We start from the raw sequence: 56,742 nt of genomic DNA on the forward strand, positions 1-56,742 counted from the left end.
GGCCGGGAGGTATTCCGCATTCGGAATATTGGCGTCGACCCAGCCGCGGCACTGCGCCCAGGCATGGCCGTGCGTCGAGATCCGGCGGACATCGGCGGGCCGGACGCCGGGGCGGGCCGCGAGGACGAACGTGATCGCGACGAGTTCCTCCCTCACGATCCGCAGCGGCTCGCCGACCGCGACGGCATCGAGGGTGGAGCTCACGCCGCCCTCGACCGAGTTCTCGATCGGCACCATGGCGGCGTCCACTGCGCCGGACCGGACCTCGGCGAGCGCGGCGCCCACCGTCGCCACCGGCAGGCGGCGGGCGTCCGCCGCTCCCGGGACCTGAAGCAGGGCGGCCTCCGTGAAGGTACCCTCGGGCCCGAGGAAGGCATACGAGGCGAAGGCCAGGGACGCCGGGGCCGGCCCTGCTCGATCGCTCACAGGACCGTCGGCTCGCTGCCCGACTCGGAGACCATGGGCTTGCCGGCCTCGAGCCAGGCTCCCATTCCGCCGGTGACATTGACCGCTGAGTAGCCGTTGGCCACAAGCCAGGTGGCCGCCCGGTGGGAGCGCCCGCCGGTTCTGCAGATCACGTGGAGATCCTCGTCGGGGTCGAGGTCGTCCAGCCGCGCGGGAAGCTCATCCAACGGGATGTGGAGGGCGCCTTCGACATGGCCCGCCTCCCACTCATAGTCCTCGCGCACGTCGAGGATCCGGGCGTCCGGGGCAAGGGACTCCACTGAAACATTCTCAAATTCGCTCACGCGCACTTCCCTTCACTGCCGGGCGCCTGTGTGCCGGGGCCCGGGCCGCCGCGTTCCGGCGGTCCTCCAAGCCTATAGTGGGAGCGGGCCCGGGCGCCGCCCGGATGAATTCCCCGGACGGTCCTTCCAACGGAAGCGGTGTATGAGCGAGTTATCCAGCCTGTCGGCCCTCACCCTGCGCGACGCCCTGGCCAGCGGCGACGTGGGGGCGAGGGAGCTGACCGAGCACTATCTGCAGCGGATCGAGGAGCGTAATCCCGCCCTCGGCGCCTTTCTCACCGTCACCGCGGAACAGGCCCTCCGGGAGGCCGATGCCGCCGATGCGCGCCGGGCCACCGGTGGCCCGCTGCCGGTGCTCCATGGGCTCCCGCTGGCACACAAGGACCTCACCGAGGTGGCCGGTGTCCCCACCACCTATGGAACGGCGGCCCTCCCGGCGGCCGTGGCGGAGGAGGACTCCCCGCTGGTGGCGGTCCTGCGGGCCGCCGGGGCGATCAGCCTGGGGAAGACGCAGGTCCCGGAGTTCGGACTGAGCGCCTACAGCGAGAATCTCATCGGGCCGCCCGCCCGCAATCCCCTTCACCCCGAGCTGAGTCCGGGCGGGTCCTCCGGCGGCAGCGCCGCCGCCGTGGCGGCCGGGCTGATCCCCTTCGCTCCAGGTACGGACGGCGGCGGGTCGGTGCGGATCCCCGCCGCCGCCACCGGGCTGGTGGGACTCAAGCCGAACCGGGGCCGGGTGCCCTCCGGGTCCGGGCAGGCCGACCTGGGACAGTTCGTAGTGGCCGGGCCGCTGGCACGCAATGCCGCCGACGCCGCGCTCCTCCTTGACGCCCTCGTGGCCGAGCCCGGCTACCGCTCCACTGCGGCCGCCGCCCCTGCGGGGTCGTTCCTCGCCGCGGCCCAGCGCGCCGAAGGCCGCTTCCGGATCGGCGTCAGCACGGTCTCGCCGTTCGAAAGCGCCTTTCCCATCACCCTCGACGCCCCGGCCCGCGACGCCCTCGAGGCAGGCATCCGCGCTTTGGGCTCGGCCGGGCACGACGTCGTCGAGGCGCCCCTGACCTACGATCCCCGCTACCACGCGGCCTTCCAGACAGTCTGGACGGCGGCCCTGGCCATTGCCCCGATCGCCGAGGAGGACGAGGCGAAGCTGACGCCGCTGGCGGGGACGCTGCGCCGGCGCGCTCGAACCCGTCCGGCGACGGAACTCACCGAAGCGATCGGGATCCTGCGGCAGTTCGAATACGACACCATCCGCCAGTACGCGGACTACGACATGATCCTCACCCCGGCGCTGGGCATGACCCCGCGCCCGATCGGCTGGTACACCGACGCCGACGCCGACACGGACTACGAGCGGCAGTGCCGGTATTCGCCCTTCACCTCGATGGTCAACGTGTGCGGGCTTCCTGCCCTGGTGGTTCCCACGCTGACCACCGCGGAAGGGCTGTCGATGGCCATCCAGCTCATCGGCAGGCCCAGCGCGGAGGCCGACCTCCTGGCGGTCTGCGCCCAGCTCGAGGCCCTCTAGCGCCGGACATTCCGGCGCTGCTACTCCTGCCCGTCGGGGCCCTTGCCGCCGTCGAATCCGGGAGCGATTTCGACCTCCGGGTCGGGGCCGCCGTAGCCGCCGGCGTCGAGGTTCTCGGTGCCTCCGGCCTTTTCGGCGCCCTCCTCGTCGGGGTCGCCTTCAGGGGTGGTGTTCGTACTGTCAGTCATCGTTCAGCCTTTCGGAGGCGGAAGGCCCGCTCCGGGCCCTGTTTATCAGCATACTTATGATCCGCCCGACCTCAAGGCCCCGTCGTCACCGAGGCGGCCATCCCCAGGGCCACGAGCAGGGTGAAGCCGACGACCATCAGCAGCCCCACCAGCAGCATGACGTACCCCATGATGAGCCCGGCCAGGGCCAGCGGCCTGCCGTCCGGCTCACGGCGCAGGGCGAGATGGCCAAACACCACCGCAAGGATCTGCGGCAGGAGCAGCAGGCCGCCGGTAAACACGGCCGCCGCGCCGAGGATCAGTGCGGCGATGCTCATTCCCCGGGGTTCCGCGGGGTAGGGAGCCGGATAGGAGCCATACGGAAGGGTCCCCGGCTGCCGGTAGGACGTCGATCCGAACTCCTGCCCGCCGCGCGGGAAGCCGCGGCCGGAATCCGCCCCGCCGAACGGGTACGGGCTCACTCCCTGCCGGTCCGTCCCCGCGGCATGCGCTCCCGACGGCCCCTCTCCGGCCGGTCCGGCCGCGCCGGAAGCCCCGGGCGCCCGCATGCCGGGATCGGAATACCAGCGCGGATCGTGGGGATCGCCGAATGGGGGGCGTTGCTGGGGGCCGTCGTCGGCCATGGTTCCACCTCGGGTCGTGCGGGAGGGTTCGGGTGTCCGGACCCCCGGATCTCCTAATGGTCCCCGCCCTGGTGCGCCGATGCAACGGAATCCGTGCCGGACGGGCAAAACGGCGACGCCTCGACCCCGCCGCGGCGCCGGCCGGAGTGCGGATAAAACCGGCGGCTGTATTTGGCGCAGTTCTTTGACATGCTGTTGCCATGGCTAACCGAGCGGGCACTGTTGCCCTACCCAGCGACCTTGTTGATGTCACCGCCCTGCTTGACGCGTATTTCGACGTCGTTCCGGACCCGTCCGATCCGGCGCAGCGCGTCGCCTTCGGCACCTCGGGCCACCGCGGCTCGTCGTTGAAGGCCTCGTTCAACGAGGCGCACATCGCGGCGATCACGCAGGCGATCGTCGAATACCGGGACCGTGAAGGGGTGACCGGCCCCCTCTTCATGGGCAAGGACACGCACGCGCTGTCGGAGCCGGCGCAGAACACTGCCCTCGAGGTGCTCGCCGCCAATGGCGTCACGGTGAGGATCGACGCCCGCGGCGCCTTTACGCCCACCCCCGCCGTGTCCCACGCCATCCTCGTTTACAACGCCACGCGCACCGACAAGGCCGACGGCATTGTCATCACCCCCTCCCACAATCCGCCGGCCGACGGCGGCTTCAAGTACAACCCACCGCACGGCGGGCCGGCTGATTCCGATGCCACCAACTGGATTGCGGCCCGCGCCAATGAGCTGATGGAAGGCGGGCTGCGCGAGGTCCGCCGGGTTCCCGCCGCGCAGGCCCAGAAAGCCGAGGGCATCGGCACCTACGACTTCCTCCAGCACTATGTCGAGGACCTGCCGGCGGTGCTGAACCTCGACGCGATCCGGGCCTCGGGCCTGTCGATCGGTGCCGACCCCATGGGCGGTGCCTCGGTCGACTACTGGGGTGCCATCGCCGAGAACCACAACCTGAACCTCACGGTGGTCAACCCGTCGGTCGACCCGCAGTTCGGATTCATGACGCTCGACTGGGACGAGAAGATCCGGATGGACTGCTCCTCCCCCTACGCCATGGCATCCCTCATCGCCCGGGCCGCCGAGTTCGACATCGCCACCGGCAACGACGCCGACGCCGACCGCCACGGGATCGTCACCCCCGACGGCGGCCTGATGAACCCCAACCACTACCTCGCGGTGGCGGTCGACTACCTGTACCGCAACCGCCCGTCCTGGCGGGCGGACGCCGTGATCGGCAAGACGCTCGTGTCCTCCTCCATCATCGACCGGGTGGCCACCGACCTCGGCCGGGTGCTCGTCGAGGTGCCGGTCGGTTTCAAGTGGTTCGTTCCGGGCCTGCTGACGGGCGAGGTCGCCTTCGGCGGGGAGGAATCGGCCGGCGCCTCCTTCCTGCGGCAGGACGGCGGGCCCTGGAGCACCGACAAGGACGGCATCCTGCTGGCCCTGCTCGCCTCAGAGATCACCGCCGTGTCCGGGAAGAGCCCCTCCCAGCACTATGCCGGGCTCACCGAACGGTTCGGGGCGCCGGTCTACGCGCGCATCGACGCCGCTGCGAGCCGCGAGCAGAAGGCGGCGCTGGGCAAGCTCTCGCCGTCGGACGTCACGGCCACGACCCTCGCAGGTGAGGACATCACCGCACGGCTCACCGAGGCCCCGGGCAACGGCGCACCGGTCGGAGGGCTGAAGGTCACCACCGAAAACGCCTGGTTCGCGGCCCGCCCATCGGGAACCGAGGACGTCTACAAGATCTACGCCGAGTCCTTCCGCGGCGAGGACCACCTGTTGCAGGTGCAGGCGGAGGCCAAGGCGCTCGTCGACGGCGTCATCGGCGCCTGACCGGCCCCCCGGACGAAACCCGCCGAAACTGCAGCTCACCACGCTTTCCGGACCTCAGAGCGTGGTGAGCTGCACACTCGCCAGTGATCTTCTGAAGACCCCATCCGGCACCCCGGTCGAAACCCGCCGAAACTGCAGCTCACCACGCTTTCCGGACCTCAGAGCGTGGTGAGCTGCACACTCGCGGGCAGTTTCCCGGCAGGCGCCTGCCGCGTTAGATCAGCCGGCGCAGCAGCAGGCGCTTCAGCGGGCCGAAGGGCGGGTAGGCCACCCGGAGCGTATCGGGGCGGGTGTCCTTGGTGAATACCGGCCGATGCTGGCTGAAGGTGTCGAAGCCCTGCTGGCCGTGGTAGCTGCCGGAGCCGCTTGCGCCCACTCCGCCGAAGGGCAGCCCCGGCACGGCGAGCTGCACCAGGCAGGCGTTGTGCGTGATCCCGCCGGCCCGGACCGCGTTCTCGAAGGCGGTGCGCCGCTCGGGACTGTTGCTGAACAGGTACGCCGCCAGCGGGGTCGGCCGGGCCGTGATGAACCGGACGGCGGAGGTGAGGTCGGGCACCGTCAGCACCGGCAGGAGGGGACCGAAGATCTCCTCCTGCATGAGCGCCGATTCCGGAGACACCCCGGTCAGCAGGGTCGGCTCAAGGTACCGGGTGGCGCGGTCGTGCCGTCCACCGGCGGCCACCGTACCGTCCCGCAGGAGCGCGGTGAGCCGGTCGAAGTGTCCGGCGTTGACGATGCGGCCGTAGTCCGCCGAGGTCGAGGGATCCTCGCCGTAGAACTCCTTGAGCGCCCCGCGCAGGGCCTGGACCAGCGCCGGCTCGAGCGCTGGCGTGGTCAGGACATAGTCGGGGGCCACGCAGGTCTGGCCCGCATTGAGGAACTTCCCCTGGACCAGCCGGCGGGCCGCGGCGTCGAGGTCGCCGTCCATCACCACGGCCGGCGACTTCCCGCCCAGTTCAAGGGTCACCGGAGTGAGGTTCCGGGCGGCGGCCTCGGCTACGATCCGGCCCACCCGCTCTCCCCCGGTGAAGAAGATGGTGTCGAACCGCTGCCCGAGCAGTTCCGTTGTGACCTCGGGGCCCCCTTCAACCACGGCGACGGCGTCCGGGTCGAGGTACTGGGGCACCAGGCGCGCCAGCACCTTCGAGGTGGCCGGCGCCAGCTCGCTCGGCTTGAGCACCGCGCAGTTCCCGGCGGCGAGCGCGCCGACGAGCGGGGCGAGGACGAGTTGCGCCGGGTAATTCCACGGGGCGATGATCAGGGCCACGCCCAACGGCTGGGCGGTCACGCTGGCGGAGGCCGGACGCAGCCCGATCGGCACCGGAACCCGCACCGGGGCGGCCCAGGCCGGCAGGTGCCTCACGGCGTGCTTCGCCTCGGCGCGGACCACGGCCAGCTCGGAGATGAAGCTTTCGGTCGGGCTCTTGCCCAGGTCGGCGGCGAGCGCAGTGGTGAAGTCCTCGGCCCGTTCGGCGAGCATCCGCATCAGGGCGCGCAGCTGCTGCCGGCGCCACACCAGGGGGCGAGTGGTGCCCGCCTCGAAGGTGCCGCGCAGCCGCCCGACGACGGTCCCGGCGGTTACTCGAACGGTCCCGGCGGTCATCGGGACGCCTCCACCGCGGCGGGGGTTCCGGCGGGGGTTCCGGCGGTGATCCCGGCGGGTGGCGGGGCTGAAGGTGGGGCTGACGGCCGGCGCCCGGTGAACGTGTCCATTGAGCGGTACACCCCGAAGATCCGCCCGGCCACGACGTCCCATGCGGGCTGGGGCAGCAGCCCGCGCAGCGCGCTGCCCAGCGCCACCGTCCACGGCAGCTGGAGGCGGGCGCGGCCCTCGAGCATGGCCTGCCACGCCCGGTCCACCACGGCGCCGGGCTCGAGCAGCGGAGTGAGCAGCGGAGCGCTCACCCCCGCGAACATCGGCGTCCGGATGTAGCTGGGGATCAAAGTGGTGACCCGGATTCCTGGGTGCCCGGCTGCGAGGAGTTCAAGGCGCAGTGAGTCGCTCCAGCCGATCACCGCCCACTTCGAGGCGGTGTAGACGCTCATCCGCGGCACCGAGAGCGTTCCCGAGGCTGAGGCCACATTGAGGATCCGTGCCGGGGTGCCGCGCCCGATCATTGCCGGCAGGAATTCGCGGGTGATGTGCATCGGCGCGAGGGCGTTGACCTGGAGGGTGCGGGCAATGTCCTCCTCCTGGCGATGCTCCCAGAAGTAGCTGCCCGTCACGATGCCGGCGTTGTTGATCAGGATCTCGGGTGCGCCGGGGTCGGCGAGGACCGCCGCCGCGGCGGTCCGAACCTGCTCCAGGGAGGAGATGTCCACCGGGTAGGCGGAGACCGCGGCGCCGGCTCCGGCGAGCGCAGCGGCCGTGGCCTCGAGGGCCACCGCGTCCACATCCCACAGCACGACGGCGGCGGCGCCCTCTCGCACGGCCCGCTCGGCATAGAGCCGGCCCATCCCCATGGCGGCACCCGTCACCAGCACCGTGCGGCCGCGGGCCGTGAAGGCCGCATCGTCCGCCGCCGGCCGGCGGGGCGCCCCCGGCGCCCGGGTGCCAAAGTGCCCTACCCCGTGTCGCAGGGCCCGGGCCCGGCTGCTCAACCCCATTGGTTTATGTCCTCCTGCAATCGTCAGGACTGCAACGTAACACGGCGCCAACCGCCGGGAGATAGGATTTCCCCAGACCACACCCTCCCTGGAAGGCACCGCCATGAGCGCGCTTGGAACCGGCTGGACCCTGCACGGGGACGGCAAGAACGTCACCCCTGGCGCCTACGTGGCCCCCGATGAGCGCCTGAGCTGGCCGCGCACCATCGGCATCGGGGCACAGCACGTGGTCGCCATGTTCGGCGCGACCTTCCTGGTGCCCCTGATTACCGGCTTCCCGCCGTCGACCACGCTGCTGTTCTCGGGCATCGGCACGATCCTGTTCCTGGTCATCACCGCAGGGCGGGTGCCCAGCTACCTCGGCTCGAGCTTCGCCTTCATTGCCCCCATCGCCGCGGCCCAGGCCCAGCACGGGCCCGCCGGGGCGCTCGGGGGCATCGTGATGGCCGGTGCCCTGCTGGCGGTCATCGGCTTCATCGTCCACCGCGCCGGCTCGCGCTGGATCCAGGCCGCGATGCCCCCGGTCGTCACCGGATCCATCGTCGCCCTGATCGGGCTCAACCTCGCCCCGACGGCGAAGAACAGCGTCGAGCAGGGGCCGGTGACGGCGGTCGTGACGATCCTCGCCATCCTGCTGGTCACCGTGCTGTTCCGGGGCATCCTGGGGCGCCTCTCAATCCTGATCGGCGTGCTCGCCGGCTACCTCGTGGCGATGCTGCGCGGAGAGGTCGACTTCGCCGCGATCGGCGACGCCGCCTGGATCGGGCTGCCCGAGTTCTCGGCACCCACTTTCCACCTCTCCGTCGTCGGCCTGTTCCTTCCGGTGGTGCTGGTCCTGGTCGCCGAGAACATCGGCCACGTGAAGTCGGTGGCCGCCATGACCGGGCGGGACCTCGACCCGGTGACCGGCCGGGCCCTGATGGCCGACGGCGTCGCCACCATGATCGCCGGTGCCGGCGGCGGCTCCGGCACCACCACCTACGCGGAGAACATCGGGGTGATGGCCGCCTCGCGCGTCTACTCGACGGCGGCGTACTGGGTCGCCGGCATCGTCGCCGTGCTGCTGAGCCTCTTCCCCAAGTTCGGGGCGCTCATCGCCACCGTCCCCCCGGGCGTCCTCGGCGGCGCCGGGGTGGTGCTGTACGGCATGATCGGGATCCTCGGCGTGCGGATCTGGGTCTCCAACCAGGTCAACTTCTCCAACCCCATCAACCTCTCCACCGCCGGCGTAGCCCTGGTGATCGGCATCGCCGACTTCACCTGGACGGTCGGGGACCTGACCTTCGCGGGCATCGCGCTCGGGACCGCCGCCGCCCTGCTGATCTTCCACGGCATGACCGCCATCGCCCGGGTGCGCGGCAGTGAGCACGTCGCGGGACCCGGTGAGCCCGAGGCCGCCGACACCGGGACGAAGCCCTCGAAACTGGGCTGAGCCGCACGCCCCCCGGCCTCCGGCACCCGTCCCGCGGCACTGCGTACAGTAAGGGAATGATCCCGGAGACCCCCGATCCCACCGACCTTCTCGGCATCGACTCCCTCCTCTCCGCCGAGGAGGTGGCGCTGCGGGGCAGGGTCCGCGCCTTCGTCGACGCGGAGATCCGGCCGAACATCGCCCGGTGGTACGACACCGGGGAGTTTCCGCTCGACATCGTTGCGCCGATGGCCGAACTCGGGCTGCTCGGCATGCACCTCGAAGGCTACGGGTGTGCGGGACGCAGCGCCGTCGAGTACGGGCTGGCGGCCCTCGAGGTCGAGGCCGGAGACTCGGGCGTGCGCACCTTCCTCAGCGTCCAGGGTTCCCTGGCCATGGGCGCCATCGCCCGGCACGGCTCCGAGGAGCAGAAGAACCAGTGGCTTCCCCGCATGGCCGCAGGCAGCGTGATCGGCTGCTTCGCGCTGACCGAACCCGGCGGCGGATCCGACCCGGCGAGCATGCTGACCAACGCCCGCCGGGACGGCGGCGACTGGGTGCTCAATGGAACCAAACGCTGGATCGGACTGGCGAGCATCGCGCAGGTCGCCGTGGTGTGGGCGCAGACCGACGACGGCATCCGCGGCTTCCTCGTGCCCACCGACACCCCGGGATTCCGAGCCACCGAGATCCCCCAAAAGCTCTCAATGCGGGCCTCCATCCAGTGCGACGTCGAACTGACGGACGTCCGGCTCCCGGCCGAGGCGCTGCTGCCCGCCGCCCGGGGGCTCCGGGGCCCGTTCGAATGCCTCAACGACGCGCGGTACGGCATCGCCTGGGGTGCCATGGGGGCGGCGCGCGACAGCTACCTGGCGGCGCTCAACTACTCCCGGGAGCGGATGCAGTTCGGCAAGCCGCTGGCCGCCTACCAGCTCACCCAGGAGAAGCTCGTGAACATGGCCCTTGAGATCACCAAGGGAACGTTGCTGGCACTGCAGCTTGGGCGGCTTCACGACGCCGGCGCCCTGAAGCCGCATCAGATCTCGGTGGGAAAGCTCAACAATGTCCGGGAGGCCCTTGCCATCGCCCGGGAGGCCCGCGCCATCCTCGGCGGCAACGGCATTACGCTCGACCACTCACCGCTGCGCCACGCCAACAACCTCGAGAGCGTCCGCACCTACGAGGGCACCGACGAGGTCCACACCCTGATCCTGGGCCAGCACCTCACCGGCATCCCGGCCTTCCGGTAGGCAGGCACCGCTTCCGTCCGGCGGGCCTGCCTGCCGGGCGGCGGATCAGCCTCCGGCAGGCAGGCCCTTTCCGGCCCACTCGAGCAGCCGGTCAAGGGGCCAGGTGGTGACGATCCGCTCGGCGGGCACGCCGTTCCGTTCGGCCCGCTCCGCCCCGTACTGAAGGTAGTCGAGCTGGCCGGGTGCGTGGGCGTCGCTGTCGATGCTGAAGAGGCATCCTGCGTCAAGTGCGAGCCGGATGAGCCGGTCCGGTGGGTCCTGGCGTTCAAGCCGGGAATTAATCTCTACGGCCACGTTGTTCTCGGCGCAGGCGGCGAAGACCCGCGCCGCGTCGAACTCCGATTCCGGGCGGGTGCCCCTCGAGCCCTGCACGAGGCGCCCGGTGCAGTGGCCCAGGACGTTCGTCTGCGGGTTCGCGACTGCCCCGAGCATCCGGCGCGTCATGGTGCCGCGGTCGGAGCGGAGCTTGGAGTGCACGCTCGCCACCACAATGTCGAGCCCCTCGAGCACCTCCGGCGCCTGGTCGAGGCCGCCGTCCTCGAGGATGTCGACCTCGATGCCGGTGAGCAGGCGGAACCCGTCGCTGCCGTCATTGATGGCCGCCACGACGTCGAGCTGGTTTCTCAGCCGCTCGGTGCTCAGCCCGTTCGCGATGGTGAGGCCCGGCGAGTGGTCCGTCAGGGCCAGGTACTCCCGGCCGAGCAGGCGGGCCGCCGCGGCCATCTCCTCGATGGGCGATCCGCCGTCGGACCATTCGCTGTGGCTGTGCAGGTCGCCGCGCAGGGCGGCGCTGATGTCCGCTCCGCCCTCGGCGAGCGGCCGGGCGCCGCGCTCGCGCAGGCCCGCCAGGTAGTTGGGAACGCCGCCGTCGACGGCCTCCCGGATCACCTCGAAGGTCCGCTCCCCGATTCCCTTGGTCCGCTTCAGCCGTCCATTGCCGATGCGTTCGGCCAGCTCCTCCCGGCTGAGCCCGGCGATGACAGCGGCCGCCTTGCGGAAGGCCTGAACCTTGAAGGAGGGAGCGGATTCCCGCTCAAGCCAGAAGGCAATCTCGTTGAGCGCGTCGGTGGCATCCATGGCAACATCCTGCACCACGCCACCGGGCGCGGTCTGCCACCGGGCGGACGGAATCCCTGCCGCCCCGGCAGGGCGCGGGCGAGATCGTTGCACTGGGGTTCCCTCCCCTTCAGGATTGAAAGAAACGCGTTGACACTGTAACGGCGATCACGCATCATCAAGTAAACAATTGTTTACTGCGGAGCAACCAAGCTGGGGACTGGGGTGCACTGCCTTCCCAGGGATGGCTATGGAACAGGTAACCCTCGACGAGATTGAACGCGCAGCGGAGCGGCTCGTCGACGCCTTCGCCGCAACCGACACCGCCGGCTATTTCGCCGCCTTCGCCGAGGATGCGAGCTTCGTCTTCTCCACCGAGGCCCGCCGGCTTGAGAACCGCGCCGCCTACGAATCGCTGTGGAACAGCTGGCTGGAGGACGGTTGGCGGGTGGTCTCGTGTACCAGCAGCAATCCGCGCATCCAGCTGCTCGGTCCCACCGCCGTCTTCACCCACGACGTCGAAACGGTCACCCGGACGGGGGACGGACCCGGGGAGACCACCCGCGAACGCGAGACCATCGTCTTCCACCGCTCCGGCGGGTCCATCACGGCCGTCCATGAGCACCTTTCCCCCCTTCCCGCCGATTCAGCCCTTCCGGAAGCGAGCTAGCGCCATGGCGACCGAGCAGCCCACCCAGTCCAGGACCTCCGCGTACACCCGGCTGTCTAACCACCTCGAGAAGAACTCCGAGGGCTACGGCCCGCTCCGGGGCACTCTCGGCACCGGCCGTATCGGGATGATCTGGCTTGCCGCCAACCTGGTGGTGACAACCCTGCTGACCGGGACGCTCTTCGTCCCCGGCGTGAGCTGGCCCCTGGCCATCGGCATGATCCTGCTCGGCACGCTCATCGGCGGAGCGGTCCTGGTGCTGATCGGCAACATGGGAACCCGGACCGGGCTGCCCACCATGTCCCTCACCAAGGGCTCGTTCGGGCTGCGCGGGTCTTTCCTGCCGGTGGCCGCGAACGTCATCATCCTGATGGGCTGGAGCTGGGTCCAGGCGATGCTTGCCGGCGTGACGGTGAACTTCCTCGTGGAGCAGGCCACCGGCTTCTCCAACCCCGTCCTGTTCTCCGTACTCTGCCAGCTCCTCGTGGTGTGCCTGGCGATCTTCGGCCACGCGGGCATCGCCCGGGTCGAACCGTGGCTGGCGCTGGTGATCCTCGCCTTCATGGGCTTCATCTTCATCTCCGCCTTCACCACCTTCACGCCGGCCGACTTTCTGACCACCCCGGTTGACCCGGAGGCCGGCTGGACGGGGGTCTCGGTACTCGACGTGGTGATCGCGACGGCGATCTCCTGGACAGTGCTCTCGGCGGAGTTCAACCGTCTGGCGAAGTCCTCGACGGCGGGAATCGTTGGCTCAGCGATCGGTTACACCCTCTCCACCGTCCTCGCCATGACGCTGGGAGCCACGGCCATCGCCTACGTCGTCCTCAACGGCGGCGAAGCGGTGCCGTTCGACCCCACCGTCATCGTCGCGGCCTTCGGGGCTCCGCTGGCGATCGTCATCTTCCTCTCGGTCATGGCCACAAACACGATGGTCGTCTACGGCATGGTGTCCTCGGTCGTGAACATGGTGCCCTCGCGCCGGGTCACCTTCCTCCGCACCGCGCTGGTGCTTGGGGTGATCTCGATCCTCGGCTCCACCTGGCTGGCGCTGCTGAACCAGTTCACCGCCTTTTTGGTGCTGATCAGCTCCCTGTTCATCCCCGTGTTCGCAGTGATGATCGTCGATTACTACCTGGTGCGCCGGCGCCACTACGGGACGGACATCCTCCGCGCCAACGGGGGCGACTACTGGTTCTCCAAGGGAGTCAATATCGCTGCCGTCGTCGTCTGGGCCGTCGGCGCGGCGGTGTCCCTGATCCTCACCTACTCCCTGCCGAGCCCCATCGGCGCCACCATCCCGACCTTCGTCATCTCCGCCCTGCTGTATCTGGGCTGGGCGGCGGCCACCGGCCGGATGGAACGGGGAACTCCCATCGATAAGCACCTCCTCGACCTGGCCCCGTCCCAGGAGCAGGATCCCCGTGCGGATCGTTGACCTCTCGCAGCCCGTGGTCACCGGGATGCAGGTGTACCCGGGCGACCCGGAGGTCACCCTGGCTCCGGTGGCCACGCTGGCCGAGGACGGCTTCCAGGTCGCCAGCGTGCACGCCGGAACCCACACCGGCACCCACATCGACGCGCCGCTCCACTCCATCGACGGCGGTGCCCCGGTTGACCGGATCGCGCTGGAACGGCTGGTGGGCACGGCGAGGATCGTGAAATGCCCAGGCCTCGAACCGCACCAGCACCTGCGGTGGGCCGACGTCGGGGACGGGCTCCGGGAGCTGCAGGCCGGCTCCATCGTGCTCTTCGAGACCGGGTGGTCGAAACACTTCGGCACCGAGGACTACCTCGCGCACCCGGTCCTCTCCCCCGAGATCGCCGTGGCGCTGCTGGCCGCCGGGGTCTCGGTGGTCGGCGTCGACATGCTCAACCCCGACGCGACCCTCGCCAACGGGGGCCTGCTCCCGTTCCACGCGGCCTTCCTGGGCGCCGGCGGGGTGATCATCGAGAACCTCACGAACCTCGCGGCCGTCACCTGGGAGGATCCGCTGGTCTCGGTCCTGCCCCTGCCGCTGGCCGGCATGGACGGGTCGCCGGTGCGTGCGGTGGCTTTGGACCTGGCCGGACACTGAGGCCCCGCCAGGAGCAATCAGGCCGGGAGGAAGCGGAAGGTCCCGGCGATGGCGTCGAAGAGGTCGAGCACCTCTTCCTCCAGGGCGAGGTTTGGGGACAGGCCGGTGACGAGGATGAACTCGTCGCCCGTTCCCGGGACCGGAACGAAGGTGTGGGAGACCAGGACGCGCACGCGCTGGGCATCGGTCGCCTGAACCTCCTCCTGCCCGCAGACGCGGGTCGCTCCGGTCCCGTCGCCCAGCCGGACAGCGGTGACCGTGCGCGGCGGGAGGTCGGCCGTGCCCGTGCCGCGGCCGCCGCCGAGCGCCGCCGACATCGCGGGGGTGGTGAAGGTGGCGGGATCAGGAGCTGTGACCGCGAACAGCATCACCTGCCCGACGAAGAAGCCGTCGTCGTACACGGTCGCCGTGCCGGCGCCCCACAGTGCCCCGGCCTTTCGTGCGGCCGACGTCACCCGCTTGGCGTGGGCGAAAAGCTCGTCGATCTGCACTCGCTCCTGCGCCGAACCCGCGCCTGTCATCGCCTCCCGCCTCGCGGTCACCAGCTGCTCGTGGGCGACGTCGAAGGTGGCCCAGTGCTCCGGTACGGCGACCGCGAAGCGGCCGGGGCGGGTGGGCAGGTCAAAGCTTGGCATTAGGTCAACTTCCGCGTCGTGGTGCTGGGATTCGTCATTTCTTGTCCTGGTCGAGTGCCTCGGCGAGGTGGTTGTCGGTATCCACGAAGGCCTGGGTGGCCTCCCGGATCTTGTCCCGGATCTTCTTGCCTTCGTCGATCAGCTGTTTCCGCCCGTCCGACCACCGGCGGTCGAAGGTCCGTGCCGCGCCCATCACATCGGGGGCATTGCCCAGCATCTGTTCGAGGTCGAGCTGACCGGTGCCGGTCTCCAGCAGGGACAGAACGTTGTCGAGGTCCCGGGCAGCCTCCTCGAGCTCCTCCAGGGGGACCGTGATGTGCGTCATTGGGATATCCCTTTCAGAGGTCGGGTGTCGGGCCCGGCGGGGCGGAGGCCGGTCATCGGCCGACCCGCCCGAAGCCGCCCGCACCCTTGGTGATGGGTTCGGTCCGGTTGGTCGGGCTTCCGGCGGCAAGGCCCGCCTGGCCACCGGTGGCTTCCTGTCCCACGAGCTGCCCTCCGTGCTCCTCGGAGTTCTGCCGCTCGGTAACCAGGACCTTGGTTCCGCCGTCGGCGCCGACCGAGACGCCGATGACGGTGCTGTTGGCCGCCTTATCCACGGTGGAAGGGCCGGGGGAAGGGGTCTCGGGAGTCGGGGTCCCAGGCGCGGCCGGCGCAGGACCCGGTGCTGGGGCCGGATCGGCCGGTGCGGGCGTGGCCGGACGCGAGGGATCCGGAGTGCCGGGGGCGGGATCCACCGGTGCGGGCGTGGCCGGACGCGACGGGCCAGGCGTGCCGGGCGTGGGCTCGTTCACCGACGGTGCCGGAGACGACGGACGCGACGGACCCGGGGTGCCGGGGGTCGGCTCGTTCATCGACGGTGCCGGAGAAGACGGGCGCGACGGACCCGGGGTGCCGGTTACGGGGCTCGACGGCGCCGTCTGGAACTCCGACTCCGTGGAGGGGGCCGGCGAGGCAGGACGCGACGGGGCGGGCGATCCCGGCACCGGCTGGACCTCGGGCGTGGCGGGCCGGGACGGCGTAGTGACCGGCGCGGGGGCAGGGGCTGGAACAGAGGTAGGCGCAGGCGCAGGCGCCGGGGCGGGGGCAGGCGCCGGGGCAGGCGCCGCCTCACCGGGCGCACTCCTGGTCGCCGGCGGAGTGGAGGAGCCCGGCTTGCCGAAGACCGAGTTGAGCCCCGGCCCAAAGCGGGTGGCCAGCGCGCCACCGGCGCCTCCGGCAAAGCCGCCGGCGAGCGCACCGGAGAAAATCACCGCTGCGTTGAACGGTGTGCCGTCCTTGGCGTTGATCGCACCGCCGATCGAGTTGATCACCGCACCCGGCACGAAACCTTCGGTCGACGCCAGCAGGGCCTTCTTGAGGATCGGCGAGTTGCGGAGGAAGTCTCCGGTCGAGCGGAGGCCGGGCCCGATGGGGCCGGGCAGCGACGTCAGGAACCGGCCGGCGCTGGAGGTCGCGCTGCCCGCCTTGGCCCCTATCGACGGGATCAGGCGGATGGCGGCCATGCCTCCGCCGAATCCGAGGGTCAGGAATCCGACCACGAGCGCGCCGACGTCGAGCTTGCCCGTGGCCAGGGTATTGAATGCCGTGAGAAGCCCGAAGGTGAGCGCCCCCAGTGCGAAGCCGACGATGGGGAAGAAGATGCTGACGATGCCGACCACGATGCCCAGGATGATCTGGAGTACGGGGTTGTTCTTGAACCATTCGAGGAACTTCTGGAACAGGCTGCGCGCGGGCACCACGGTCACGTGCTCGAGCTCGTCGCGCAGCTTTCCGGCGGCCTGCTCGCGCAGCGCCTTCGCGTCGGCGGCCAGCCTCCGGGCTCCGGTGAGTACGCCGCGCGCGTCGTCGATCTGCGCTCCGCGCTGCTGGGCTGCCCGGCGGTCGTCGGCGCTGGCGTCCGAGGCGGGCTGCGGCGGAGCTTCGGCGGCCAGGGTCGCGACGGGCAGCGCCTGGTCCATGGAGCGGTCGATCTCGCTCTGGGTCTCGGAGAGCGTCCGGGCGTAGGCCGAGTAGGCCTCCGCCGCCTCGCGGAAGGACGTCGCGGCCTTGCGCAGCTTCTCCGGATACTTCGTGCCGACCACCTCCCTCAGCTTTTCCATCGCCTCTCCGCGCCCCTCGGTCACTTCCTGGCTGGTGAGCACATCGGCTGCGGCGGCGGCGTCGTCACCGAGGCTGGTGTACGTGGGGACGAGCTTTCCCAGCAGGGCCTCGGGGTCCCCGGGGGTGGGGTCGGCGTCGAGGCCCAGTACCTCGAAGCCGTTGACATGACGGCGTGGCATCTACGTGTCCTCTCTTGGAGTACCGGCCGGGACGGCAGGCGGAAAAGCTGGAAGCGGTTCGGGAGTTGGTGCGTTGGTTTCGGGAACCTGCACGGCGATGAGCTGCCCGTCGCCGAGGTGGAGGAGGCCCCGCCCGGAGACCGTCGGGGTGCCCACGACGCCGCGGCCGAGCCGAACGCCGATCAGTTCGCCGTCGGCGATCGACTGCGGGGCCAGGAGCAGCCCCTGCCGGTTCCGACGGGCGAGGGCGACCCATCCCCCGATCGCGTTGCCGAGGGCCTCGGCGTTGCCTCCTGCGAGGACCGCCCAGCCCTCCCCTGCGGCGCCGCGCGCCAGGGCCTGGATCTCCGCGGAGAAGTCGTTGGCCAGCACCATCTCGGCGTCGTCGATGATGAGCATCCCGCGCTCCTGGGGAACCCGTGAGAGTGCCTGCCTCAGGTCGGCGGACGAGGTGTCCGGGTCGACGAGCACCGCGGCCACGCCGGGGTGTCCCTCGAGGCCGCGCAGCGGGCTGCGCCGGGGCGCGATGACCACGATGCCGTCGCCGCGCCGCAGCGCCGCCAAAGCCATGGTGAGCAGCGCCGTGCTGCGGCCGCTCTTCGGCGGCCCGGCGACCAGGAAGGTGGGCGTGTCGCTGAGGTCGGGGCCGAGCGGGACCAGGTCGTCCCCGCCCAGGCCGACCAGGATCCGGTTGGCCGGCAGGGCCGCGACGGCCCGGGCACCGGCCTCCGCATAGCTGATGCGGTCAGGCAGGGCTCGAAGCGGACGCGGGCGCAGCCCGTCCGGGACATTCCGGTCGCGCTCCCGCAGACGGGAGGCCAACTGCTCGAGGGCCAGCGCCTGGGCGGCGCCGCTGACCTCGTCGGCGCCCTGGAGCGCCGGGAGGACGCCGATCTGGACCTCCACTCCGTCCCTCGGACGCAGGGCGCGGCCCGGCGGCATGTTCTCGGGCACGGCCTTCGGGCGGATCCCGACCATCGACCAGTCGGCGGAGTCGTTGAGCCGGAGGACGAGTTTGTCCTCGGTGGTGCCGGCATAGCGGCTTGAGGCAAGCGACCGGTCGCCGGCGAGGATGAGGTGCAGCCCGACGGCGGCGCCGTCACGCAGGATGGTGGTGAGCCGTTCGAGGAGCGACCCGTTGTCGTGGTTGGCGTACTCGCGGTCGAACACTTCGAACCGGTCGACCAGGACGACGAGGTGGGGCGGCCGCTCCTCCTCGGGCAGCTGGCTGCGGAGTTCGTGGAGGTCGGAGACACCGCGGGCACCGAGCATCCGCTGGCGGGAGTGGAGTTCCGCGGTCAACCGCGAGATCAGGCGTCCGAGCCGCTCCGGGGAGCGGTGGTCGATCACCGCCCCGACGTGCGGCAGGTCGGTCAGCGCGTTGAGCGCGCCGGTCCCGCAGTCGATGCCGTAAAGGTGGACGTCCTTCGTGCTCACGGCAGTGGCGATGGCCGCGGCGAGTGTGCGAAGCGCCTGGGAGCGTCCGCTCTGCGGCGCGCCGATCAGGTGGAAGTGTCCCATGGTGTCGAGGTCGAACTGCAGCGGCAGCTGCTGCTGGAGCTGCGGGTCGTCGATTAAACCCCAGGTTGCAGGGGCGAGGGACGCTTCGGTGCGCCGCGCCTCTCCGTGCATGACCGCCGTGTCAGCTGCCAGCTCGATCCGCTGGGGAAGGGGCGGCAGCCACGGCCGGGACGGTGGGGCGATCCCCAGCTGGTCGGCGGCGCGCGTCAGTGCGTCGGCGAGGAACGCCATGTCGGTGGTGAGTTCACCGGCCGGCGACGGGTCGGTGCTGCCGTCTGCGCCGCTTGCCGTTCCCGCGGCGCCCGGGTGGGCCCCGGGGTGGCCGGCACCCGGGGCGGGCGGAGCAAGCGGAGGAACGCCGTCGCCCAGCTCGGCCCAGGGAACCCTTCCGACGGCGGCCGCCACCGCGGCAGCATCGGCAGGGCGGGCCGATGCCCGGCGTCCGCCCACCCGTGCGGCCTGGAACGGCAGGAGGACCGAGGCGCTCATCCGGGCAAAGGCCCGACCCGGCGTGGACGGCGAGAGGGTTGCACTGTCCGGGGCATCGATGATGTCGCGGCTTTCCGAGGCATCGGTGGTTCGGAGGGCGATGCGCAGCGTCGTGTTGGCGCGGATGTCGGCCGAGACCGCCCCGGAGGGGCGCTGGGTCGCCAGGATGAGGTGAAGTCCGAGCGACCGGCCCCGCTGGGCGAGGTTGACCATGCCGCTGACGAAGTCGGGAAGCTCCCGGACCATTGACGCGAATTCGTCGATCACGATGACCAGGCGCGGCAGGGCGGGAAGTGAAGGGTCGAGGCTGCGCCGGTCGAGGTAGTCCGGGAGGTCCTTGGCGCCGGCGTCGGCCAGCAGATGTTCGCGCCGGCGCAGCTCCGAGTTGAGGGACGTCAGCGCCCGCTCGACGAGGTGCGTGTCGAGGTCTGTGACCATACCGATGGTGTGCGGCAGGTCGGCGCATTCGGCGAAGGCACTGCCGCCCTTGTAGTCGACGAGGACGAAGTTCATCTCGTCAGGCCGGTTCGCCACAGCGAGCGATGCAACGAGGCTCTGGAGCAGTTCGGACTTGCCGGAGCCCGTCGTCCCGGCCACGAGGCCGTGCGGGCCGTCCCGTTCGAGGTCGACGACGAAGGCACCGTCGAGCCCCACGCCGAGCCGGGCCTGGGTGCTCCGGGCCGAAAGCAGCCACCGTCCGGCGACCTCGTCGGCGACTGAGTCTGACAGGCCAAGGAGGTCGACGAGCCGGACGGCCTTGGGCAGCACAGTGCCGTCGCTGTCGCCGACGGCGCGCAGGGGCGCCAGGCTGCGAGCCACCGTCTCGTACCAGGCGGGGCGGGGCGCGTCGGCGCGGATCTTCTGGGCGGTTCCATCCGCGCCGAGCACCTCACCGCGGCCGTCCTCGCCCACCGATAGAACGACCGAGCACTCCTCGGGCAGCCGCTCCGCCTCGCGGTCGATGCAGAGGAAGAAGACGCCGACGCCCGGGCCCTCACGGAGCAGGGTGACGATTCCGGGCAGGAAGCGCAGGCGCCGGGCCCCGTCGAGCACGACAAGGATCCGGTTTTCATCGACGGAGGGGTCCTGCGCGCCGGTCCGGGCGGCCTGGCGGACCTCGACGAGCTGAACGAGCTCGGCCACCCGCCGCGCGGTGGAGTCGGCCGTGGTTCCGAGGTGGAAGGCTCCGGGCTGTCCCTCGCGCCGCACGTGCGGCAACCAGCGGCTCCAATCCCACGTAGAGGCCGAATCGGGCTTGCCGCCGGTCAGGATGTACAGGTCGAGGTCGTTGGGGCTGGAAAGGACCGCGGCCTCGGCCACGAGCCAGCAGGCCGGGCCCGGTCCGCCGGCGATCCCGGTGACTCCGGCCGCCTGCAGGTCCACCGTCACCGGCACCTCGGCCAGGCGGGGTGAGGTCGCCCTCCGGTGCTCGTCCTCGTTGGCGTCCTCGACCAGGATGCTTGAGGGCACGCTTCCGGTTCCGGCGCGCAGGACGAGGAAGTCGATGTCGGAGCGCCGCCGCTCCCAGAGCCGGTCGGTGGGGGTCGCCGCCATGGCGAGCAGCGCTGCGGGGTCGGGGTGCACCGAGCGGAGGATGCGCTGTTCGAGGAGCACCGCAGCGGAGATGTCCTCACCGATCCGTTCCGTGGTCTCCCGGTAGTCAGTGACCCGCCGCTCGTGGTCCTGCAGCTGGCTCTTGCGGTTGCCGCTGCGGCTCAGCAGGGCCGCCACCGGGGACAGCAGGCCGAAGAGGATGAACCGCCAGTTGCCGGTGATGACCACCGTCAGCAGCGAGGCCACAATCGGGATCAGCACCAGGGGCAGCAGCGGGATCGCGTTGCGGGGCGGTTCCCCGGGCTTGCGGGGAAGCCGGAACCGGGTGGCCGGCGGGGTGTGGCGCAGGCGCGGCGGCCGGTTGAACTCGCGCCCCAGGCCGTCCTCGGCCACGCTGACCGAGGCGATGCGCAGAGTCCTGGGAGCGACGTCGAGCAGCAGCCCGTCGATGGAAAGCAGGGTGCCCTGGTCCCACGCCGCGTCGGCACCGGGTGCCAGCGAATGTCCCGACATTTCGACGCCGGTGGCGGGTGCCGAGACGCGGACCGCGCCGGAGGCCTGGACGGTGATGGAGGCGGTGACGCCGCTGCCTCCCGGAGTCCGGATGAGGCAGTGCCGTCCGGAGCCCACGTCGTAGTGGCCGGCCGCGAGCCGGTAGGTGACCCCGGCGTCGTGCCCGCCGACGATCCGGACTTCGACGAGGCCGGGAGAGGTGGCCTCGTCGGGACCCGGGCCCCCAAGGCCGAGGGCGATGCCGTCGTAAAGACCGGCCCCGGCCAGGGTCTGGAAGGGATCGAGCACCGACCCGCCCGCGAAGAGTGGACCGTCGGAAGGGCCTCCGAGCTCCTCGGCGATCGCCGCTGTGAGGCTTCCCACCGGCGTCGTCGGTTCGGCGTCCACCTCAAGCGGGATGGGGACAACTGAGGACGGCTGGAAGGCGGTGACGGCGAAGCGCATGGAGTTCCTCTGTCGGGGCGGGTCGGGATCGGGGAGGCCGGTCAGCGGCTGAGCGTCGCACCCAGCTGGTTGTCGGTCTCGTTGAAGGCCTGGCCCACGTTGCGGACGTACTGGCCGATGCCTTCGAGGCTCTGGTTGACCTGGTCGAAGCCCCGGGCGAACTCCTCGAAGAACGGCTGGAAGCGCTGCTGGGCCGCGGGGGTGCGGTAGCCCTCGGCAAGCAGACTGTCGATCTTGCTGCGGACCACGGTGAGCTTGGCCTGCAGCTCGGCGAAGTGGTTCATCATTTCGCTGGAGGTGCTTTCGGTGGCCTCGCTGTCGACGTCGAACTTGGGCATTGTCTTCTCCTTCGGTTGGGCCGGGGTTCCGGCTGGTGTCGGTCACCTAGTACACGGGGGCCGTCCGGATCCGGTTCAACGCCGGACCGGTTTGATGTGGAAAGCGGCTTCCACGCCGGTGGCCGTCAGCGTCCGGCCGAGGATGGGAACGGTGAGCAGGCCGTCCCGGGAGACGGTCCACCGCCAGTGGGCCCCGCGCAGGGAACCCGGATACACCGCAATCCAGCCGCTGCCCGGGGCCGAGCAGCGGGCCACGACGTCGTCGAGTTCCTCCTGGGACCGGCCCGGCTGGATCAGCAGCACCCCGGTCAGCTGCTGGAGGATCGAGGTGCTGGTGATGAGGCCGGCCTCCCCGGGGCCGGCAACCGGCGGCGGGAGGAGCCCGAACCGATCGAGGTCCCCAACGGTGGCGACGGACGCCGAGCGGGGAAGCCCGGAGGGGCCAAGGGACAGGAGAACGACCTGCGGCGCGGCCAGGCTGAGCTGCGTCACGACGGAGCGGGCAACGTCGAGGGCGAGCGCGGGGTCCCCCTCGATGCCCAGGGCTCCGCGGCACTGGGCGAAGTCGAGGAAGACCTGCTCGGCGGGGTCCCCGCCGATGCGGGCGACGGCGGGTGAGTGGTGTCCGTCGGCGGCCGGAAGGGGCCGGGTGCCGGGGTGCCCCGGCAGCGGATCTTCCGGAGAGTTCCCGGGGTCTCCGAGCACCTCGGCTCCCCCGGCGCGCACGCTGACCGCCACCACAGGGGGAAGGGAGGTGGAGCTGCGGAAGGCGGCCGCCGCGGCGGCACCGGCGGACGCGTCCTCCTGCCAGAGGGCGACCAGCTCAGAGCGGCGGCGCAACGAGGCGCGGCGCCGCCAGCCGGCCACCACCCAGGCGCGTGCCGCCCGGATCAGGGCACGAAGCCGGCGCAGGCGCAGCCGGATCCGGCGGCGCAGCACGATCGCGGTCGTCAGTACCGCCACCCCGAGGCCACCCAGGACGGCGAGCACGATCGGCCACCGGAGGCGGTCCATCAGGGCGTTGGATGCTCCGGTGTCCGCAGCGTCCCCGGCCGCCTGCTCCGCTTCGCCGCCGCGCTCATCGGCGGCATTCCCGGGGTCGGTTTCGCCGCCGGGCTCATCGGCGGCGTCTCCGGCGCCTGCTGCCCCGCCGGACCCGTTGGCGGCGTCGGCGGGCTCGTCCAGCAGTGCTGAGCGGACGTCGGGGCCTTGCGCGTCGTCGGGCAGGATGAGGATCCAGCCGGCCTCCAGGGCAGCGGGGTCGGTCAGCGCCGATCCGTCGGACTGGCGGCGGCCCGCGTTCAGGTCGAAGATCTCCCGCGCCCGGCCGGGGTCGCCGAGGGTGCGTTCGGCGATCTGGTTGAGGGAGTCGGGTGCGCCGTTGTTCTGGCCCGGGGCGCGGACGATGGCGACCTTGACCTCCCGCCCCCGCTCCTGGTTCTGGGTCGGAAGCACGGCTGCCGCGGCCGCCGGGGGCAGGCTGCCCAGCACCGGAGGCCCTCCGGTGACGACGGCGGTGAGCACGGCCAGCTGTGCGAGGCGGAGGGCAGCGGTGCGGGAGCGTCTCAGGGCGCGCGGAAGCCCGTTAGGTGGTGTCACGCCCTCCACACGTAAAGGAAGGGCGGGTGGTTCAACGCCCGGCGGGCCGGTTTCCGGTCAGCGCTCCTGCAGGGCGTCCAGTGCCACCGCCATGGCGGCCGCGACCCTGCCGTCGAGGCGTCCACCCGGCACCGTGATGTCGTACCGGTCCCGCAGGGAGCGTCCCCGCTCGGAGGTCATCACCGGCTGGCCGGAGGCATCGACGAAGTCGAAATGGAAGACAAACGGTGCGGGCAGGGCCTCGGTGAGCGGCACCAGTTCCCAGAGGCGGCGCGCGATGGCCACCCCGGCACTCCGCTCGCTTCCCACCGCCTGCACTCCGGGGGCGTCGAGGTGCCAGGTGGAGCGCAGCAGCGACTTGCCGAAGTCCTTGCGGAAGCTGCCGATCGGGGTGCCGGCGGCGTCGAGGACGTCGTAGGTGGCGCCGAGGTCGAAGCGCTGCCTCGCCTTGAAGGAGAAGACCGGGGTTTTCCGCGCCTCATCGGCGTAGAAGGTCACCTGCTCCTTGAAGGCGGCCCGCTTCTGCTGGGCGACGGCGAGCAGCCCTGCCGGCTGGCCGTTCGCATCGACGGCGCGGATCTCGTAGCGGTTCACCATCAGGGTGATTTTCTGCGCAATGGCGAACCGCTCGATGCCCTGCAATGCTTCCATGCTCGTTCTCCTTATGCGATGACCTGATTGGATCGATGCCCCGGCGGCAGTCTGCGCTGTCCCGCCATCCCTTGTACGGCGCGGTGACGGGGATTCAGGGACGACGTCGGGCGGGCCCCTGGCGGACCCGGTGACGGTCAGCATACCCACAGCCACAGCCGGCCGGGGATCCTTTGGCCGCACCCATGGGTCCGAAACCGGTCGGGGCCTTCCCGCACCACCTCCGGCCGCGGAGTTTTCATTCCGGCGGGACCGGGCGAGACTCGGTACCACCGCCGTTCCAGAACCCGCCTCAGGAGGCCGTTCGTGACATCCCGCTCCATCCGCTCCCTCACCCGGGCCGCCCCAGGGGTGCACTTCGTGGAGGGGCCGCTGTCCAACTGGACCATCCTCGTCGGGGAGGACAGCGCGACCCTCATCGACGCCGGATATCCGAAGGACCTGGAGTTGGTGCTCGGCACGCTGGACCAGGTGGCGGAGGGCAGGCCGTTGAAGGCCGTGCTGATCACCCACGGCCATTCCGACCATATCGGATCAATCCGGGGCCTTCAGGCGCGCTGGTCCCTCCGGGTGCTCGCCGCTGCGGCGGAAATCCCGAATATCCGGCGGGAGGTGCTGCACCAGGTGGATTTCCGCCAGGTGCTGCCCCGGCTGGGGAGGTACGGCGTGGCCGGGTGGGCGGTCGGGGCAGTCGCCGCCGGTGGCCTCAAGGACGTGGCCGTGGCCGACGTGGAGGCCATCACCGAGGGCCGGCCGCTCGTCGTCAGCGGCCACACGGTGATCGCGGTGCCCTCCGCAGGGCACACCCCCGGGCACACCGCCTACCACCTTCCCGAAGCGAACCTCCTCGTCACCGGCGATGCGCTGGTGACGGGGCATCCAACCTCGCGCACCTCCGGAGTGCAGTTACTTCCGGCGATGTTCAATACCGATCGGGACCTGGCGCGGGACTCGCTGGAGCGGCTGCTTTACACCGGGGACCTGATCCTCCCGGGGCATGGCCCGCTGCTGCGCTGAACGCCGGTGCCGCCGCCCGCGCCGCATGCTCCGCTGCGGGCGGGAGTGCTGAGTAGGATGAGGAAATGACTGGCACTCCTCGACGCGCACCCTCCCCGTCCGGGCAGGCCGGCCCCCGGCGGGCGGCCCCATGACGGACCTGCAGGCCCTCTGGGCCGGCCCGGAGTGGCGCAGCCAGGCCGAGCAGTGGATCCAGCTGGTGCTCGAAAGTTTCTCGGTCCGGCAGACCGGGCCGATCGAGCAGCCCCGCATCCGGTTCTGGTCCACCCAGCTCACCGTGCCGACGGACCTGGGCGTGCTGTGGTTCAAGGAGAACAATCCCGGGCAGCTCGCCGAGGCCTCGGTGGTCGCGGCTCTGGCCGAACTGGTGCCGGACCACGTGGTGAAGCCCCTCGCGGTGGAACCCAGCCGCGGCTGGATGATCACCCCCGACCACGGGGCCACCCTGGCGTCCTTGAGGTCCAACGACTACCAGCTGTGGGCCCGGGTCCTGACCGACTTCGCGGACCTCCAGAAGGCCCTCATTCCGCACGCCGACAGGCTCACCGCCGCCGGGCTGGTGAACATGAACCCGGAGGTGGCGGCGAACTTCGTCGAGAACCAGCTGCTGCTCCACACCGGGCTGCCCGCCGAACATCCGATGTTCCTCTCGCACCAGGGCGCCGACCACGTGCTGGCCCAGCTGCCGCGGATCCGGGCCGCGGTGGAGACGCTGCGCGCCCTCGGCGTTCCGCTCTCGCTGGACCACAATGACCTCCACCCGCGCAACGCGTTCCTTCCCGGCTCGAGCACCGAACCGCTGCGCTTCTTCGACTTCGCCGACGCCTACTGGGCCCACCCCTTCAGTGCCCTGCTCGTGCCGATCACCCTCATGTGCGAGCAGTGGGCGACGACGCCGGCGGATCCCCGCGTCCGGCTGGCGGTGGGGGCCTACCTCGAGCAGTGGACCGACTTCGCGCCGCTCCCCGCCCTGCAGGCATCCCTCGACTCCGCGCTGTACCTTGGGCGGGTCCACCGCTACGGAGCCTGGCTGCGGCTCCTCGTCTACGCCGACGACGCGTCGATGAGCACCTACGGCCCGGGTGCGCTCGAATACCTCGCTGATCTGACCACGCCGATCCTGTCGGCGTGAACCGGCGGCCCTGTGACAAACCCGGCCGGTTCCGGCTAGGGTCGGGGCACACCGTCGAACCGTAGACAGGGGTACGCAGCATGAAGAACAAGATCGTCTTCGCAGCAGGAATGGCCGCCGGATACGTCCTCGGCACGCGCGCCGGGCGGGAGAGCTACGAGGCGCTCAAGTCCCGGGCGGAAAGCCTGTGGAACAGCCCCCGCGTTCAGGAGAGCGTTTCCGGGGCCACCGGGGTGCTCAAGGACAAGCTGCCCGCGGTCCAGGAGCAGACAAGCGGCGCAGTGAAGAAGGCCCAGGACGCGCTCTCCGGCGTGCTGAACAAGGATGCCAGGCACGACGGTGGCGCGGGCCGCTCTGCCGACGTCACCGGCCCAAGCGGCGGAAAACCCGGCATCGTGGCAGATCCTCCCTTCGAGAACCAGTCCGACGCCACGAGGCCCGACCTCACTCCCTGATGCCGCCGCGGAGGGGAGCGGCCGTCCGGCAGGAGGACGGCCGCGGGGAGAGCACCAACCAGCGCCTCGACCGCAACTGGCTCGAACTGCTCCAGGAGCTGCGGGTCATGCAGACCGGCATCCAGATCCTCACCGGGTTCCTGCTGACCCTGCCCTTCCAGGACAGGTTCGATGAGCTCGACCGGTTCCAGGTCGTCGTCTACCTGGTCCTGGTCTCGCTCTCGGCCATCATCACCGCCGTGGTGCTGAGCGCCGTGAACCTCCACCGCGTCCTCTTCGGCCTTCAGGTCAAGGCGGCGCTGGTCCGCAGCGGGGACCGCATCATGCGGGTCAGCATCGGCCTGACCGGTCTGGTCCTGTCGGGCACCGCTGGCTTCATCTTCGACATCGTCCTCGGCCGGCGGGCGGGATTCCTGGTGACCGCTGCCCTCCTCCTCGTCGTGCTGCTGCTGTGGGTCATCTACCCCAGGCTGGTGCGCAGCCGGGCCGTCGGCCCCGGCCCGGCGGGTCCGTCTGAACCGGGCGGTGGGCCGGTCTGAACCGGGCGGTGGGTCAGTCGGAACCGGCGCGGCGCTGCGGGTCCGGGCCCTGCGGCCAGGACCCGCGCCGGTCCAGGACGGCCGCCAGCCGGTCGGCGCGGTCGGAGACCAGGCCATCGACACCCTGGTCGAGAAGCCGTTCCATCGCTTCCGGTTCATTGATGGTCCAGACGTGGACCTGGAGCCCGGCCTTCCGGCACCGCCGCACGTAGCCGGGGGTGACCACGGGGATCCCCCGGTAAGTCAGGGGCACCTGCACGGCGTCCACGCGTGCCGCCCGGCGCAGCGGCCCGGTCAGCCCGAGGTGGCCGCCGAGGCGGATCAGCCCGTTCACGGCCATGCCCGCCGAAGACGCCGTCCGTGCCTCAAGCAGCCGCAGCACCCGGAGCCTGCGGAAGTCTGAAAACGAGGCGACGAGCACCCGGTCGTGGGCACGGAGCCGATTGATGAGGTCAGCGAACGGTTTCACCGACCCCTCGTCCTTGATGTCGATGTTCAACCGCAGCTCCGGCCACCGGAGCAGGACCTCCTCGAGGGTGGGGATCGGTTCTTCGCCCCGGATCCTTACCCCGGCCAGTTCCGCGCGGGTCCGGGCAGCGATCGGGCCGTGGGCGTCGGTGACGCGGTCGAGGGTTTCATCGTGGAAGACCATCACCACGCCGTCCCGGGTGCTCCGCACGTCGATTTCGAGGTACCCGAATCCAAGCCGGGCCGCCTCCGCGAAGGCGGACAGCGAGTTCTCGGCGCCGGCGGGGGAAAAACCGCGGTGGGAGAACCCCAGCGGGCGCTGCCGGCCGTCGGGGCCCGTGTTCTGGAAGTAGGCGAGCGTCATGGGTGCAACCCTAGTGCGCCGCCCGTCGTCCGATCAGGCGATCCGGAGTGCCTCGAGGCGCTGTTCCAGGACCTGCGCGACGCCGTCGTCCTCGAAGGCCGGGGCTCGGAGGTTGGCCGCGGCAAGGGCGTCGGGGTGGCCCGAGGACATGGCGTAGCCCGATCCGGCCCATTGCAGCATCTGGATGTCGTTGGGCATGTCGCCGAAGGCGACGACGTCCTCCGCCGCAATGCCCAGGCCCTCCGCGTAGCGGGAGAGTGTCACGGCCTTGTTGATGCCGGGCACCGCCATTTCCAGCAGTGCGATGCTCGGCGCCGAATGGGTGGTGGAGACGAGGTGCTCGACGGCGGGGGCGACGGTCCGCAGGAAGTCATCGGGTGTCACCTCGCGCTCCCGGGCAAGGAACTTGATCACCTGTTCGCCGGGCAGCGACTCCTCGAAGGGAAGGGCCTGCACGCCGCCGAGCAGTTCGGAGGTGCCGGGTTCGGCGAAGCCGGACTCGATTTTGAAGCCGTTGATCGTTTCGGCGGCGAATCCCGCCGCCGGGTACAGCCCGCGGATGATGTCGCGGGCCTCGATGATGCTCCCGGCGTCGAGGAGATGGGCATCGAGGACACGTTCGGCCCCCAGGTCGTAGGTCACCGCTCCGTTCGAGCAGATGACCGTGCCCTGGTGCTGCAGCTGCTTCCGCAGCGGATCGAGCCAGCGCGGAGGCCGGCCGGTCACGAAAACCACCTCGACTCCGGCGGCCGCGCAGTCCCGAAAGGCCTGAACCGTCCGTTCGCTCATCCTGCCGTCGTGGCCGACGATCGTGCCGTCAAGGTCGCTCGCCACGAGGCGCATGCGTTACTCCTTCAGAAAGATGGGACATCAACCCTACCCCCGCCCGGGCGGGTGCCCGTACCGGGCGCCGGCTGTCAGTGGTCGGTGAGTTCGTGCCGGGTCGGAGGGTTCGCTCCGGCCCGGGAGACGGTCACGGCCGCCGCGCGCGCCGCATAGGCCAGGACGCCGGTGAGCTGTGCGGTGGTGATGCGCCGCAGGTCGCTGCGCCGGTGTGCCCCGTCGAACTCAAGGTCGACGAGGGCGCCGAGCAGGGCTGCCATGAAGGAATCCCCGGCGCCCACGGTGTCCGTGACACTGGTGACCGGCGCGCTGACCTCTGCGCTGCCGGCGGCGCAGATACCCCACGGACCCTTCGAGCCGCGGGTGACAACCATCACCGACGGGCCAAGGGCCAGCCATTCCCGCGCCGATTCGAGGGCAGGGCGGCCGGGATAGAGCCATTCGAGGTCCTCATCCGAGGCCTTCACGACGTCGGACAGCGCCACGAACCGTTCGGCCTGGCTGCGGGCGAACCCGCGGTCCGCAATGATGCTCGGCCTGCAGTTGGGGTCATAGGAGATGGTGGCCAGCGGATGGGCCACCTCGACCAGGGCCAACACGTCCCCGGCCCCGGGGGCCAGCATTGTGGCGATGGATCCGACATGCAGCAGAGTGGTTCCCTGCAGCAGCGCCTCCCGGCGCTCGAGGAGACCGGGCAGTTCCCAGACGAGTTCGAACTGGTACGCCGCTCCGCCTGCGGGGTCGAGGCGGGCCGTTGCGACACTCGTGGGCTTCGAGTCGGGGCCGATCGGGAACAGCACCGAATTGTCCGAGAGGTAGCTGCGGATCAGGTGCCCGTAGTCGTCATCGCCGTACCGGCCGATGAACTGCGCGGGGTGGCCCAGCCGGGCCAGGCCCACCGCGACGTTCATGGGGCTTCCTCCCACGTGCACGCGGGGCGGGGCGGTGTCGCTGACGACTTCGTCGATGAGGGTTTCCCCGATTACGGTGAGCACCAATTCAAACTACCAGTCCGGGCTGAACGCGCGCTTGGAATGACGCCCGCTCCCGGCTGGAGTTATCCGCCCTCCGGAATGGCTGTTTTTCCGGGCGGGGGCTTGCCCCGGAAGCGCCGGACACTGTAGATGATAAGGACCAGGGCGATCAGGGAGGACAGCACCATGCTGATGCCGGTGGCCGAACCCCCGAAGAGCCACCACCTGGTTGCAAGGGGCCACCAGGCCGGTACCCCGGGCTGGACGGTCCAGACAACTCCGCACCCCATCACGGCGAAGGCGCAGAGGCAGCTCACGGCGATGCGCGGGATGGTTTTGACGCCGATGGCTGCCGCATGGAAGGCCCGTGCCTTCATGGGGGCAAGCCGCCGGCGTGCCCAGGCGTACTGCTGCGAGAGGATGGCGAGGCCGCCGACGAGCATCAGCAGGCCGGGGCCGGGAAGGACAAGCGCTGCGCAGCCAACAACCACGCAGGTCCAGCCTGTCACTTCGATACCGGTGCGCCGCACCCACCCATGCACCCTGATTTTTGCGGCCATTGACACAGGATGACACACGTTCCTGAATGAATTCGACGGGCGGGACCTCCTCCGGGCGGAGCGGGGGAACAAAACGTAAAGTACATTCGTTTGCATATAAACCTCCGGTCGGGGGTGAAGTTCTTCGAAGAGGGGTTTGACGGTGACGGCAAATACGAGCGGTTTGCACCATGTGACGGCGATTGCGGGGGATCCGCAGCGTAATGTGGATTTCTATATCCGCGGCCTCGGGCTGCGCCTGGTGAAGCGGACGGTGAACTTCGACGATCCGGGCACCTACCACCTCTACTACGGGGACGAATCCGGCCGTCCGGGCTCGCTGCTGACCTTCTTCCCCTGGAAGGGGGTACCGGCGGGAAGGATCGGCGCCGGACAGTCGACCACCACCGCGTTCTCGGTGCCCCAGGGCACCCTGGGCTGGTGGCAGAGCCACTTTCAGGACCTCGGCGTCGAGTCGCAGATCACCGGAAGCTCATCGGCGGAGGAGCGCCTGTCGTTGAGGGACCCGGACGGACTGCAGATCGACCTCGTGGCATCCTCCCTTGAGGACCCCCGGGACCCGTGGGACTCGGCGTCGGTCCCGGCGCAGTACGCTGTGCGCGGACAGCACTCCTCGGTGCTGACGGTTGCCGACCCCGAAGGCACCCTCGCGACCCTGACCCAGGACCTCGGCCTGGACATCCTCTCGGAGGGTGCGGACCGGTACCGGCTCTCGACCGGCGCAGGCGAGCCGGGCACCGTGGTCGACGTGATCGCCGACCCGCGCGCCGACCGCGGCCTGATTGCCGGAGGCACCGTGCACCACGTTGCCTTCCGCGTCCCGGACAAGGCCACCCAGGCGGCCTGGCGGGACGAACTGACCTCCCGAGGGCACGCCGTGACCGAGATCCTCGACCGGCAGTACTTCACCTCGATCTACTTCCGCGAACCGGGCGGAACCCTGTTCGAAATCGCCACCGACACCCCAGGCTTCAATATCGATGAACCGCTGCTCGAGCTGGGACGCGGCCTGAAGCTGCCGCCGTGGCTTGAGCCCAGCCGCGAGGCCATCGCCGCCGCCGTGGCCCCGCTGACCCTGCCCGGGGAAAACAACCCCGAGCTTCCCGCCTCCACCAGGGACACCGTAACGGAGCCGGCAGATGACTGAGATCCCGGCCCCCTCGGCACACCCGTTGCCCCACGTTTTCGAGCCCGGCGACCCCGGGACTCCTGTCCTGCTGCTCCTGCACGGCACCGGCGGCACCGAGCACGACCTGCTCCCCCTGGCCCCGCGCCTGTCCCCCGGGGCCGGAATCCTCTCCCCCCGCGGGCCGGTGAGCGAGAACGGCATGAACCGGTGGTTCCGCCGCCTGCGGGAGGGCGTGTTCGACACCGCCGACGTGGTCGCCCGGGCCGGGGAACTTGCAGGCTTCCTCGGCTGGGCCCGGGAGGCCTACGGCCTCGGGGACCGGCCGGTGACCGCCGTGGGCTTCTCCAACGGGGCCAATATCGCCCTGGCCACCGCACTGCTCCACCCCGGGGAACTCGACCGGGTGGTGGCCTTCTCGGGTATGTATCCCCTGGACGCGCACCCCGTCGACGCCGACCTGGCCGGCACCCGCGTGGCACTGTTCAACGGCGCCGAGGACCCAATGGCACCCCAGGACAGCGTCGAACGGCTCACCGGCGTCCTCCAGTCCCGCGGCGCCGACGTCGAGCGTGTTACCCACCCGGGCGGGCACGGAATCACCGCCGACGATCTCACGGCCGCCGCGCTGTGGATGAGTCGGGATGGAGCCGTAAGGTGAAATCATGACTACACCGAGCTCAACCGCTTCCCTGTCCGCCAAGGCCGAGGCGTTCCTCAGCCTCCACCGGGCCCCGGAGGTCCTGCAGGTCGTCAACGTGTGGGATGCCATTTCCGCCAAGACCATCGCCGACGTTCCCGGAACCCGTGCGCTGGCCACGGCGGGCCACTCCATCGCGTCGAGCCTGGGGTACCAGGACGGCACCGTCCCCCTCGATCTGATGATCGATGCCGTCTCGCGCATTGCGGCGGCGACCGAGCTGCCCGTCAGCGCCGACCTCGACGCCGGGTACGGCAACGCGGGCGAGACCGTGCGGCGTGCCATCGGCGTGGGCATCATCGGCGCCAATATCGAGGACCGGATGGAGCCCCTGGCCGACTCCGTGGCGAAGATGGAGGCGGCGGTCAAGGCAGGCGAGGCGGAGCGCGTCCCCTTCGTGCTCAACGCCCGCACCGACGCGTTCGTCCGCGGTGCCGGGCGTGACCCCAAGGACGTCCTCGCCGAGGCCATCGAGCGCGGCAGGGCCTACCTCGAGGTCGGCGCGTCGACCGTCTTCGTCCCGGGCCTCTTCGACGAGGACACGGTGCGGGCCCTGGTCGAGGGAATCGGCCACAACCGGCTCAGCGTCATCGGGGTTCCGGGTTCACTTCCTCCCGCCAAGCTCCAGGAACTCGGCGTGGCCCGCATCTCCTACGGCCCCTTCACCCAGCGGGTGGCCCTGACCGCCCTCGCCGACACCGCGGCGGACCTGCTGCGCGGCGGGGTGCTGCCCGAGGGCATCCGCCCGCTCAACTAGGGATTACCCGGCGGAATCCTGCCGCGTGGTGGCGGCCTTGTCGACGGCCGCCACCACGCGCTCCCACGCTTCGGTGCCGGGAGTGATCATCGCGAAATGGTCGCCCGGAATCACCAGGAGCTCCGCCGCCGCGCCCGCCTGCGTGGCGGCGGCCACGTAGCTTTCGGCCTGGCTCAGCGGAACCGTGGTGTCCTCCTCCCCGTGCAGCGCGTAGACGGGCACGGGGAGCGGCACCGCGTCCAGGGGATCGGCCCACCGGTACCGTTCCGGCTCGGCCGTCGGGGAAGCGCCAAGCAGGTCCTCGACGGCGCCGTTGCTGAGGTTAAGGTCGTGCGCCTCGGCGAGATTGAGCACCCCCGACTGGCTCACGACCGCAGTCAAGGGCACCGCCGCCGGGCCCGCGCCCGGGGCATCGGCGGGAAGGGAGTCGCGTCCTGCCGCCCACACGGCGAGGTGGCCGCCGGCGGAGTGGCCCAGGGCCGTCACGGTCGTGAGGTCGAGTCCGTGCCGCGCCGCCGCCTCGGTGAGAAGGTCGATCCCGGCTGCGATGTCCTCGAAGGTCCCCGGCCAGCCGCCGCCGTTGCCGACCCGGCGGTACTCGAGGTTCCAGCAGGCGTAGCCCCGGTCCGCCAGGTCCCGGGCCAGCGGTTCGCCGAGTTCGGCACCGTAGGTCGAACGCCAGTAGCCGCCGTGGATGATCACCACCACCCCCGGCTTTGACGCCGGCGAGGGCAGGTAGAGGTCCGCGAACTGGCTCGGGTCGGACCCGTAGCGGTAGCGCCGGGCGGCGCCGTCGGCCGGCGTCCCGGCACGTTCGGCCGGGCGGGCGCAGCCGGGCAGCACCGCCGCCCCCAGCGCGCCGAGGAGTGCCAATACGTTGCGTCGTCCCGGCTGGTTCACACCGGAAGCATAACCGTCGCGGGCGGCGGCTAGGATTGCAGAAACGCCGAGACCAGGAGGCCCTTTGTGAGCGCGTGGGATGACCTCGACGACCGCCTGCGCCCGGCGGTCGAAGCGTCGACGCGTGAGTTCATGCGGGTGCGGCCCCAGCTCGAGGCGGTGACCGAGGAGATGCGCCGCAGCATCTCGGCGATCTTCGACCCCTCGGACCTGCGGCCCCTGTTCGTCACCGCGCGCACCAAGACCGTCGAATCCTTCCGCGACAAGGCCTCACGGACACTCGCGCCGACCGAGCCGGGGGCGCTGCCGGTGCTCGTCTTCCCCGACCCGCTGCGCAACCTCACCGACCTCGTCGGGATCCGGGTCATCACCACCCTCCCCCATGAGGTGGACCTCGCCGCGAACCTCATCAAGCGCCAGCGGCAGGACTTCGACTGCCGCGGGGACCGCGAGAAGGACATCGGGTCGATCGAATCGGGCACCTACGGGTACTCGAGCCGGCACCTGATCATGCGCAGCATCCACAACGACGTAGTCCGGCGGTACCAGCAGGCCCTTGACCCGGACTCGAAGGCCGGCGGCAGTTACCTCTTCGAGGTGCAGGTCCGCACCGTCCTCGCCCACGCCTGGTCGGAGATTGAACACGACATCCGCTTCAAGGCCTCCAATCCCAAGGCGTGGAGTCCTTACTTCGACCGGCAGTTCACCGGGACGGCCGCGATGCTCGAAACCGTCGAGTCTGCCTTCGCCGAGCTCCACGAACGCTACGAGACGGTGACCGGGTTCTGGGACGAGGCCGGGGAGGGCAGCGCGCCGCTGACCCCCAACCGCATCCGGCACGTCTGGCAGACCCTGCTGCCCCACGTCGACCGCAAGGCCGACGACAACTGGGGCTGGACCGCCGAACTCCTTGCCGCCCACGGGCTGAAGACCACCCTCGAACTCGTGGCCCTGCTGCAGGCCGACACCATCACCACTGTGCGCCGGGCGCTCGACCACCGGTACTCCCCCGGCCCCGACCGGCTGCTCGACGACATGCTGCTGTGGCACTACGGGCAGCGCCACATCGACCTCACGGCCGAGGCCCCCGACGCGGAGTCCACACCGCGCCGGGACAGCCTGCAGCGCAGGATGCGCTCGATGCAGAACTACCGGGCCCTGCAGGAGAACTCCCGCTAGTTTCTCCGCTCACCGGTGCCGGTCACTCGTTCCGGTCACTGGTTACGGTCACTGGTTACGGTCACTGGTTCTGTGCGTCATCGGGCGAGGACTCATCGAGAGTCCAGCCGGTGATGAAGTCCGCGTCCTCCCCGGCGTCCCGGGTGTGCTGCCAGGCGCGCTGCCGCTGGTCCTGCAGCGACTGGCGCAGCGAGGCCTGGGTGGAACCGAGCGACGGGACCCGATCGATCACGTCCATGGCCAGCGAGTACCGGTCGATCTGGTTCAGCATCGCCATGTCGAAGGGCGTGGTGGTCGTCCCCTCCTCCTTGTAGCCGCGGACGTGGAGGTTCGCGTGGTTGGTCCTCCGGTAGGTCAGGCGGTGGATCAGCCACGGGTAGCCGTGGTAGGCGAAGATCACGGGCCGATCCGTGGTGAACAGGTTGTCGAACGCCCGCGCCTTCAGCCCGTGCGGGTGCTCGGCGTCGTCCTGCAGCCGCATCAGGTCCACCACATTGACCACCCGGATCTTCAGCGACGGAATGCCGGCCTTGAGGAGGCCCGCCGCCGCGACCGTCTCGAGCGTGGGCACGTCACCGGCACAGCCGAGGACGACGTCGGGTTCCGCTCCGGCATCCTCGCGGCCGGCGAAGTCCCACACCCCGATGCCGCGTCGAACGTGCAGGCGGGCTTCCTCGGGCCCGAGCCAGGTGGGATTGGGCTGCTTGCCGGTGAGGATTACGTTGACCGTGTCCCGGGTCTTCATGCAGTGTTCGGTCACGGCCAGCATGGTGTTGGTGTCCGGCGGCAGGTAGACGCGGATCACGTCTGCCTTCTTGTTCACCACGTGGTCGATGAACCCGGGGTCCTGATGGGAGAACCCGTTGTGGTCCTGCTGCCATACATGGCTGGAGAGCAGGTAGTTGAAGGAGGCGATCGGACGGCGCCAGGACAGGTCCTGGTGCACCTTGAGCCACTTGGCGAACTGGTTGAACATCGAGTCGACGATGTGAACGAACGCCTCGTAACAGTTGAACACCCCGTGCCGGCCGGTGAGCAGGTAGCCCTCGAGCCAGCCCTGGCAGAGGTGCTCGCTGAGCACCTCAAGGACCCGGCCCGAGCGGGCCAGGTGCTCGTCGACGTCCTCGGTGCGCGCCTGCCAGGCCTTGTCGGTGACGTCATAGACCGCCGAGAGCCGGTTGGACGCCGTCTCGTCGGGGCCAAAGACGCGGAAGTTCGTGGGGTTCGCCGCGATGATGTCGCGCAGGTACCCGCCGACGGTGATCATCGGGCTCACCTTTTCGCTGCCCGGTGAGCTCACCTTTACGGCGTGGTCGAAGTAGTCGGGCAGCTTGAGGTCCCGCAGCAGCCAGCCGCCGTTGGCGTAGGGGGTGGCGCTCATCCGCAGGTCGCCTTCCGGCGCGAGGGAGGCGAGATCGGGGCGCAGCTCCCCGGTTTCGGTGAAGAGCTCCTCCGGTCCGTAGGAGCGCATCCACTCCTCGAGCTGGCGCAGGTGCCCGGGGTTGGTGTGGATCTCCGACAGCGGCACCTGATGCGAGCGCCAGGTGCCCTCGACCTGTTTGCCGTCGACGACGTCGGGCCCGGTCCAGCCCTTGGGTGAGCGCAGGACGATCATGGGCCAGCGGGGCGTGCCCTCCGGAAGGTCTCCGCCGGACCGGGCCTGCTGCTGGATGTCCCGGATCCGGGCGAGGCATTCGTCAAGGGCCGCCGCGAAGTCCCGGTGGGCCTGTGCGGTGGCACGCGGGTCTCCAACGGTGACGAAGTGGGGCTCGTAGCCGTAGCCGGACATCAACTGCCGCAGCTGGTCCTCGGGCATGCGGGCCAGCACCGTGGGGTTGGCGATCTTGTAGCCGTTGAGGTGCAGGATCGGAAGCACGGCGCCATCGAGGGCGGGGTTGAGGAAGTTGTTGGAGTGCCAGCTTGCCGCCAGCGGGCCGGTTTCGGCCTCGCCGTCACCCACCACGGCCACGGCGAGGAGGTCGGGGTTGTCGAACACGGCACCGTAGGCGTGGACGAGGGCGTAGCCGAGCTCGCCGCCCTCGTGGATCGAGCCGGGCGACTCGGGGGCCGCGTGGGAGGGGATGCCGCCGGGGTAGCTGAACTGCTTGAACAGGTCCCTGAGGCCGGTTTCGTCCGTGCCGATGTGGGAGTACACCTCGGAATACGTTCCCTCGAGCCACGCGTTGGCGACGTTGGCCGGCCCGCCGTGCCCTGGGCCGGTGACGAACAGCATCGCCTGCCGCTGCTCCCGGATCACCCGGTTCAGGTGGGCGTAGACAAAGTTCAGGCCCGGAGTGGTCCCCCAGTGGCCCAGCAGCCGGGCCTTCACGTCGCTGCTCTCCAGCGGGCGCCTCAGCAGCGGGTTGTCCCGGAGGTAGATCTGGCCGACGGAAAGGTAGTTCGCGGCCCGCCACCAGGCATCCAGCCGGTCGACATCGGGTTCAGGCATGGTGTTCCTCCTCGGGTTTGACGACGCCGGCGGAGGGTCCTCCGACGGCCGGTTCTCAGTTTTCGATGGTCACATCGGAGGGTTTCTTATCCGGCCGCCAGCCGCGCCAGACCGGGTGCCGCAGCCGGCCCCCGCCGGTGCGTTCGCTGTACTGGACTTCGCCGACGAGGGCCGGGCGCACCCAGCGCGCGTCCGCGGCGTCGGGGGCGGGGACGTCGGGCAGCGGCGCCGTCTTGCGGGCCATCTTCTTGAGCCGGCCGCCCACCTCGGCCAGCTCACGGTCGGTGAGCCCGGAGCCGACGCGGCCGAGGTACTTCAGGTTCACCCCGTCGGGCACCGCGACCAGGAGGGAGCCGATCTTCGAGGCGCGGTTACCCTTTCCCGGGCGCCAGCCCACCACCACCACCTCCTGGGTGCGCTGGTGCTTGATCTTCAGCCACGCCTCCGTGCGGGTTCCGGGGCGGTACACGCTGCCGCGGCGCTTGGCGACGATGCCCTCGAGCCCCAGGTCCCTACTGGCCTCGACCGCTTCGGCCAGGGTGGCGTCAAGCTGCCCCGGCACCTGGACGTGCCCGTCCTCCGGGGCGCTGACGGCGCCCTCGAGGATCTCCCTGCGGTTGCTGTACCCCAGCGGGAGCAGGGAGGTGCCGTCGAGGTCGAGGAGGTCGAAGAGCATGAGCCGGACCGGTGTAATCGCCCGGGCGGCGTCGATCTCGGCGGCCGAGGTGAGTTTCATCCGGGTCTGCAGCAGGCTGAAGTCGGGCCGGCCGCCGGCGTTGAGGGCCACAATCTCGCCGTCGAGCACCGCCGTCTCGGCGTTCACATAGTCGGCGAGGTCCCCCAGCTCGGGGTAGAGCAGGCTCATGTCGTTGCCGTTGCGGCTGATCAGGCGCACGCCGCCGGCCGCGACGACGGCGATGGCCCGCACCCCGTCCCACTTCAGCTCGAACGCGAAGTCGGATTCATCGGGCAGGACCAAAGAGGAGGCCAGGGTCGCCAGCATAGGCGGCACGAAGTCCGGGGCGGCGCCGGGCCCGGCCGCCGGACGATCCCCCGGTGCAACCGGGACGGGGAGCCCGTCCGGGCCGGCCGCAGGGGTATCGGGCCCGCCGCCGTCGGAGGAGGCACCGGGTGAGGCACCGGAGGCGGTACCGGCCGGCTGGTCCTTCATGAGGTGGATGAGCCAGTTACGCGCTCCCGACCCGGAGCCGCCGGTGTTGATCAGGGCGTACCGCCGGACGGCGCTGCCCGAGCGCGCCAGGCCGCCGTCCTGTCTCCCGTACAGGGTGCAGATCACCTCCTTGCCGTCGCGCCACTTTTCCAGTTCGTAGGTCCCCGCATCCCAGATGCTCATCTCGCCCGCACCGTATTCCCCCTTGGGAATACTTCCCTCAAAGGTCCCGTATTCCAGCGGGTGATCCTCCGTCTGGACGGCCAGGTGGTTCCGGTCCGGCGTGGCGGGCGGGCCCTTGGGCAGGGCCCACGAGACGAGCACGCCCTCTCGCTCCAGCCGGAGGTCATAGTGGAGGCGGCGCGCATGGTGTTCCTGGATGACGAAGCTGTTGCCCCCGGGCGGTCCGACGGTTTCCGGGACGGGCTCCGGGGTCCTGCCGGCGTCGCGCATGGCCCGGTACTGGCTCAGGCGGTCCGGGGCGGTGCCGGCACCGTCCTGCGGGTCCGGGTCGAGGCCGGCCAGGATGTCCCCGTGATCCTCGACGCGCCGGAGCACCTCCCGGTAATCGAGGTGGGCCAGATCCGGGTCGTCCAGCTCGGCCCAGGTGCGCGGCGCGGCGACGGTCGGGTGGAAGCGTCCGCGCAGGGAATACGGCGCCACGGTGGTCTTGTTCCGGTTGTTCTGGCTCCAGTCCACCAGGACGCGCCCGCCGCGCAGGGACTTCTTCATGTCGCTGACCGCCAGGTCGGGGTGGTCGGTCTCAAGGGCGCGGGCCAGCTCGTGCGCGACGCCGGAGACCTGCTCGGAGGTCAGTGTCCCGTCCAGGCGGCAGTACAGGTGGAGGCCCTTGGAGCCGCTTGTCACCGGCCACGGCTCAAGGCCCATGCCGGTGAGGATCTCCCGGGCCAGCCGGGCGACCTCGGCGCATTCGGCCAGGCCCGCTCCCGGCCCGGGGTCGAGGTCGAGCACCATCCGGTCCGGGTTGCCCACCGCCGAGTGCGGGCCGAACCGCCATTGGGGCACATGGACCTCGAGGGCCCCGATCTGCCCGAACCAGGTGAGGGTGGCCAGATCGTTCACCACCGGGTACACGTTCGTGTGGTCCTTGTGCCGGATCGGGTGGCGGGGCAGCCAGGCCGGAGCCGCGGCGTCGAGGTTCTTCTGGAAGAAGACCTGGCCGGGGGCGTCGGCGGTCCCCACGCCGTGCACCCACCGCTTGCGGGTCGCGGGCCGGTCACGGGCATGCCGGATTAGGGGCTCGGCCACCGCCGCGTAGTACGCAAGCACATCGGCCTTGGTGGTGCCGGTTTCCGGGTACAGCACCTTGTCCAGGCTCGAGAGCCGCAGGGAACGCCCGTCAACCGTGACGGTCTGCACGCTGCGGGAACCCGGAAGAGCCATTTCCCCAGTGTTGTCCGGATGGGCGCCGAATTCCACTAATGGACGGACTGTGGCCGCAGCGGGACGCCCCGCCCGGCGCGGCGCATCAGGCCTTGAACTGGGAGGTGTACCGGTCGACGTAGACCTGCCAGAGGGCCGGATCCTGGCCGAGGTCGCGCTCGTTGAGGTAGTCGTCGAGACCCATCAGGGTCAGGTGCCAGCCGGCAGCGGAAACGGCAATCTGGGCGGAATCCGCAGGGGAGATCGTCAGCACCAGCAGGGTGCCGCCGTCCTCCTGGCGCGTGAACTCCCACCGCAGGACCTCCCGGTCCCAGGTGAAGGCCAGCACCGTGGGCTTGGCGGCCTCAAGCACCGCGCCCTTCAGCGGGCGCTGGCCCGGCAGCTTGAAGATGACCTCGGCGTCCCGGCGCGGCAGGATGTCCATTTCGGCCGGGAACCAGTACTTGAGCTTGCCCGGATCCGTCAGGTGCTTCCACATCACCGCCGGCGGAACAGCGAACCGCATCTCGAAGCGCAGGGCGGGTGCGCCGTCGTCGGTGGTGGTGCGGCTGGCTGTCGGTTCTGCGGTGGAGGAAGTCACCTATCCATCGTAGACCGCGGAAAAACCGGCTCTGGCTAGGTGTGCTGCCGGTGGTGTTCACTAGTTCCATGAGAGCCATCTGGAAGGGAGCCGTCGCGTTCGGGCTGGTGAACGTGCCCGTGAAGGTGTACAGCGCCACCGAAGACCACGACATCGGCCTCCACCAGGTCCACGATAAGGACGGCGGGCGGATCCGCTACCAGCGCCGGTGTGAAATCTGCGGGGAAGTGGTCGACTACAAGAACATCGACAAGGCCTACGACGACGGCGAGCACACAGTGGTGCTGACGGAGGAGGACCTCGGCTCGCTCCCGGTCGAGAAAAGCCGCGAGATCGAGGTGGTCGAGTTCGTTCCCAGCGACCAGATCGACCCCATCATGTACGACCGCTCCTACTACCTCGAGCCCGATTCGGCCTCCACCAAGGCCTACGTGCTGCTCCGCAAGACCCTCGAGGAGACCGACCGGACGGCGATCGTCCAGTTCTCCCTCCGGCAGAAGAGCCGGCTCGGGGCGCTGCGGGTCCGCGGCGAGGTCCTGATGCTCCAGTCGCTGCTCTGGGATGACGAGGTCCGCGAGGCCTCCTTCCCCGCCCTCGAGGAAAAGGTGCGCATCTCCGCCAAGGAGAAGCAGATGTCCGCGGCCCTCGTCGATTCCTTCTCGACGGATTTCGATCCTGAGAACTTCACCGATGAGTATCAGGTGCAGCTGCGCACCCTGATCGACGCGAAGATCGAGAAGGGCGACACCCTGAGCACCGAGGAGACCTTCGGCGCGTCGGCGGAGGAGGACGACACCAATGTCCTCGACCTGATGGAGGCCCTGCGCCGCAGTCTCGAGAAAAACCGCGAGAAGAAGTCCGGCGGCAAGAAGGACTCGAGCAGTTCCAAGAAGAAGGGAGCGTAATGGGTTTCTTCACCGACTCCCACGGCAGGCAGGGCATCGCCCAGCGCCCAAATGCCCTGATCCTGGCCTGGGCCGGGCTGGGCGCGGCGTCCCTGATGGCACTGAAGGACGAAAACCGCAGGGTGCTCGGCCGGGCCAGCACCGCCAGCCTCGCCATCTGGGCCGTCCTTGAGGCCGCCGACGGCGACAGCGGGTTCCGCAGGACCGCCGGAGCCCTGACCCTGGCCTGGCTGGTGCGGCGCTAGCGTTCCTCGAACACGTCGGGGACGCCGTCCCGGTCGGCGTCGACCGTCTCCTTGGCTTCGATCTGCCGGTAGTGGCGGTTGCGTGAGCGCAGGATGAACGATGCGGCGAACGCGGCGAGGAGCGAGCCGATCAGCACCGCGACCTTCGCGTGGTCGTCCTCCGGGGTGCCCTGGCCGAAGCCGAGCTCCGCGATGAGCAGGGAGACGGTGAACCCGATGCCGGCCAGCAGGGCGGCTCCGGCGATATCCACCCAGGACAGGTCGGGGTCCAGGTTGGCCTTTTCGGCCTTGGTCACGAGCCAGACCGCCAGCAGGATGCCGACCGGCTTTCCGACCACCAGTGCCAGGACGATACCCACGGCGATCGGGTCGGTGATGGCACTGAGGAACCCCGAGGCGCCGCCGATCGTCACCCCCGCCGAGAAGAAAGCGAAGACCGGGACCGCGACACCTGCCGACAGGGGCCGGATGCGGTGCTCCATCGTGTCCGCCAGCCCCTCGGTCTCCGGCACGGTGGAGCCTCCGGACTGGGCTTTCCGCGGGGGCCGGACCGGAACCGCAAAGCCCAGGAGGACTCCGGCGACGGTGGCGTGGACCCCCGAGGCGTGCACCAGTGCCCAGACGATGAACCCGAGGGGCAGCAGGATCAGCCACGGGGCCGCCGCCTGGCGCTGGAAGAACCGGGAGAACCGGTGGGCGAGGAAGGCGTAGAGGGCGAGCGGAAGCACCGCCAGCAGCAGGGGCGGGGCGGCGATGTCCCCGGAATAGAAGAAGGCGATGATGCTGATGGCGATCAGGTCGTCCACGACGGCGAGGGTGAGCAGGAAGATCCGCAGGGCCCCGGGTAGGTGGGATCCGACGACGGCGAGCACCGCCAGGGCAAAGGCGATATCGGTGGCCGTGGGAATCGCCCACCCGCGCAGCGCGTCTGAGCCGCTGCCCAGGATCACCGCGACGTAGATCAGCGCGGGCACCACGACGCCGCCTACAGCGGCTGCCACCGGAACGATGGCCCGGTCGAAGCGTTTCAGGTCACCGGCGACGAACTCCCGCTTCAGTTCGAGCCCGGCGAGGAAGAAGAAGATGGCAAGCAGGCCGTCGGCCGCCCAGGCCCCGACGCTGAGTTCGAGGTGCAGCGGTTCGTAGCCGAATCTGGTGTCGCGCAGGGCGAAGTAGCCGTCGGCGGCGGGGGTGTTGGCGAGGATCAGTGCCAGCGTTGTGGCCAGGAGCAAAAGCGCTCCGCCCACCGTCTCCTTGCGCAGGATCGAGGAGATCCTTAGATGTTCGGGATAGCTGGCCCGGGCGAAGACCCGTTTGGCCGCGGGCCTGCCCGAGGGGTCTGTGGATGGGGAGGGGGTGGAGGACAAAAAGAGCTCCTTGTGTCGGCGGTCGCTTGAGATAGCGCCGACCAGACTTCCCGGCTCACCACTAACCAGCCTACCCGGCGGAGCTGGTGATGCATACCGGGCGGTCCGCCGACAGCCGGCCCGGCGTGGCTGCCTGCGGCCGATGCAGCATCAGGCTTCGAGCTCCCGGGCAAGTTCCGGCAGTGCGGTGAGGACCAGATCGGGACGGCGGAAGGACGAGGGGTAGGGAGAGCCGCTGCGGTTCAGCCAGGCGGTGCGCATGCCCGCCCGTGCTGCCCCGTCGATGTCCCAGGGATGGGAGGCGATCAGCATCATGTCCTCGACCCCGGTGCCGCAGGCCCCGGCCGCGTAGCCGTACGCCAAGGGTGCGGGCTTCCACAGCGGTGCATCCTCCACTGAGAGGAACTTCTCGAAGCACCCCTCGATCCCGGCGCGCTGCGCGAGCCCTTCGGCGATGGCCGCCGCGCCGTTGGTCAGGGTGATGAGGCGGTGGCCGCTGTTGGTCAGCGCTTCGATGCCGGGGACGACGTCGTCGTGGACGCCGAGGCTCCGGAACCGGTCAAGCAGCAGCGTTACGGCGTCGTCGACGCTCCGGTTGAGGGGCTGTCCGGCCAGCACGGACCGGAGGGCATCCTCGGCCACGCCTGCGAAACGGGGATTGATGCCGGCGGCGGTCAGCGCGAAGCCGTCCCGCAGCAGGGATGCGAACCACCACCGGGCGGTTCCGTCCGAGCAGCCGATCCCGGCGAAGTGCCCGGCCATGGGCGAGAGGTCCGAGAGGGTTTCATTGACGTCGAAGACAAGCACCGTGGGGCGCATGGCGCCCTACCCTTCGTCGATCGGGCAGGAGCTGGCGGGTTCTCTGGTGTGCATCGGGTCTCCGGTTCCTCGGGCGTCCGCGGCGTGAACCGCTGGGGGAAGCCTAGTTCCGCGGACGGCCGCTGGGAACAGTCCGGCAGGAGCACCGTCTGGGACTCCCTCGGTGCCTGCCCCGTCCAGGCACGGAAGACCGGGTTTGGAGCGCGCGGGAAATGCCCTAAGCTATTGGAGAACCATCTGCCTGTGTAGCTCAGTCTGGTAGAGCATCCGCTTCACACGCGGAAGGCCCGGGGATCGAGGCCCCGCGCAGGCACTTCACGCCCTCCCGCAGTTTTTGCGGGAGGGCTGCGTTTTTAAGCCCCTGCTGCGACGGCTCCCCTCCTCGGCACCCCTTCCTCCGCCCTCCTTCCTCGGCCCCCGGCCCCCGGCCCCCGGCCCCCGACCGTATCCGGCCTTTCCTCCTCCGCCCGATCGGACCTCGAAAAAGTCGACTTACACCTTGGCACTCTCCCCCTGAGAGTGCTAATTTAACTGCGGGTTGAGCGGAACCCGCTCAACTCTGATAGATGAAGAAAACCACCACCGTCGGTGGCCGTTGTGCGAAGGAGTTGTTTTCAAATGGCCATGAAGTTCGACCCGTTCCGGGAATTGGACCGCGTCGCCGGTGCGCTGCTGGATCCCCGGCAGGGGCTGCGCCTGATGCCCATGGACCTGTACCGCGAGGGCGACCACTACATCCTGACCGCCGACCTTCCGGGCATCGATCCGGGCTCCGTCGATATTGACGTCGACGGCCAGCTGCTCACCATCCGGGCCGAGCGCACTCTGCGCGGGGCCGAAGGGGTCAAGTGGCTGACCCGCGAGCGCGAGAGCGGATCCTTCCTCCGCCAGCTCAACCTCGGCCAGGGGATCGACATCGACGCCATCTCGGCCCGTTACGAGAACGGCGTGCTGAGCGTCAACATCCCCGTGACCGAGCGGGCAAAGCCGCGGAAGATCGAGATCAGGTCGGGAACCGATTCCGAGGCCGTGAAGGGTGAGTCCGTCGAGGGCGGATCCGGGCAGAAGACCGTCGAAGCCTAGGAGCCGCAGGGGCTCTCCCCTTCCCGGGCCGGGCTGGGCGCACTTCGCGCCCGGCCCGGCCTTCGCCTTTTCAGCCAGCGGATTTTCCTTGCAAACACCAGCGCCTGCGGAAAGGATGGCGGGATGGATTTCTCTCCCGCCACCGCCATCGTCACGGGATCCGATTCGGGGATCGGCAGGGCCACCGCGCTGGCCCTGGCCGAGGCCGGCCTCGATGTCGGCATCACCTGGCACTCGGACTCGGAGGGGGCGGAGGAGACCGCCCGCGGAGTCCGCGCCTTCGGGCGGAAGGCCGTCGTCGCCCAACTCGACACCACCGACGCCCCCGCCTGCGGCGACGTTGTGGACGCAATGGCCGAGGAGCTCGGCGGTGTCGACGTCTTCGTCAACAACGCCGGAGTCAACGGCGGCACCCTCTTCCTCGAGACCGACTGGGACACCTGGCGAGGCACCCTCGCGGCGAACCTCGACGGGGCGTTCGTCTGCATCCAGCGGGCCGCGGCCCGGATGGTCAAGGCCGGCCGGGGCGGGCGCATCATCGCGGTCACCAGCGTGCACCAGGAGCAGCCCCGGGTCGGCTCCGCGGCGTACGACGCCTCCAAGCACGGGCTGGGCGGACTGGTGCGGACCATCGCCCTCGAGCTGGCCGACCGGGGCATTACGGCCAACGCCGTGCTGCCCGGGGAAATCTCGACCCCAATGAACGACGCCGAAGACGTGGACCCCCGAACCGTCGACCGGCCGGGCATTCCGGTGGGCCGTCCCGGCGACGCGAAGGAGGTCGCCGCGGTCATCGCGTTCCTCGCCTCGCCGGCCTCAAGCTACGTCAACGGGGCATCGTTCGTGGTCGACGGCGGGATGCTCCAGATGGGGCCGCAGGCAGGGTCGCACCTCACCAGCGGGGCGTGGCGCTCACTCTGAGATGCCGCACCCGGGCCTGTAACGTAGACCGGGTGAAAGCCGTACCTCCCCGCCTCACCGCAGCCGCCTCCGCCGTCATCCTCGGCGTCACGCTCACCGCCTGCGGGTCCGACTATCCCCTGGGCCCGGAGCAGGAAGCAGCGGCACGCAACGCCGATTCGAAGCTCCAGGGGGCCATCACCGGCGCCGGCTCATCGGCGCAGGGACCCGCCATGGAGGCCTGGCGTGCGGCCTTCGCCACCACCAATCCGCGCGCCCAGGTGCAGTACTCCCCCGACGGCTCCGGCGCCGGGCGCGGAGCACTCCTGGCCGGGGCAGTGACCTTCGCCGGGTCCGACGCCTACCTCAACGACGAGGAGCTCGCCGAATCGACCGAGGCCTGCGGGCCGGGCGGCGCCTTCAACATTCCCGCCTATGTCTCCCCCATCAGCATCGCCTTCAACCTCCCGGGCATCACCGAGTTGAACCTCGATGCGGCGGCCATCGCTCGAATTTTCCGCGGTGAGATCACCGTCTGGAACGACCCGCAGATCGCCTCGCAGAACCCGGGCGTCGACCTGCCCGGGACGCGCATCGCCCCGGTCAGCAGGTCCGATGACTCCGGGACCACCGAAAACTTCACCGACTACCTCCACGCCGTGGTGCCCGAGATCTGGACCGACGAGCCCGACGGCACCTGGCCCGGAAACATCGGCGGGGAGAACTCCAAGGGCAACTCCGGGGTGGTCAGCACCGTCTCGGGCACCGAGGGTGCCGTGACCTACGCCGACGATTCCGCCGTCGGACCGCCCCTTGGACGGGTGAACCTGCGCGTGGGCAGCGAGTACGTGCCCGTCAGCGCCGAAGCCGCGGCGGCCGCCGTCAACCTCGCCTCGATGGTTCCCGGCCGCCCCGACTACGACATGTCCCTCGAACTCGACCGCACGACGACGGCCCCGGGGGCGTACCCCCTCGTGCTGGTGTCTTACCACATCTACTGCACGAGCTATGAGAACGAACAGTCGGCCGAGGTGGCCAAGGCGTTCGGCGAATATGCGGTGAGCGAGGAAGGCCAGCAGGAGGCGGCCGAGGCCGCGAAGAGCGCCCCGCTCTCGGCCGAGCTCTCCCGCCGGGCTCTGGAGTCGATCGCCGGGATCACCGCGGCGAAGGGCTGACAGCGTCTTCCCGGGGACGGGCAGAACGACGGCGGGGCACCGGTTGGTGCCCCGCCGTCGTCGTCCGTGTACCGGCTCTGCGCCTACTGTCCGGCGCGCGGTCCGCCCGACTCCGGATCGTCGAGGGAAAGGTCCGGAAGGTCGCCATTGGCCGGTGATGCCTCGGAGCTGACTCCACTCGAGGGTGCGCTGATGTCACCGCGCCAGGCGCCGCTCTCACCGCCGCTCTTCTCGATGAATTCCTTGAACCGCTTGAGGTCTGCCTTCACCTGCCGCTTGTCGGCATTGACCACCGAGCCGATCTTCTCGCTGAAGGTCTCGGGGTGCCAGTCGAGCTGCACCATCAACCGGGTGGTGTTGTCGTCGATCCGGTGGAAGGTCACCACGCCGGCATGGGATTCGCCGTCGGTGCTTTTCCATGCCACCCGCTCATCGGGGTGCTGCTCGGTGATCTCGGCATCGAACTCCCGCTTCACGCCGCCGATGCTCGTCACCCAGTGGGTGGAGGTGGCCGAAAGCTGGGTCACCGAGTCGACGCCGCCCATGAACTTGGGGAAGGTTTCGAACTGTGTCCACTGGTTGTAGGCCGTGCTGACCGGTACCGAAACTTCGATCGATTCCTGGACTGATGCCATAACGCGTTCCTCCTTGGGGTGGGCCGGTACCGCTCTTCGCGTCCCGGCTTGGACTCCACGTGATTCTCAAGATTACCAAACAATAAGCACCCTTAGGATATTGCAGATCCGTTGGAATTGGCCAATACGCGGTTCCCGGATGACAGCTCGAGTCGGCGGTCCAGCGGATGCGCGACGTCCACGACCAGGTCGACGAGGAAGATCCGACGACCGCAGACATCCTCCACGGTTTCATCGAGAAGCTCGAGCAGTACGCGTGGATGGTCGAAGCCGAGAACATGGAGCCCACCACCGAGGTGACCGAGCCCACCCACGCCGCCTCCGTCTAGGCGGCCTCTGTCTTCGACATCAAGCCACCATCTTGTAGTGTGTAGGCTTATTAAGCGTTAAACGGTCTAGCAGAAGGCCGATCACGAACACTTCCGGAGTTTGTGCATCGGTCCCTGAATCCATGGGGTGCGCCAGCGGCTGATGCTCCATCTGGGACGACCGAACGAAACAGGACCAGAGATCATGGCCGACCGGGTTGCCGGGCAAACACCCACCGACTACCTTCAGGAACTCATCCTCGAAACCGACGATGTCGAAGAATTCCTCAACGAATTTGCGGCGTTTTCTGCCAACCAGTTGTTTGACCGCACCGGCTCGGTACTCTGCGGAGTCACCCTTCTCCGGAGCAGGCGGGCGGGCACCGTTGCCAGCAGCAGCCACAAAGCCAAGGAACTCGACGAAATCCAGTACCGCCACGCGAACGGGCCCTGCCTGACCGCCTGCATTGAGCACCGGACCGTCCACGTGGCCGACGTGGCCACCGACGAACGGTGGCCCGACTACCTCTCCGACATTGCACAGCACGGCGTCCGGTCGATCCTTGGGGTGCCCTTCGACCTCGAAGCGGGAACGAAAGCGGCGCTGAACGTGTACTCCATGCAGAACGGAGGCTTCGACGAGGAGTCGATCCGCACCGCCGAGGGGTTCGTCCGCCAGACTTCCAAGGCGCTGATGCTCTCGGTCCGCCTGGCCCAGCACAGCGACTCGGTGTCGAACCTCAAGGCGGCGATGAAATCCCGCACCGCCATCGATATCGCCATCGGGATCATCATGGCCCAGAACCGCTGCAGCCAGCAGGAGGCCTTCAACATCCTCAAGTCGGTCTCAAGCAGCCGCAACCGGAAGGTCCGCGACATCGCCGCCTCCGTGGTGGCCTCCATCGGCCAGGGCGAGCCCGAGACGCACTTCGAGGCCTAGGCTGGGGCGTCCGCCGGCCAAGCCTCCGGCGAAACTGCAGCTCACCACCCTCCGCAGGGGCTGAAACGTGGTGAGCTGCAGACTCGCGGGAACTGCCTTTTCTCAGCCCCGGCGAAACTGCAGCTCACCACCCTCCGCGGGGCCCAAAACGTGGTGACCTGCAGACTCGCGGGGGTGCTCCGGGCCGGATAGCGCGGAAAAGATTCAGCGGCGCCGGCCCCGGCGGTTCTGCGGCGTCCCCGGGCCTGGCTTTCCTGACTTCCCGGAGCCCTTCCGGGGATCCGGCTTGGCGCCTGAGCGTTTCGCGCCGGACGGTGCGGCCTGCTTCTTCGACCCCTGCTGGGCCGCCTTCCGGGCCGACGCCTTCTGCGACGCACTTTTCCGCGGCTCCGGGCCGTCCGCGGCCGAGGGCTGGCGCGAACTGCGTTCGGTCCTGCCGCGCACGATCCCGATGAACTCCTCGACGTCCTGCGAGTCGTTCCCTTCGAGCCAGGCGATGCCGATCGTGGTTCCCGGAAGTTCAGGCACCGGCCGGTGCACGGCGTCCCGGCGGGCATGCAGCCGGGCCAGGGACATCGGAAGCACCACGACGCCGGCCCCCGACGCCGCCACCTCCACGGCTTCCGCCGGGCCTCCGCACTCCTCCACCTCGAGCAGGTTCTCCGCCTCGAGCTCGGCCAGCGGCACCTCGTCGAACAGCGAGATTTCATGCTCCTTGGAGGAGACCACCACTGCCTGTTCCTCGTACAGCGGGATGACGAACAGGTTGTCGCGGTCCACGGGAAGCCGGACAAAGAGGACGTCGGCGGCGGCGGAGTGCAGGGCGGCCACGGCGTCGTCGCCGTACTGCTGCAGCTCCAGGGGCACGTCCGGGTGCCGCTCCCGCCACCGGCCCACCCATTTGCCCGGGGTGACGCCGGCGACGAAGCCCACGGAAAGCGTTCGGGGCTTGAACTCTGGCACAACCTCACCCTAGTCCACCGGCGGCCGGGGCAGTGCCGGGGACGGTTACGCTTGGATCATGACCCCCGCAAAAACCCCGCAGACCATGAAACCGGCCACCGCGGCCAAGAAACTTGGCATTTTCCTGCCCGCCGCCCCCTCGGATTTCCAGGAGCGGGAACTGACGCGTGGAGAGTTCAACGAACTGCAGCAGAGCCCGCCGGAGTGGCTCGCCGAGCTGCGCCGCAACGGCCCGCACCCCCGCCCGGTGGTGGCGCAGAAGCTGGGGATTTCCGTCGGCGGCCTCGCCCGCGGCGGCGTCACCGAGGCACTGACCACCGCGCAGATCACGGCGCTGCTTCAGGATCCCCCGGCCTGGCTCGTCACCGAACGCGCCACCCAGGCGGAGGTGCGGGCCGAGGCCGCCCGCGTCAAGGAGCGCAACGCCCAGCGGGCTCAGCAGGACCCCGCTCTACGGCCGGACAAGAAGTAGCCGCGCAGGAACAGCCGTTGTCCGGATGAACCGCCTTTAACGACGGTTTTCCTCCACTGCGTAGCACATTTGAGGCCTTTCCCGGACCCGAGCCTCCGATTGACTTAATAGAACACGTATTCGAATATTGAGTCGTGACTCCACCAGCCGCAGGCGCCCTTGAGCAGGACGAGCCGTCCTTCTCCGGCTCCGGTGCGTCCGGTCCCCGGCTGGTGACAGCGCCGTCCCCGGGCAGCCTTCCGGCGGACCTGCAGCAGCGCATCAACCAGATGCAGGCCAGCCGGCTGGACTCGAAGCGGCTTCCCACGGTTCCGGCGCTGGCGAGGATCCTGCCCGGCGGCGGCCTGCAGTCCGGGGGCTCCTACTCGGTGCGGAACTCCGCCGCCCTGGCCATGGCGCTGCTGGCCGGGCCATCGGCGCAGGGGGCCTGGTGCGGGGTGGTCGGGCTGCCCGAGTTCAGCGTGGAGGCCGCGCGGGAATTCGGAATCAACCTTGACCGGCTGATTTTGGTGCCCGCCCCGGGAGCCCAGTGGCTCACGGTGACGGCGGCCCTGGTCGATGTGGTGTCGGTGGTCCTGACGCGCGCACCCGAACACCTCGCCCCCACCGATACGGCCCGCCTCAAGGCGAGGCTCCGGCAGCGCGGGGCCGCCATGATCACCCTGGGAAGCTGGCAGCAGAGCGACTCAACCCTGGGCGTCGCCGAGAGTGCATGGGAGGGACTGGGCTCCGGAAGGGGCCACCTGCGCGCCCGCCGGATGAAGATCACCGCCACCCACCCCTCGGGCCGGTCCCGGCACGCCTATCTCTGGCTTGCCGACCTGCAGCACGGGCTGCGGGATCCGGCCGGCGGACACCTCCCCGCCGGCGACGGCACCCCGGACTCCGCCGACGGCGGGGACCCCCTCTTCTGGCCCACCCTGATGAACTCCTGATGGACAGCGCACCCGCCGGACACGGCTCCCCGCCCACCGCCACCCGGACCCTCCTGCTGTGGTGCCCGGACTGGCCGATCACGGCCGCCCTGCGTGAACATTCCCTCGAGGCCGATGCGGCCCTTGCCCTGGTGGCCAAGGGAGAGGTTTTTGCCTGCTCCCCGGCCGCACGCCAGGACGGGGTGCGCAGGGGGCTGCGGGTCCGCGAGGCCCAGGCCCGGTGTCCGCACCTGATCTGCCTGCCCTACGACCCGGACCTCGACCAGCGCAGCTTCGAACCCGTCACCGCCGCCGTCGAAGCCATCCTGCCCGGGGTGCAGGTTCTCCGGCCGGGCCTGTGCGCGGTCCGGGCCAAGGGCCCCTCGCGTTACTACGGCAGTGAGGAGAAGCTGGCCTCCGTCGTCGTCACGACCCTTGCCGCCATCGGCCTGACGGATGTGCGGATCGGGATTGCCGACGGCCTGTTCGCCGCCGAGCAGGCAGCACGGGTCGCCGAGGAGACCGACGACGCGGACGCGCCGCTGTGCATCATCCCGCCCGGGCGCTCCCCCTGGTTCCTCAGCACGTTTCCCCTCGACGTCCTCGATCAGCCGAAGCTCGCGGTACTGCTGCGGCGCCTGGGGATCCGCTCGCTCGGTGACTTCGCCGCACTGGAGGCGGCCGATGTCCGCAACCGGTTCGGTGAGGAGGGCGCGCTGGCGCACCGGATGGCCAGCGGAATCGACTCCGCGGCCGTGGTGCCGCGCGTGCCCCCGCCTCAGCTGGACACCACCGTCGATTTCGAGCCGCCGCTGGTCCGCATCGACCAGCTGGCCTTTGCCTTCCGGATGTCCGCCGAAGCCTTCGTCGGCCGGCTGCGGGGCGCTGGGCTTGTCTGCACGGTCCTGCGGGTGGTGTTGAGCAGCGATTCCGGCGAGGTGTCGGAGCGCACCTGGCAGCACCCCCGCTGGTTCGACGCCGACGACGTGGTCGACCGGGTGCGGTGGCAGCTGCAGGGGGGAAGGAATGCCGACAGCGGGCTGAGCTCGGGCATCACCCGGGTGCACGTGGATCCGGTGACCGTGGAGGACCTCGGCGACCACGCCGATGGACTGTGGGGAACGGGGCCCGACGAAAGCGTCCACTCCGGCCTGGCCCGGATCCAGAGCATGCTCGGCCACGGTGCCGTCCTCACCGCGATTATTGCCGGTGGGCGCCTTCTGGCGGACCGCCGCGTCTACATCCCCTGGGGTGACGCAGCCCCCGGGTCCGCCGGCACGCTTCCCCGGGACCGGAACCTGCCCTGGCCCGGGAGGCTGCCCGGGCCCGTTCCCGCCACGGTGTTCGCCGAACCGGTTCCGGCCGTCGTCCTCGATGCCGCGGGAAACGGCGTCGACGTCGACGGCCGGGGGGTGCTCAGCGCGGACCCTGCGTTTTTTTCGGCCGGCCGGAACACCGGACCGCGGTGGCCGGTGCAGTCCTGGGCGGGGCCCTGGCCGATCACCGAACGCTGGTGGGACCCTGAGGGCCGCGTCCTGAACCGGTTCCAGCTGGTCGATCCGTCGGGGTCGGCCTGGCTCTTCCTCCTTGAGGACCACCGGTGGTGGGCCGAAGCCACCTATGACTGATGCGCTGATGACCGATGCGCTGATCGCTGATGCACCGACCGATCCACCGACACCACCAATCAGGAGCGACCATGGGATGGAGCAACCCGCCCGTACCGTGGTCGGACTTTGAGCGGAATCTTTCGGATTCGACCCGGCCGGGGCTGCCTCCTCCAGGCGCCGACGGCGGGGACAGCCCGGCCTGGTCGCGCAAGCGCCAGCCCTACACCCAGCCGTCCGGCCCCGAACCTGAGGCCGGGCCCGCGGTTCCCTATGCCGAACTCCACGTGCACTCGAATTTCAGCTTCCTCGATGGGGCCTCAAGCCCCGAGCACCTTATTGAGGAGGCGCGGCGGCTCCGGCTGCAGGGACTCGCCCTGACCGACCATGACGGACTGTACGGGGCGGTCCGCTTCGCCGAGGCGGCCGAGAAGCACCAGGGGCTCTCCACCATCTACGGAGCCGAGCTTTCCCTCGGGCTGTCCAAGCCCCAGAACGGAGAGGCGGACCCCGAAGGCAGCCACCTGCTGGTCCTGGCCCGGGGATCGGCCGGCTACCACCGCCTGGCCGGGGCCATCACCGCGGCGCAGCTCTCCAGCGGTGCGGAGAAGGGCAGGCCCCGGTACGACGTCGGAGAGCTGGCCGCGCGGTCAGCAGGCCACTTCTTTATCCTCACCGGGTGCCGGAAGGGCACCGTCCGGCAGTCCCTTGCCTCCGGAGGCGCCCCGGCGGCGGAAGCGGAGCTGCGGCACCTGGCCGAACTGTTCGGCCGGGACAATGTGGCCGTCGAGCTCTTCGACCACGGCAACCCCACGGACAGCGTCACCAATGACGCCCTGGCCGCCCTGGCCACCCGGATGGACCTGCCGCTGGTGGCCACCAACAATGTTCACTATGCCGACCCGGGCCGGTACCGGACCGCCACGGCGCTGGCTGCGGTCCGGGCACGCCGGAGCCTTGACCAGATGGACGGCTGGCTTCCGGCGGCGGGCACCGCGCACCTGCGCAGCGGCGCCGAAATGGCGGCGCGGTTCCGGGCGTACCCGGGCGCCGTGGAGCGCACCGTCGACCTCGCGGCGGACCTGGCGTTCCGGCTGCGCAGCGTAAGGCCCGGCCTGCCGAACCTCGACCTGCCGGAGGGCCACACGCAGATGAGCTACCTGCGCCGGCTGGTGTGGGAGGGTGCGGACCGGCTCTATTCCGGCCGGGAGGAGGTCCGGGACCGGATCCAGCGGGAGCTCGATGTCATCGAGAGCAAGAACTTCCCGGGCTACTTCCTCATCGTCCACGACCTGGTGCAGTTCGCACGAAGCCAGGGCATCCTGTGCCAGGGGCGGGGATCGGCGGCCAATTCGGCCGTGTGCTACCTGCTGGAGATCACGGCCGTGGACTCGATCAAGTACCAGCTGCCCTTCGAGCGTTTCCTCTCCAGCATGCGCGATGAGGAGCCCGACATCGACGTCGACTTCGATTCGGACCGGCGCGAGGAGGTCATCCAGTACGTCTACCGCAAGTACGGGCGGTTCAACGCCGCCCAGGTGGCCAATGTCATCACCTACCGCCCCAAGTTCGCGGTGCGGGACATGGCCAAGGCGCTGGGGCACAGCCCGGGGCAGCAGGATGCCTGGTCCAAACAGGTGGAGCGCTGGGGAGGCCTGGTCTCCAGCACCGACCACGACATCCCCGAACCGGTGGTTGAGCTCGCCCGGAGCATCCTGACCTTTCCGCGGCATCTGGGCATCCATTCGGGCGGCATGGTGCTCACGGACCGGCCCGTGGGGGAAGTATGCCCCATTGAGCATGGACGGATGGAGGGGCGCACTGTCCTGCAGTGGGACAAGGACGACTGCGCGTGGATGGGGCTGGTGAAGTTCGACCTGCTCGGCCTCGGGATCCTCGCCGCCATCCAGTACAACTTTGACCTGGTGGAGGAGCACTTCGGCGAGAAATGGGAGCTGGCAACCATCCCCAAGGAAGAACAGGGCGTCTACGACATGCTGTGCTTCGCCGATTCGGTGGGGGTCTTTCAGGTGGAGAGCAGGGCCCAGATGGGGATGCTTCCCCGGCTGCAGCCCCGCCAGTTCTACGATCTGGTCATCGAGGTGGCCCTGGTGCGGCCGGGGCCCATCCAAGGCGGGGCGGTCCACCCCTATATCAAGCGCAAAATGGGCGAGGAGGAGGTCCGCTACCTCCATCCGGACCTCGAACCCGTCCTGGAGCGGACCCTCGGCGTGCCGTTGTTCCAGGAACAGCTGATGCAGATGGCCATGGTGGTGGGGGGCTGTTCGGGGGCCGACGCCGACCTGCTGCGCCGCGCCATGGGGTCCAAGCGCGGCGAGGAACGGATCGAATCGCTGAAGGCCCGGCTGTACGAAGGGATGGCCGCGAAGGGGATCCCCCCGGATACGGCCGATGCCATCTACAACAAGATCCAGGCGTTCGCTAACTTCGGCTTCGCGGAAAGCCACTCCATCAGCTTCGCCCTGCTGGTCTACGTCAGCGCCTGGCTGAGGCTCCACTACCCGGGGGCCTTCCTTGCCTCACTGCTGCGGGCCCAGCCCATGGGCTTCTACTCGCCGCAGACCCTTGTCGCCGATGCCCGCCGCCATGGGGTCCAGGTGCTGCGCCCGGATATCCTCTCCTCCGGGGTTCACGCCGGCCTTGAACCCCTTCCCGGCTTCACCCCCGGGCCGGAACGCCGGGGCCGCACCACCGGAGCCGACTGCTGCGTCGAGGACCAGCAGCCGCCGGTCGAACCGTTCGACCGCAACGTCCCGTTTGATTCGACCCTGCACCGGCGCGACGGCAACTACGCCGTGCGCCTTGGTCTGGACAGCGTCCAGTCCATCGGCGCGAAGGTCGCCCGGAGGATCGTGGACGAGCGCACTCAGCATGGGCCCTTCGAGGACATGGGCGACCTGGTCCGGCGCACCGAACTCACTGCCGCGCAGCTCGAGCTGCTCGCCGCCGCCGGGGCGTTCGATTCAATGGGCCTGTCCCGGCGGGAGGCGCTGTGGAACGCCGGCCCGGCCGCCACCGAACGGGAGGGGCAGATCAAGGGAACGGCCGTCTACATCCAGCCCCCGTTGCTGCCAGAGCTGTCGGGGATCGACGCCGTAGGATCGGATCTGTGGGCCACCGGGATCACCCCCGATGACCATCCGGTACGGCATGTGCGGGCGAGGCTGAAGCGCCGGGGAGCCCTCAGCGCGGCCGAACTGCAGGTGGCCGAACCGGGGCGGCGGGTTGAGGCAGGAGGAGTGGTGACCCACCGGCAGCGCCCGGCAACGGCCAGCGGGATCACCTTCATGAACCTTGAGGACGAAACCGGCCTGGTCAATGTGATCTGCTCCGTGGGCGTGTGGCAGCGCTACCGCCGGGTGGCCCGGGAAGCCAGCAGTGTGATTGTCCGCGGCATACTCGAACGCTCTGCCGAAGGGGTCGTGAACCTGGTGGCGGACCGCATCGAGGTGCTCCAGCTCAAGGCGACCACGCGCTCCCGGGACTTCCGCTGAGCACCGCGGGCGCGGCCACGGACAACAGAAGGCACAGGACAACAAAAAACACCCCGGCCGCCCGGCCGGGGTGTCTTGTCTGGTGCGCGAGGGGGGATTTGAACCCCCACACCCTTTCGGATACTGGCACCTGAAGCCAGCGCGTCTGCCGTTCCGCCACTCGCGCAGATAAGTTTCCAAGCTTACCGATTCGTTCCGGTTTCACTTGTGAACAGCAGAAATAAGCATAACGGAGCATCCCAGAAAATACCTAAA

General features: G+C 69.8%; 50 protein-coding genes, 2 tRNA genes and 2 pseudogenes. 27 read left to right on the forward strand and 27 right to left on the reverse strand.

Going from position 1 to position 56,742, the window contains the following annotated elements; genetic code table 11:
* Both QZX79_RS12645 and QZX79_RS12650 read right to left on the reverse strand, forming a co-directional pair.
* The coding region (locus QZX79_RS12645; protein WP_294568718.1) for a prephenate dehydratase domain-containing protein at positions 1–393 on the reverse strand (393 nt) is incomplete at its 3' end.
* 29 nt (positions 394–422) lie between these two features.
* Positions 423–749 carry a rhodanese-like domain-containing protein gene (locus QZX79_RS12650; protein ID WP_294568614.1) on the reverse strand — a complete coding sequence of 109 codons (327 nt, stop codon included), beginning with the start codon at positions 747–749 and terminating at the stop codon, positions 423–425.
* Positions 750–891: 142 nt separating this feature from the next.
* Here QZX79_RS12650 and QZX79_RS12655 point away from each other — a divergent pair, with 142 nt between their 5' ends.
* Positions 892–2,277 carry an amidase gene (locus QZX79_RS12655; protein ID WP_294568615.1) on the forward strand — a complete coding sequence of 462 codons (1,386 nt, stop codon included), beginning with the start codon at positions 892–894 and terminating at the stop codon, positions 2,275–2,277.
* 20 nt (positions 2,278–2,297) lie between these two features.
* Here QZX79_RS12655 and QZX79_RS12660 read toward each other — a convergent pair whose 3' ends face one another.
* Both QZX79_RS12660 and QZX79_RS12665 read right to left on the reverse strand, forming a co-directional pair.
* On the reverse strand, positions 2,298–2,465 hold the full coding sequence (locus QZX79_RS12660) for a hypothetical protein (RefSeq protein WP_294568616.1): 168 nt from the start codon (positions 2,463–2,465) through the stop codon (positions 2,298–2,300).
* A 71-nt stretch (positions 2,466–2,536) separates the two neighbouring features.
* Positions 2,537–2,926, reverse strand: a complete 390-nt coding sequence (locus QZX79_RS12665) for a DUF4190 domain-containing protein (RefSeq protein ID WP_294568617.1) — start codon at positions 2,924–2,926, stop codon at positions 2,537–2,539.
* Between the two features lie 362 nt (positions 2,927–3,288).
* Here QZX79_RS12665 and pgm point away from each other — a divergent pair, with 362 nt between their 5' ends.
* Positions 3,289–4,923 carry a phosphoglucomutase (alpha-D-glucose-1,6-bisphosphate-dependent) gene (gene pgm / locus QZX79_RS12670; protein WP_294568618.1) on the forward strand — a complete coding sequence of 545 codons (1,635 nt, stop codon included), beginning with the start codon at positions 3,289–3,291 and terminating at the stop codon, positions 4,921–4,923.
* Between the two features lie 214 nt (positions 4,924–5,137).
* Here pgm and QZX79_RS12675 read toward each other — a convergent pair whose 3' ends face one another.
* Positions 5,138–6,526, reverse strand: a complete 1,389-nt coding sequence (locus QZX79_RS12675; RefSeq protein ID WP_294568619.1) for an aldehyde dehydrogenase family protein — start codon at positions 6,524–6,526, stop codon at positions 5,138–5,140.
* The gene (locus QZX79_RS12680; protein ID WP_366484963.1) at positions 6,523–7,530 is read right to left on the reverse strand and encodes an SDR family NAD(P)-dependent oxidoreductase; all 1,008 of its coding nucleotides are present in this window, start codon (positions 7,528–7,530) and stop codon (positions 6,523–6,525) included. The genes QZX79_RS12675 and QZX79_RS12680 overlap by 4 nt, the downstream gene beginning before the upstream one ends.
* Before the next feature lie 103 nt (positions 7,531–7,633).
* Between QZX79_RS12680 and QZX79_RS12685 the strand changes: the two genes are divergently transcribed.
* Both QZX79_RS12685 and QZX79_RS12690 read left to right on the forward strand, forming a co-directional pair.
* Entirely contained in the window at positions 7,634–8,962 is a 1,329-nt protein-coding gene (locus QZX79_RS12685) for a uracil-xanthine permease family protein (protein ID WP_159801964.1), read from the forward strand.
* A 56-nt stretch (positions 8,963–9,018) separates the two neighbouring features.
* On the forward strand, positions 9,019–10,191 hold the full coding sequence (locus tag QZX79_RS12690; protein ID WP_294568620.1) for an acyl-CoA dehydrogenase family protein: 1,173 nt from the start codon (positions 9,019–9,021) through the stop codon (positions 10,189–10,191).
* A gap of 45 nt (positions 10,192–10,236) precedes the next feature.
* Here the strand turns inward: QZX79_RS12690 and QZX79_RS12695 are convergent, their stop codons facing one another.
* The gene (locus QZX79_RS12695) at positions 10,237–11,268 is read right to left on the reverse strand and encodes a PHP domain-containing protein (RefSeq protein ID WP_294568621.1); all 1,032 of its coding nucleotides are present in this window, start codon (positions 11,266–11,268) and stop codon (positions 10,237–10,239) included.
* Positions 11,269–11,497: 229 nt separating this feature from the next.
* On the opposite strand from QZX79_RS12695, the gene QZX79_RS12700 reads away from it, so the two are divergent.
* Genes QZX79_RS12700 through QZX79_RS12710 form a run of 3 tightly spaced genes read left to right on the forward strand, consistent with a single transcriptional unit; the run spans position 11,498 to position 13,995 of the window.
* Positions 11,498–11,917, forward strand: a complete 420-nt coding sequence (locus tag QZX79_RS12700) for a nuclear transport factor 2 family protein (protein ID WP_294568622.1) — start codon at positions 11,498–11,500, stop codon at positions 11,915–11,917.
* Positions 11,918–11,921: 4 nt separating this feature from the next.
* Entirely contained in the window at positions 11,922–13,355 is a 1,434-nt protein-coding gene (locus QZX79_RS12705) for a cytosine permease (RefSeq protein ID WP_294568623.1), read from the forward strand.
* A complete protein-coding gene (locus QZX79_RS12710; protein WP_294568624.1) occupies positions 13,342–13,995 on the forward strand; it encodes a cyclase family protein in 654 nt (217 codons plus the stop codon). The genes QZX79_RS12705 and QZX79_RS12710 overlap by 14 nt, the downstream gene beginning before the upstream one ends.
* Before the next feature lie 17 nt (positions 13,996–14,012).
* On the opposite strand, the gene QZX79_RS12715 is transcribed toward QZX79_RS12710, so the two are convergent.
* The 7 genes from QZX79_RS12715 to QZX79_RS12745 all read right to left on the reverse strand — a co-directional run bounded on the left by QZX79_RS12715 (position 14,013) and on the right by QZX79_RS12745 (position 24,021).
* Entirely contained in the window at positions 14,013–14,630 is a 618-nt protein-coding gene (locus QZX79_RS12715) for a hypothetical protein (RefSeq protein WP_294568625.1), read from the reverse strand.
* A 34-nt stretch (positions 14,631–14,664) separates the two neighbouring features.
* Positions 14,665–14,955, reverse strand: coding sequence for a hypothetical protein (locus tag QZX79_RS12720; protein WP_294568626.1), 291 nt, complete (start codon positions 14,953–14,955; stop codon positions 14,665–14,667).
* 52 nt (positions 14,956–15,007) lie between these two features.
* A complete protein-coding gene (locus tag QZX79_RS12725; protein WP_294568627.1) occupies positions 15,008–16,912 on the reverse strand; it encodes a hypothetical protein in 1,905 nt (634 codons plus the stop codon).
* Positions 16,913–21,433, reverse strand: a complete 4,521-nt coding sequence (locus QZX79_RS12730; RefSeq protein WP_294568628.1) for an FtsK/SpoIIIE domain-containing protein — start codon at positions 21,431–21,433, stop codon at positions 16,913–16,915. It abuts the gene before it with no gap.
* Between the two features lie 41 nt (positions 21,434–21,474).
* Positions 21,475–21,771, reverse strand: a complete 297-nt coding sequence (locus tag QZX79_RS12735; protein ID WP_120165868.1) for a WXG100 family type VII secretion target — start codon at positions 21,769–21,771, stop codon at positions 21,475–21,477.
* A gap of 75 nt (positions 21,772–21,846) precedes the next feature.
* Positions 21,847–23,370, reverse strand: coding sequence for a hypothetical protein (locus QZX79_RS12740; protein ID WP_294568631.1), 1,524 nt, complete (start codon positions 23,368–23,370; stop codon positions 21,847–21,849).
* Between the two features lie 57 nt (positions 23,371–23,427).
* Positions 23,428–24,021, reverse strand: coding sequence for a hypothetical protein (locus tag QZX79_RS12745; RefSeq protein ID WP_294568633.1), 594 nt, complete (start codon positions 24,019–24,021; stop codon positions 23,428–23,430).
* Between the two features lie 306 nt (positions 24,022–24,327).
* Between QZX79_RS12745 and QZX79_RS12750 the strand changes: the two genes are divergently transcribed.
* The 4 genes from QZX79_RS12750 (at position 24,328) to QZX79_RS12765 (ending at position 27,164) form a co-directional block, all read left to right on the forward strand.
* Positions 24,328–25,038, forward strand: a complete 711-nt coding sequence (locus tag QZX79_RS12750) for an MBL fold metallo-hydrolase (RefSeq protein WP_294568635.1) — start codon at positions 24,328–24,330, stop codon at positions 25,036–25,038.
* Positions 25,039–25,168: 130 nt separating this feature from the next.
* A complete protein-coding gene (locus tag QZX79_RS12755) occupies positions 25,169–26,170 on the forward strand; it encodes a phosphotransferase (protein ID WP_294568637.1) in 1,002 nt (333 codons plus the stop codon).
* A gap of 80 nt (positions 26,171–26,250) precedes the next feature.
* On the forward strand, positions 26,251–26,625 hold the full coding sequence (locus QZX79_RS12760; protein WP_294568639.1) for a YtxH domain-containing protein: 375 nt from the start codon (positions 26,251–26,253) through the stop codon (positions 26,623–26,625).
* Positions 26,625–27,164 (forward strand): DUF6328 family protein, encoded by a 540-nt coding sequence (locus QZX79_RS12765; protein ID WP_294568641.1) that lies wholly within the window; start codon positions 26,625–26,627, stop codon positions 27,162–27,164. Before QZX79_RS12760 ends, QZX79_RS12765 begins: the two co-directional genes overlap by 1 nt.
* A gap of 13 nt (positions 27,165–27,177) precedes the next feature.
* Here the strand turns inward: QZX79_RS12765 and QZX79_RS12770 are convergent, their stop codons facing one another.
* The 4 genes from QZX79_RS12770 to QZX79_RS12785 form a co-directional block, all read right to left on the reverse strand.
* The gene (locus QZX79_RS12770; RefSeq protein WP_294568643.1) at positions 27,178–27,996 is read right to left on the reverse strand and encodes a glycerophosphodiester phosphodiesterase; all 819 of its coding nucleotides are present in this window, start codon (positions 27,994–27,996) and stop codon (positions 27,178–27,180) included.
* A 33-nt stretch (positions 27,997–28,029) separates the two neighbouring features.
* Positions 28,030–28,839 carry an HAD family hydrolase gene (locus QZX79_RS12775; protein WP_294568645.1) on the reverse strand — a complete coding sequence of 270 codons (810 nt, stop codon included), beginning with the start codon at positions 28,837–28,839 and terminating at the stop codon, positions 28,030–28,032.
* 74 nt (positions 28,840–28,913) lie between these two features.
* Complete coding sequence (locus tag QZX79_RS12780) at positions 28,914–29,834, reverse strand: carbohydrate kinase (RefSeq protein WP_294568647.1); 921 nt, start codon at positions 29,832–29,834, stop codon at positions 28,914–28,916.
* 62 nt (positions 29,835–29,896) lie between these two features.
* Entirely contained in the window at positions 29,897–30,373 is a 477-nt protein-coding gene (locus QZX79_RS12785; protein WP_294568722.1) for a PGPGW domain-containing protein, read from the reverse strand.
* Between the two features lie 172 nt (positions 30,374–30,545).
* On the opposite strand from QZX79_RS12785, the gene QZX79_RS12790 reads away from it, so the two are divergent.
* From QZX79_RS12790 to QZX79_RS12800, 3 genes are read left to right on the forward strand one after another with little or no spacing between them, the layout of a single operon-like run.
* On the forward strand, positions 30,546–31,520 hold the full coding sequence (locus QZX79_RS12790; RefSeq protein ID WP_294568724.1) for a ring-cleaving dioxygenase: 975 nt from the start codon (positions 30,546–30,548) through the stop codon (positions 31,518–31,520).
* Positions 31,513–32,160, forward strand: coding sequence for an alpha/beta hydrolase (locus QZX79_RS12795; RefSeq protein ID WP_294568649.1), 648 nt, complete (start codon positions 31,513–31,515; stop codon positions 32,158–32,160). The genes QZX79_RS12790 and QZX79_RS12795 overlap by 8 nt, the downstream gene beginning before the upstream one ends.
* 4 nt (positions 32,161–32,164) lie before the next feature.
* Positions 32,165–32,956 (forward strand): isocitrate lyase/phosphoenolpyruvate mutase family protein, encoded by a 792-nt coding sequence (locus QZX79_RS12800; protein WP_294568651.1) that lies wholly within the window; start codon positions 32,165–32,167, stop codon positions 32,954–32,956.
* A gap of 3 nt (positions 32,957–32,959) precedes the next feature.
* Here the strand turns inward: QZX79_RS12800 and QZX79_RS12805 are convergent, their stop codons facing one another.
* A complete protein-coding gene (locus QZX79_RS12805; RefSeq protein ID WP_294568726.1) occupies positions 32,960–33,796 on the reverse strand; it encodes a S9 family peptidase in 837 nt (278 codons plus the stop codon).
* 126 nt (positions 33,797–33,922) lie between these two features.
* On the opposite strand from QZX79_RS12805, the gene QZX79_RS12810 reads away from it, so the two are divergent.
* Positions 33,923–35,035 (forward strand): GTP pyrophosphokinase family protein, encoded by a 1,113-nt coding sequence (locus QZX79_RS12810; RefSeq protein WP_294568653.1) that lies wholly within the window; start codon positions 33,923–33,925, stop codon positions 35,033–35,035.
* 61 nt (positions 35,036–35,096) lie between these two features.
* Here QZX79_RS12810 and QZX79_RS12815 read toward each other — a convergent pair.
* The 3 genes and pseudogenes from QZX79_RS12815 to QZX79_RS12825 form a co-directional block, all read right to left on the reverse strand.
* Positions 35,097–37,487: pseudogene (locus QZX79_RS12815) on the reverse strand (phosphoketolase family protein); the annotation flags it as partial.
* Between the two features lie 52 nt (positions 37,488–37,539).
* Positions 37,540–40,059 carry an ATP-dependent DNA ligase gene (locus QZX79_RS12820; protein ID WP_294568655.1) on the reverse strand — a complete coding sequence of 840 codons (2,520 nt, stop codon included), beginning with the start codon at positions 40,057–40,059 and terminating at the stop codon, positions 37,540–37,542.
* Between the two features lie 85 nt (positions 40,060–40,144).
* Entirely contained in the window at positions 40,145–40,639 is a 495-nt protein-coding gene (locus QZX79_RS12825) for an SRPBCC domain-containing protein (protein ID WP_294568658.1), read from the reverse strand.
* A 68-nt stretch (positions 40,640–40,707) separates the two neighbouring features.
* On the opposite strand from QZX79_RS12825, the gene QZX79_RS12830 reads away from it, so the two are divergent.
* Both QZX79_RS12830 and QZX79_RS12835 read left to right on the forward strand, forming a co-directional pair.
* Positions 40,708–41,544, forward strand: a complete 837-nt coding sequence (locus QZX79_RS12830; protein WP_294568660.1) for a Ku protein — start codon at positions 40,708–40,710, stop codon at positions 41,542–41,544.
* The gene (locus QZX79_RS12835; protein WP_294568662.1) at positions 41,544–41,789 is read left to right on the forward strand and encodes a hypothetical protein; all 246 of its coding nucleotides are present in this window, start codon (positions 41,544–41,546) and stop codon (positions 41,787–41,789) included. Before QZX79_RS12830 ends, QZX79_RS12835 begins: the two co-directional genes overlap by 1 nt.
* Here QZX79_RS12835 and nhaA read toward each other — a convergent pair.
* Both nhaA and QZX79_RS12845 read right to left on the reverse strand, forming a co-directional pair.
* The gene (nhaA, locus tag QZX79_RS12840; RefSeq protein WP_294568664.1) at positions 41,786–43,156 is read right to left on the reverse strand and encodes a Na+/H+ antiporter NhaA; all 1,371 of its coding nucleotides are present in this window, start codon (positions 43,154–43,156) and stop codon (positions 41,786–41,788) included. The genes QZX79_RS12835 and nhaA overlap by 4 nt on opposite strands.
* A gap of 150 nt (positions 43,157–43,306) precedes the next feature.
* Positions 43,307–43,975: a haloacid dehalogenase type II gene (locus QZX79_RS12845; protein ID WP_294568665.1), complete on the reverse strand. Its 669-nt coding sequence runs from the start codon at positions 43,973–43,975 to the stop codon at positions 43,307–43,309.
* A gap of 239 nt (positions 43,976–44,214) precedes the next feature.
* Here QZX79_RS12845 and QZX79_RS12850 point away from each other — a divergent pair.
* The 4 genes from QZX79_RS12850 (at position 44,215) to pstS (ending at position 47,133) form a co-directional block, all read left to right on the forward strand.
* A tRNA-Val gene (locus QZX79_RS12850) sits at positions 44,215–44,288 on the forward strand.
* Between the two features lie 305 nt (positions 44,289–44,593).
* Entirely contained in the window at positions 44,594–45,058 is a 465-nt protein-coding gene (locus tag QZX79_RS12855) for an Hsp20/alpha crystallin family protein (RefSeq protein WP_294568667.1), read from the forward strand.
* A gap of 123 nt (positions 45,059–45,181) precedes the next feature.
* A complete protein-coding gene (locus QZX79_RS12860; protein WP_294568668.1) occupies positions 45,182–45,979 on the forward strand; it encodes an SDR family oxidoreductase in 798 nt (265 codons plus the stop codon).
* 32 nt (positions 45,980–46,011) lie between these two features.
* Positions 46,012–47,133 (forward strand): phosphate ABC transporter substrate-binding protein PstS, encoded by a 1,122-nt coding sequence (gene pstS, locus QZX79_RS12865; RefSeq protein WP_294568670.1) that lies wholly within the window; start codon positions 46,012–46,014, stop codon positions 47,131–47,133.
* Positions 47,134–47,216: 83 nt separating this feature from the next.
* Here the strand turns inward: pstS and QZX79_RS12870 are convergent, their stop codons facing one another.
* A complete protein-coding gene (locus QZX79_RS12870; protein ID WP_366484967.1) occupies positions 47,217–47,768 on the reverse strand; it encodes an SRPBCC family protein in 552 nt (183 codons plus the stop codon).
* A gap of 146 nt (positions 47,769–47,914) precedes the next feature.
* Between QZX79_RS12870 and QZX79_RS12875 the strand changes: the two are divergent.
* Both QZX79_RS12875 and QZX79_RS12880 read left to right on the forward strand, forming a co-directional pair.
* Positions 47,915–48,097: pseudogene (locus QZX79_RS12875) on the forward strand (ferritin-like domain-containing protein); the annotation flags it as partial.
* A gap of 184 nt (positions 48,098–48,281) precedes the next feature.
* Complete coding sequence (locus QZX79_RS12880) at positions 48,282–49,016, forward strand: GAF and ANTAR domain-containing protein (RefSeq protein WP_294568671.1); 735 nt, start codon at positions 48,282–48,284, stop codon at positions 49,014–49,016.
* A 204-nt stretch (positions 49,017–49,220) separates the two neighbouring features.
* On the opposite strand, the gene QZX79_RS12885 is transcribed toward QZX79_RS12880, so the two are convergent.
* The gene (locus tag QZX79_RS12885; RefSeq protein ID WP_294568673.1) at positions 49,221–49,979 is read right to left on the reverse strand and encodes a LysR family transcriptional regulator substrate-binding protein; all 759 of its coding nucleotides are present in this window, start codon (positions 49,977–49,979) and stop codon (positions 49,221–49,223) included.
* Positions 49,980–50,037: 58 nt separating this feature from the next.
* Between QZX79_RS12885 and QZX79_RS12890 the strand changes: the two genes are divergently transcribed.
* The 4 genes from QZX79_RS12890 (at position 50,038) to QZX79_RS12905 (ending at position 56,487) form a co-directional block, all read left to right on the forward strand.
* Positions 50,038–50,451: a DUF5997 family protein gene (locus tag QZX79_RS12890; RefSeq protein ID WP_294568675.1), complete on the forward strand. Its 414-nt coding sequence runs from the start codon at positions 50,038–50,040 to the stop codon at positions 50,449–50,451.
* 134 nt (positions 50,452–50,585) lie between these two features.
* Positions 50,586–51,386 carry a hypothetical protein gene (locus QZX79_RS12895; RefSeq protein ID WP_294568677.1) on the forward strand — a complete coding sequence of 267 codons (801 nt, stop codon included), beginning with the start codon at positions 50,586–50,588 and terminating at the stop codon, positions 51,384–51,386.
* Positions 51,386–52,993: a DNA polymerase Y family protein gene (locus tag QZX79_RS12900; protein ID WP_294568679.1), complete on the forward strand. Its 1,608-nt coding sequence runs from the start codon at positions 51,386–51,388 to the stop codon at positions 52,991–52,993. The genes QZX79_RS12895 and QZX79_RS12900 overlap by 1 nt, the downstream gene beginning before the upstream one ends.
* 71 nt (positions 52,994–53,064) lie before the next feature.
* Complete coding sequence (locus QZX79_RS12905) at positions 53,065–56,487, forward strand: error-prone DNA polymerase (RefSeq protein WP_294568681.1); 3,423 nt, start codon at positions 53,065–53,067, stop codon at positions 56,485–56,487.
* Between the two features lie 80 nt (positions 56,488–56,567).
* Here the strand turns inward: QZX79_RS12905 and QZX79_RS12910 are convergent.
* A tRNA-Leu gene (locus QZX79_RS12910) sits at positions 56,568–56,653 on the reverse strand.
* Positions 56,654–56,742: the final 89 nt, after the last annotated feature.

Origin of the sequence: uncultured Arthrobacter sp., from assembly GCF_902805515.1 — a bacterium.
Taxonomy (GTDB): Bacteria; Actinomycetota; Actinomycetes; order Actinomycetales; family Micrococcaceae; genus Arthrobacter_D.

Bases quoted from the DNA above. Each gene is read 5' to 3' on its own strand.
- QZX79_RS12655 (WP_294568615.1), top strand. From the start codon at position 892: ATGAGCGAGTTATCCAGCCTGTCGGCCCTCACCCTGCGCGACGCCCTG.
- QZX79_RS12660 (WP_294568616.1), bottom strand. From the start codon at position 2,465: ATGACTGACAGTACGAACACCACCCCTGAAGGCGACCCCGACGAGGAG.
- pgm (WP_294568618.1), top strand. From the start codon at position 3,289: ATGGCTAACCGAGCGGGCACTGTTGCCCTACCCAGCGACCTTGTTGAT.
- QZX79_RS12675 (WP_294568619.1), bottom strand. From the start codon at position 6,526: ATGACCGCCGGGACCGTTCGAGTAACCGCCGGGACCGTCGTCGGGCGG.
- QZX79_RS12680 (WP_366484963.1), bottom strand. From the start codon at position 7,530: ATGGGGTTGAGCAGCCGGGCCCGGGCCCTGCGACACGGGGTAGGGCAC.
- QZX79_RS12685 (WP_159801964.1), top strand. From the start codon at position 7,634: ATGAGCGCGCTTGGAACCGGCTGGACCCTGCACGGGGACGGCAAGAAC.
- QZX79_RS12690 (WP_294568620.1), top strand. From the start codon at position 9,019: ATGATCCCGGAGACCCCCGATCCCACCGACCTTCTCGGCATCGACTCC.
- QZX79_RS12695 (WP_294568621.1), bottom strand. From the start codon at position 11,268: ATGGATGCCACCGACGCGCTCAACGAGATTGCCTTCTGGCTTGAGCGG.
- QZX79_RS12700 (WP_294568622.1), top strand. From the start codon at position 11,498: ATGGAACAGGTAACCCTCGACGAGATTGAACGCGCAGCGGAGCGGCTC.
- QZX79_RS12705 (WP_294568623.1), top strand. From the start codon at position 11,922: ATGGCGACCGAGCAGCCCACCCAGTCCAGGACCTCCGCGTACACCCGG.
- QZX79_RS12715 (WP_294568625.1), bottom strand. From the start codon at position 14,630: ATGCCAAGCTTTGACCTGCCCACCCGCCCCGGCCGCTTCGCGGTCGCC.
- QZX79_RS12720 (WP_294568626.1), bottom strand. From the start codon at position 14,955: ATGACGCACATCACGGTCCCCCTGGAGGAGCTCGAGGAGGCTGCCCGG.
- QZX79_RS12725 (WP_294568627.1), bottom strand. From the start codon at position 16,912: ATGCCACGCCGTCATGTCAACGGCTTCGAGGTACTGGGCCTCGACGCC.
- QZX79_RS12730 (WP_294568628.1), bottom strand. From the start codon at position 21,433: ATGCGCTTCGCCGTCACCGCCTTCCAGCCGTCCTCAGTTGTCCCCATC.
- QZX79_RS12735 (WP_120165868.1), bottom strand. From the start codon at position 21,771: ATGCCCAAGTTCGACGTCGACAGCGAGGCCACCGAAAGCACCTCCAGC.
- QZX79_RS12745 (WP_294568633.1), bottom strand. From the start codon at position 24,021: ATGGAAGCATTGCAGGGCATCGAGCGGTTCGCCATTGCGCAGAAAATC.
- QZX79_RS12755 (WP_294568637.1), top strand. From the start codon at position 25,169: ATGACGGACCTGCAGGCCCTCTGGGCCGGCCCGGAGTGGCGCAGCCAG.
- QZX79_RS12760 (WP_294568639.1), top strand. From the start codon at position 26,251: ATGAAGAACAAGATCGTCTTCGCAGCAGGAATGGCCGCCGGATACGTC.
- QZX79_RS12765 (WP_294568641.1), top strand. From the start codon at position 26,625: ATGCCGCCGCGGAGGGGAGCGGCCGTCCGGCAGGAGGACGGCCGCGGG.
- QZX79_RS12770 (WP_294568643.1), bottom strand. From the start codon at position 27,996: ATGACGCTCGCCTACTTCCAGAACACGGGCCCCGACGGCCGGCAGCGC.
- QZX79_RS12775 (WP_294568645.1), bottom strand. From the start codon at position 28,839: ATGCGCCTCGTGGCGAGCGACCTTGACGGCACGATCGTCGGCCACGAC.
- QZX79_RS12785 (WP_294568722.1), bottom strand. From the start codon at position 30,373: ATGGCCGCAAAAATCAGGGTGCATGGGTGGGTGCGGCGCACCGGTATC.
- QZX79_RS12795 (WP_294568649.1), top strand. From the start codon at position 31,513: ATGACTGAGATCCCGGCCCCCTCGGCACACCCGTTGCCCCACGTTTTC.
- QZX79_RS12800 (WP_294568651.1), top strand. From the start codon at position 32,165: ATGACTACACCGAGCTCAACCGCTTCCCTGTCCGCCAAGGCCGAGGCG.
- QZX79_RS12820 (WP_294568655.1), bottom strand. From the start codon at position 40,059: ATGGCTCTTCCGGGTTCCCGCAGCGTGCAGACCGTCACGGTTGACGGG.
- QZX79_RS12830 (WP_294568660.1), top strand. From the start codon at position 40,708: ATGAGAGCCATCTGGAAGGGAGCCGTCGCGTTCGGGCTGGTGAACGTG.
- QZX79_RS12835 (WP_294568662.1), top strand. From the start codon at position 41,544: ATGGGTTTCTTCACCGACTCCCACGGCAGGCAGGGCATCGCCCAGCGC.
- QZX79_RS12845 (WP_294568665.1), bottom strand. From the start codon at position 43,975: ATGCGCCCCACGGTGCTTGTCTTCGACGTCAATGAAACCCTCTCGGAC.
- QZX79_RS12855 (WP_294568667.1), top strand. From the start codon at position 44,594: ATGGCCATGAAGTTCGACCCGTTCCGGGAATTGGACCGCGTCGCCGGT.
- QZX79_RS12860 (WP_294568668.1), top strand. From the start codon at position 45,182: ATGGATTTCTCTCCCGCCACCGCCATCGTCACGGGATCCGATTCGGGG.
- QZX79_RS12870 (WP_366484967.1), bottom strand. From the start codon at position 47,768: ATGGCATCAGTCCAGGAATCGATCGAAGTTTCGGTACCGGTCAGCACG.
- QZX79_RS12880 (WP_294568671.1), top strand. From the start codon at position 48,282: ATGGCCGACCGGGTTGCCGGGCAAACACCCACCGACTACCTTCAGGAA.
- QZX79_RS12890 (WP_294568675.1), top strand. From the start codon at position 50,038: ATGACCCCCGCAAAAACCCCGCAGACCATGAAACCGGCCACCGCGGCC.
- QZX79_RS12900 (WP_294568679.1), top strand. From the start codon at position 51,386: ATGGACAGCGCACCCGCCGGACACGGCTCCCCGCCCACCGCCACCCGG.
- QZX79_RS12905 (WP_294568681.1), top strand. From the start codon at position 53,065: ATGGGATGGAGCAACCCGCCCGTACCGTGGTCGGACTTTGAGCGGAAT.